A 45,787-nucleotide genomic window follows, 5' to 3' on the forward strand; every position below is an offset into this window, starting at 1 on the left:
TCGCTGCGGCACCTGGACGCCGGAACCAGCCTAGTTGGCGGGTACGCGCCATCATCACCACATTCTGGGCAGTAATCGGATAATCCCAATCCACCTGCGATCTCTGGGGCACATATGCCACCCGTTCCAAATGCTGACACAAGGGACAATTGCAATACTTTATCGTGCCATGTGCAGTCGGAATCAGCCCTAGCATCGCCTTGAGTAACGTACTCTTACCCGCTCCATTCGGCCCAATTAGCCCCACTAATTCCCCTGGCTCGACCCGAAAGTCAATTTGCTCTAAAGCACATACTCCACGGTAATTAACAGCTAATTGCTGAATCTCTAGCATGAAGTATTAGGTATGAGAATGATTATCGCTTAACAGTATAAACAATATCATGGATTAACGGTGATTGATGACTGCTGGCACACCGGATATTATTATTCAAGGCTCGATCGGGGGTAGACTGCTAGCAGCAGTGGCGGCAAATGGGTTAGTGGCACACTTGGTCGGGAAAACCAGATTGTCGCTGTCATCTCAAGTGGATTTGATTGGGGTAGACTAGATGCTTGACGCTGCGGCTGAGTCGAGCTAGGTCTCAAACTACATCCTGGCATCATTCTCAGCATTAGTCAGCTACCATTCCCACCATGACTGAGTTTTGGGGCAGGACAATTCGAGGTATCAGTTAAATAATGACTAACAGCAAACATGGAACAGCTTAATAATGCGTTTACCCTCTTTTTAAGCTTACTGGTAGAAGCAATCCCGTTTTTATTGCTAGGAGTATTGTTATCGAGCTTACTACTGATTTTTATCGACGAACGATGGTTGATCGCTCACATGCCCAAGCATCCGGTTTTGGGCGCACTGACAGGTAGTTGTATCGGGTTCTTATTTCCTGTGTGCGAGTGTGGCAATGTACCTGTAGCGCGGCGATTGATTATGCAGGGGGTACCGATGCCTGTAGCGATTAGCTTTCTACTCGCTGCACCGACAGTAAATCCAATTGTAATTTGGTCTACTTGGATTGCTTTTCGCGATCGACCGGAAATAGTAGTATTGAGGGTAGTATTTTCGCTACTCATTGCGACAATTGTCGGTTGGATGTTTAGCGTTCAAAAGGATCTTAAACCCATTTTGCAACCCGCGATCGCCTTGGGAACAATTCGCGCTCAACCGAAAACTAGTACTGGTTCTAGTCTCCTCGATGGCGGTGATTTTATGATTGGTAGTGGTGGCGCGGTAGCAGTGAAAATGACTCAAGATCTGATGCAGCCACCAAAACGATCGCTGCACGCGAATATGAATCTAGTATTGGATAATGTCGTCCAAGAACTGCGAGAATTAGGCGGTGTATTGGTATTAGGGAGTGCAGTAGCAGCAGCGATTCAAACGTTGACACCACGAGAGGTGATCGTTAGTTTGGGTGAAGGGCCGATTTTATCGATCGTGGTGATGATGCTGCTTGCTGGTTCAATTTCGATTTGTTCTACTGTAGACTCATTTTTTGCCCTGTCATTTGCTGCAACCTTTACTAGCGGATCGCTCTTGGCATTTTTGGTATTTGGGCCGATGTTCGATCTCAAAAGTATCGGTTTAATGTTGTCAATTTTCAAGCCGAAAGCAATCTTCTATATATTTGCGATCGCGACTCAGTTAACATTTCTCTTTACCCTATTTGTAAACTTCCATGTCAGCTAATACACCAAATCGCTCCAGTCTGCGGAAGTCATGGTTAGATATTACGGCGGTCACAGCATGGGGAATTTTATTACTAAAATACGCGATCGATGGAACATTATATATTCTGGTTCATCCCAGTTACTATCTACTCATCACTGTCACTGGTGGTTGTCTCTTATCGATCGGTATCCTCCAAAGCTGGCGACTATATCGAGGTAAGATCGCCACTGCTCAAGAACTGCACCTTAGTCTACTCCCGCAAGGTGTAGCGACAATGCTACTGCTGGGTACGGCAGTCACCGGATTGATTATTACCCCCAAATTATTTACCAGTCAAGCCGCTTTTCAGCGCGGAGCTTCCACAGAATCCGTCACAGTTACTCGCAACCAAACCCAAGCCTTTCGCGCCAGTGTGAAGCCAGAATCCAAAACCCTGGTAGATTGGGTCAGAACCCTAAATAATTATCCCGAACCCGATGCATATTTGGGTCAAAAAGCGAATATTAATGGGTTTGTGCTTTACCCCAAAAATCTCCCTGATAATTACTTCATGTTATCGAGATTTATCATTACCTGTTGTGCCGCAGATGCCTATCCTGTCTCTCTCCCCATCAAATTTACAGGTACTCGTCAAACCTATCCCCAAGATAGTTGGCTCCAAATCAAAGGCAAAGCGATCGTCGAAACATTTGCTGGTAGTCGTCAATTAGTCATCGAAGCTAGTGAAGTCAAGCCGATCCCAGTTCCGAAGAATCCTTATCAGGAGTAGGCTTTAGGTTTTAGGTTTTAGGTTTTAGGCTTTAGGCTTTGGGCTTTGGGGTTTAGGTTTTAAGTCAGATATTTTGTACCCACATTTCATACCCTGTGAATACCCGTAAAGCTTTACTTCCAATCGATCGCATTGCCATGACACTGATCGCAGGGTTGGCAATTGTCACTTTGCTTTTATTATGGAGTGGCGATCGGACATTGCCGCAAGTGCGCGATTTTAATTGGCAAAATCGGAATATTAGTGCTGAAGATACCGCATTTACGCTGACATTCAATCGACCTGTCGATCGTCTCACCGTCGAAAAACAACTCCAGATCGACCCCCCACTACCTGGCAAAATCAGTTGGGCGGGGTCTAAATTGGCTTATACGCTCTCGAATCCAGCTCCTTATGGAAACGCCTACCAGATCCGACTACAAGGAGCTAAAGAAGCAATTGGGAACAAGAGCGGTAAAGAAATCGTGCCATTTCAGGGGCAGTTTCGGACACCAGATCGGATGTTTGCCTATATCAGCAGTGCGGAAACAAATAGAGGTCGGATCGTTATCTATAATTTCAAAACTCACAAATCGACAACTATCAGCCCAGTTGGATTAGTTGTGACTGATTTTAAAGTCGATCGTCATAGTCAAACCATGATTTTTACCGCAACTGATACTAAAACACTGCAAAATAATCAACCCGCGATCGCCAGTCAACAGATTTATAGTGTTAGTACTGGCATTGTCCCTCGCAATAGCGATACTCAATTTACACCCCCTGGCAAACTAGAATTAATCCTCGACAATCGGGAATATCAAAACGTCAAATTCGATCTCGCACCCGATGGCAAAAAAATAGTCGTGCAAAGAGTCAGTCGCCAAAAATCCAGCGATTTTGCGCTCTGGGTAGTCACACTCGATAAATCTGTACCCCCAATCAAACTGAAACAAAGTGGAGATTTTGTTATCACCCCAGATAGTAGCGAAGTCGCCGCCGCAGTGGGAGAAGGGATCTCAATTTTCCCCCTCACACCGATTCAAGGTAGTAATCTCGACTTTTTGCCCAGATTTGGTAATGTATTGAGTTTCACGGCTGATGGCACAGCCGCAGCAATGGTTGAATATAATAGTGACTATACAAGGTCGTTATTTGTTGTTGACAACCAGGGGATCGAACAGCAGGTATTGAAGACCAATGGCTCGATTTGGGATGCTAAATTTTCCCCTGCCAAAGACCTGATGTATTGCTTGGCTACCGAGCTGAAAACTCAGGGTAATAACAGTTATGAAGAACCTTATTTAACGGCGATCGATCTCAAGACTAAAAAAATTGTTATGATGATGCTGTTGCCCATTCAGCAGGGTATTCAGATGAGTTTATCGCCAGATGGATTAGCTGTAATGTTCGACCAAGTAGATCGAGGGGAAAGTACCAATCAAATCATTCAAGGCGATAGTAATGGGATCTTGTGGTTGGTTCCCATTCCGCCGAATATTCGCGAACTCGATACTCCGGTGACAGCAGAACGATTACCCCTTTCCGGTTGGCATCCGCGCTGGTTGTCATAAAATCGATATTTCAATTATTCTGTACAACTCGTTAAAAACTATGAGCAATAATCGCCGTCAATTTTTGATTGGAGCTGGTTTAACTGGCTTGGGTATCGCTGGGATCGGGAAACTGTTATTCAATAATTTTGATAATGAAGATAGCGTAAACGCAATAACTATACCCCAGTCAAAGTTATTGCAGCGATTCGCTGTGCTTGCCGATACAGGTACTGGAAGTATCAATCAATATGCCGTTGGTCGCGCACTCACTAGCTACCATCAAAAAAATCCCTTCGATACCGTCTTGCTCGCTGGCGATAATATTTATACAAATGGAGAGTTCTCAAAAATTAAACCAGTTTTTGCCATTCCTTATCAAGACTTGCTACAGCGGGGGGTGAAGTTTTATGCTTCCTTGGGCAATCATGATGTACGGACGATGAATGGCGATCTTCAAGTTGCCTATCCTCAATTTAATATGCAGGGTCAGCGTTATTATATGCATGGACAAGGTGATGTGCGGTTCTTTGTCTTAAATACTAACGATATCGTCGATCCAAAATCGCCCGAACGAGCGAAACAATTGGACTGGCTCGATCGAGCGTTGGCAGCTAGTAAGGCGAAGTGGAATATCGTTTATGGACATCACAATACTGTCTTTTCTTGCTAAACTCTCGGCAAACTGGTGATTGGAATGCGATCGAATTTATTATTGACGGACAGAACTGCCGTTTTAATTTTTCCAATAATTAACGATCGTAATTCCCACTAAAGAAATACAGATTACAATTATCGTCCAGAACCATCCTTCCTGAGTTGCACCTGCTTCAACGGCAAAATAAATTGCCATCGGCATTGTTTGGGTCTGTCCGGGGATATTTCCGGCTAGCATCAGTGTTGCGCCAAACTCGCCCAATGCACGGGCAAATGCTAGGACGGTACCCGCTAGAATTCCAGGCATCGCTAAGGGCAAAGCAATATACCAAAACACCGATATTTCTGATGCACCTTCTAGTCTGGCAGCATCTAGCAGCAAAGAGTCGATCTGCTCAAAGGCTCCCAATGCAGCGCGATACATCAGGGGAAATGACACGACGATCGCTGCTAAAACTGCGGCGTACCATGTAAATACTAATCTCAGATTCCATTGGGTGAGCATCTGTCCTAAAATACCATTTTTACCCAGTAGAATTAGCAGGATAAAGCCGATGACAGTCGGTGGCAAAATTAGTGGTGCGATCAAAAATCCCTCAATCAGAGATCGCCACTTGCCTCGAAAGTAATACATTTTATAAGCAACCATCGTCCCGATCGCCAATGTAATCATCGTTGCGACGATCGATACTTTCAGAGAAATCCAGAGTGGAGATAAATCGGGAATTGACATTTAATTAAGATCGAGGTTTAGCAATCCCAAATCCATATTTTCTAAATATAGCTTGTGCCGATTTACTTTGTAAAAACTCAACATATTGCCTAGCTCCGGCTAATGATTTACTTGACTTTAAGACAGCGATCGGATATTGAATTGGCGAATGCAATTTTTTGTCAGCAGTTGCCACAATTGTAACTCTATCTGAACTTTTAGCATCGGTGATATAGACAATTCCTGCATCGACATCACCCGTTTCTACCACAGTCAGCACCGATCTGACATTATTACCCAACACAAATTTAGACTTTACTTGCTCCAATATGCCTAGATTCTTCAAAAACTCTGTAGCATATTGTCCGACTGGAACGCTGCGGGGTTCTCCAATCGAGATCCGCTGAACTTCTGGCTGGATGAGTTGCCGAAAGTTAGTTAAAGACATAGAGGATTGGTTAGGAACAATTAACACCAACTGATTGGTTAATAAATCCTGTTGAGTTGCCGATACCAATAATCCTTTTACTTGTAAAGCAGTCATCTGCTTGTCAGCCGCCGAAATAAACACATCAATAGGTGCGCCCTGTTCGATCTGTTGTTGTAATGCACCAGAAGCTGCAAAGTTGTAGTTAATAGTGTGGCTGGGGTTTGCCTTGAGATAGAGTGGCGTAATTTCTTGCAGAGATTTTTGGAGACTGGCTGCTGCTGCGACCAAAATTGTCGATGTTGGCGCAGGGGGATCGAGTGCGATCTGCTGCGGCGGTAAGGTAGTTGAAGTCAGTTGGGCATAGACGATCGCAATTACCATCATCAACAAGCTCAACAGCCCAACTCGCCAAGACTTTACACGCATGGTGAAGATATTTTTAACAGCTATCCTATTATTTGAATAAATACCAACTCTATGTCAAAATATTACCAATTTAGTTGGTAGTCGATCGTGCCCCGTAAAGACCAAGGTTGGATTACATTTCAATTGCCCGAAGCCGAGCGACAACTGCTGGAGAGCTACTGCGAACGGATGCAAAGATCGAAAACTGATGTTCTCCGTCAATTGGTGAGAGGTTTGGATCGCGAGCTGTCCGATCTCAGCTTGCAGATAGCCACTCCTCAAAAATCAGCACCTACCCGCAATCTAGAAATTCGGGCAATGCGTGTCAGTGCTCGGAATGTGTTCCCAGCCATTGTCAAACAGGTGAGATTGGGTAGTATTAATGCTGAGATTTTGCTCGAAATTGCCCCAAATGTTGAAGCTGTATCTGTGATTACTCGCTCCTCAGCCGAGGCATTAGAGTTGACAGCAGGAAAACCCGCTTATGTCACTATCAAATCTAGCGACGTGATGGTAGCTGTCGATGATTAGTCATTCGGTATGTTGTTCAATTAATTCCCATCCTAGATTTTGTTAAAGCTGGCACGATGCGATTACCTCCGGTAGGCTACGCCAACGCTAGCAGCCCTCGATCGAGAGCAGTGCCCTAATCCGCTAAAATGCGATCGTTTTGATACAATTACTCGACTCAATTTTGTCAATTCTTTAGTTCCTTAACTATTTTATTAGGGAACCTTAACCTATTTATGAAATCATAGATAATGATTCTCATTGCCAAAGTAACTGATTATTTTGGATGAGTAATTAGCCAAGTATTCAAGATTATTCGTTCATGCAGATTGGATTTAAATTAAATCCCGATCGTCACTGCTCGATTGGACTTTACGCGATCGGATCGGATCTCTCTGATGAATCGATCTCACACATTCGATCGATAGTTGGAGAAAATATTTGATTAAAACTGCTTGTAAACCATTTGTAACCGACTCCACGCAATCTTTCACCAATTAACCAAATTTGGATCGTTATGCAAACTGGAAATCACGTTATCTTTATCCATCCCGATGGGACTAGCCCATCTCACTATGGGGCGGCGCGTTTTGTTGAAGTTGGTCCCGATGGACGACTAAACTGGGACAAACTCGATAAATCGGGTGTGTATCTCGGTCACATGGAAGATCAATTAGGCGGCACATCCAACGGTGGTGCTATCACCCACGCGACAGGCGCGAAAGTCTTTGCCGAATCCTTCGGTTTTGAGAAAGATAATACCGCCATCAAATCGTTGGCTGGCACTAACAAAACGATCGTCGAAGAAGCCAGAGATGCAGGTAAAGTGACTGCGCTAGTCCAATCAGGTGCCATTTATGAGCCTGGTACAGCAGCATTTGTTGCTAAGACCAAGGATATTACTAACTCAGATGGTAGCAAGACTGTTCCCCGCTCTCAACTGACAGAAATCGCCAAGCAGGTGATTAATTCTGGCGTGAACTTTATCATGGGCGGTGGCGAACTGAACATGATTCCAGTCGGTCAGGCTGGTTTTCATGGCACGGCGGCTGAATACAATACGCTGAGTACGAGTGCGCTCGTCCGTCCCACCGAAAACTTAATCGATGTGGCGAAGGGGTTAGGCTACACTGTAGTTTACAACGAGCAGCAACTCCGAGATCTGCTCGATCCGGCGAAGACTCCCATCACACCTACCAAAGTATTGGGTGTATTCGCACCGATTCATACTTTTAACGATCGACCAGAAGAAGCTTTAGCAGCAGCGAATCTCCCGCTGTACAGGGAATCTGCACCGACAATCGGTGAGATGCTCGAACTTACCCAGAAGTTGATGGAGAAACACCCCAACTTCAAAAATGGGTCGATCGCGATCGTTGAAGAAGAGGGATCTGATAACTTTGGGAATAATAATAACGCCGCTGGGACGATCGAAGGTACGCTCCGCGCGGACAAAGCGATTGGCGTAGCTGTGGATTTCATCAATCGTTACCCCAATACTTTACTCCTCACCGCCGCCGATAGCGATGCGGGTGGCTTGCAGGTAGTTGATGTCGCCAGTGCAACTACACCTGTCGGCACGATTAATAACAACCCCACAACTGTCGCTCGTCCCATCCCGCTAGATGGTAAAACTGGTGCGGGTACACTCCCATTCCTATCCGCTCCCGATGCAAGTGGTGATGTGTTCCCCTTCGCAGTTGCCTGGGCTAGTTTGCCTGATTTTAGTGGTTCGATCGTGTCCAAAGCGCACGGTCTCAACTCGAACAAATTGCCTGCGACAGTAGACAATACGGTCATTTACGAATTGATGTACGAGACATTATTCGAGAAGGAATTAGCCGCGCGCAATCCTGTTGCCACCAAAGCTCCAGCAGCCACAAAAAGTACTGGTAACGTCATCTTCATCCACCCCGATGGTACCAGCCCTTCCCACTACATGGCGTTGCGAAACATCGACAAGGGGCCAGATGGACGCTTGAACTGGGACAATCTCTCCAACGCGGGAGTCTACCTGGGACACATGGAAAACCAGTTGACGGGTACTTCCAACGCCGGAGCTGTGACTCATGCCACTGGGAAGAAGGTATTCAATGAGTCGTTTGGTTTGGAAGAGGATAACTCCGTCGTTGTACCAGCTTCTGGCAATACAGGTAAGACGATTTTAGAAGAAGCGATCGAAGCTGGTAAAGCTACCGCGCTGATTCAGTCGGGACACCTCGCCGAGCCTGGTTCCGCTGCTTTTGCTGCCAAAACTACCAATCGCGATGGCGATAACACACGGGCGCGGGATAAATACGCCGAAATCATCGAGCAGGTGATTCGTTCGGGTACTAATGTCATTTTTGGCGGTGGGGAGCTGTACATGCTACCCAAAGGTACTACCGGATTCCACGTTACTGCGGCTCTAGATGCGTCCGAAAGCAGCCCAGCACGCCGTCCGACGACCAACCTCATCGATCTAGCCAAGTCGCTCGGATACACGGTAGTGTACACCGAAGACCAAATGAATCAGGTGGTAAATGGTGCCAATCCTCCCAGTAAGATTCTGGGTGTATTTGCCGCGATTCACACCTTTGACGATCGCACCGAAGAAGCACTAGGCTTGAATACAGCCAGCCCCCGACCTCTGTATGTCGCGACGGCTCCAACTGTCGCAGAAATGCTAGAGGCGTCGCTGAAAATTGTCAAACGCGATCCCGATGGCTTCTTTATTACCCTCGAAGAAGAAGGTACCGATAACTTCGCCAATAATAATAACGCTGCTGGGACGATCGAAGCACTCCGCCGTGCTGATGCGGCGATCGGTGTCGCCAAAAACTACATCGATACCCAAGACCCCAACACTTTGGTAATTACAGCAGCAGATAGCGATGCAGGTGGTTTGCAAGTATTCCAGTACGCTCCTTACAATCGTCCGACTACTCCTACTGGTAACTTCACGACCTCACCCACGCTTCAAAATAGCGAGCCAGTAGTTCCATTCTTTGGAGTTAACCCGACTACTACCAATACCAACCGCGCCTATTTTGATGGTGCAACTGGTAGCACCGCGAGTGCAGAGTTTCCCTGGAAACCATTTAGCGCAAAAGATAGCATCGATGGTCCGATGGGTAACTTTGTGGTGAATTGGGTGGGTACGCCTGATTTTCCAGGTAGTATCGTCTCCAAAGCCTATGGGATGAATGCTGATAAATTGCCCAGCACCCTCGACAATACCGAGATCTACAAGCTGATGTACCAAACCATGTTTGGCACAGACAGCCGCCAAACTCTGGTCTCTGGAACTGCGGGTGCCGATGAATTATTTGCTGGCGAGACACCAGGCTTCGATGGCGTCAATGACTTGGTATTTACCGGAGCTGGTAACGATGAAGTGGATGTCACACTTGCAGGTGCGATCGCCGGAAAAAACCGGATCGATGCTGGGAGCGGTAATGACACCATCTTTGTCGGTAATAGCGATCGCGTATTTGGTACGGCTGGCGACGATGTGTTCGAGGCGAATGATGCCAAAGACTATCGGATTTCTGGCGGTATCGGTCAAGATACCCTCTTCCTGGGTGCAAATGGTCGCGCCTTAGGTGGTGATGGTAACGATAAGTTTTTCGCTGGTAGCGGCGGGAACAACCTCCTCTCTGGTGGTGCTGGTGCCGACCAATTTTGGATTGCCAATGCTGAACTTCCAGGTGCGGCGAATACGATTCTGGACTTCCAAATCGGTACCGACGTAATTGGCATTCAGGGTGCCAAGAGCCTCGGGATTAGTGCGACTAGCCTCAAATTGACTCAAATTGGTAGCGATACTTCGATCGATTTTGGTGGCAAATCTTTAGCCTTGCTGACAGGTATTCAAGCCAGCAGCTTGAATACCGGAAACGCTGGTCAATTTGTCTTGGCTTAGTGACAACTCAACTTTCCTGTGTAATCTAGACTAGGTGAGATAAATAACTGACATTATTTATTTTGCCTAGTTTTTTTATCTTCGATCGCTACTAAGAGGATGTTTGGAAAGTATAAGATAGCACTCGTAAATCCTAGAAAATCCCCCCTAACCCCCTTAAAAAGGGGGGAACCGGATCGAAGTCCCCCTTTTTAAGGGGGATTTAGGGGGATTTACCCACCTGAAACGTAGCAATTGGACTTTCCAAACATCCTCTAAGCGATTAGCAAGAAAATAAGCTCCCGAATTGGAGGGTGTGCGATCCCGTATGGTAACGCACCAGGTTATTAATCGATGGTGGTTTATTAATTTGCAAGTCCCTAAGTTCGAGTCAGGCGATTATTTAACAGTCGATCGATTGGTTAGCTACAAAATCGATACTTGCAATAACAATTTTCTCAAGATTACCAATTTGCACTAGTTTATTAACCAGCCTTGTAGTCATCCTTAATCTAGCTATGAAAATATTATAGGTACCAAGATCGAGCATGAAGATCGCCACAAGTGTAGCTATTTTCTGAACTCAAACCCGTGCGATCGAGCGCATCGCACACATCAGCTCAACCATCAACACAATTTTAGGAGATTAACATGGCTGATTTCAAGCTGCAACTGCTACATTTTGCCGACCAAGAAGCGGGCATTCCCGCCCTAGAAGATGCACCGCGCCTCTCCGCAGTCCTGAACGCGCTCAAAAACCAAGATGGTAGCGATGCGGGTACCGCGCCCGACTTCCCCAATACCCTCGTCCTCTCCTCCGGTGATGCTTATATTCCTGGTGCGTTCCTCAATGCCAGCGAATTTGCCTTTGGCGGACAGGGACGGGCGGATATCCTGATTCAAAATGAATTAGGCGTGCAAGCGATTACCTTTGGGAATCACGAGTTTGACTTGGGTACCACTTTAGTTGCTAACTTGTTGAAGCCAGGGGCAGCAATTGCCGCAACGGGAACCACTGCTGCCTTCCCAGCTTATCCAGGTGCTCTGTTCCCCTACCTCAGCGGCAACCTCAACTTTGCGCCCGATGCCAATCTCGCACCGCTAGTTACGGCTGACGGACAAGAAGCGAATAAAATTGCTGGTAAAATTGCGGGTACCACCTTCATCAATGTCAACGGTCAAAAAATTGGGATTGTCGGTGCGACTACGCCCACACTGCGGAATATTTCCAGCCCTGGTAATGTCGCCGTAAGTCCCGCTACCTTTGGGGGTACGCCTACTGCTGCCGAACTCGATGCCCTAGCAGCGGTAATCCAGACCGATGTGGATGCGCTACTAGCTGCCAATCCTGACATGAACAAGGTGATCGTGATGGCGCACATGCAGCAAATCGCGATCGAGCAAGCATTAGCGACACGCCTCAAGAATGTCGATATCATCATGGCTGGCGGTTCTAATACCCGCTTGTTCGACAGCAATGATGTCTTGCGGGCTGGCGATACCAATCAGGGACAGTATCCCACCTTTTCGACTGGTGCAGATGGTAAACCGATCGCATTGATTAATACCGACGGTAACTATAAGTATGTCGGGCGGCTGGTTGTTGATTTCGATGCCAATGGTAACATCGTCCCCAATAGCTACGATCCAACTGTCAGCGGTGCTTATGCCACTGATGCCGCAGGGGTTGCCGCACTTGGTGCCCAAACCTTAGTCGATCCTGAAGTTCAAGCGATCGTCAATAAGCTCAAAACCGTCGTCGCTGCTCAAGATGGAGCGATCTTCGGACGTACTGATGTGTTCTTGAATGGTACGCGCAGTGATGTCCGCACTCAGGAAACCAACTTTGGTAATATTAGTGCTGATGCCAATTTAGCGATCGCTAAAGCTCTAGATCCGACTGTCACAATCTCGATTAAAAATGGTGGCGGGATTCGCGACAATATCGGCGTTGTCACTTTCCCCACAGGTGGTACCAATGCCGCCGATGCCATCAAGTCACCACCAGCAGCTAATCCTCTCGCTAATAAAGCCGCAGGTGATATCTCACAACTGGACATCACTAATTCGCTCCGGTTTAATAATGGACTAGCATTAGTCACCCTGACAGCCTCGCAACTCTTACAGACGATCGAACATTCGGTCGCCGGAACTGCTCCAGGTGCGACACCCGGACAATTCGGTCAGTTTGGCGGGATTAAATTCAGCTTCGATGCAACTCGTCCGGTGGGCGATCGCGTTTTATCACTGACAGTAGAGCCAGACAAAGAAGGCGGTACCCAACAGGTAGTCGTCCAAAATGGGGAAGTCGTCGGCAATCCCAGCCGCACCTTTCGCGTCATCACGCTCAATTTCTTGGCTAGTGGTGGCGATAATTATCCCTTCCCAGCCTTTCAAACTGCCAATCCTACCCTGTTTAATCGAGTCGATCTCCTCGGCGAACCAGATGCCAATAACAACGGCTTTGAGGCGATCGAAGACCTTAATGGTAACGGCAAACAAGATGCGGCACTAGTCGAACCCACCAGCTTCCGCAAGGCTAGTTTCGCCAGCTTCGGTTCCGAGCAAGATGCCCTAGCTGAATACTTAGTTCAGACATATCCCAATGCCACCAAGCCATTCAAGCAAGCCGATACCGCTCCAGCCCTGGACGAACGGATTCAAAACCTCGCCGCCCGCAAGGATACAGTCATCGCCGTTCCGCCTGTCAATCCCACTAGCTTAATTTCCGGTACCGCAGGTGCTGACGATTTAGTCGCTGGTTCTACACCTGGGTTTGACGGGATCAATGACATCATATTTACGGGTGCTGGTAATGACAAGGTAGACATTCCGATCGCAGGTGCCCTAGCTGGTAACAACCGGATCGAGACTGGTAGCGGTAATGATATCGTTTTTGTGGCTAATCTCGATCGCGCCTTCGGTGGTGCTGGCGACGATATCTTCGAGGCTGTTGATGCCACTGGCTACCGGATCTCTGCTGGTGCTGGTAACGATACCTTATACCTCGGTACCAACGGGCGCGGCTTAGGTGGCGACGGTAACGACAAGTTATTCGTTGGTGCTGGTGGCGGGAATCTCCTCTCTGGTGGTGCGGGTGCCGACCAATTCTGGATCGCCAATGCCGAGCTGCCTGGTGCGGCGAATACGGTTCTGGATTTCCAAATCGGTACCGATGTCATCGGTATTCAAGGTGCCAATAGTTTGGGTATCAGTGCAACTAGCCTGAAACTGACTCAAGTTGGCACAGATACTTCGATTGTCTTCGGTGGCAAAACTCTAGCTTTACTGACCGGAATTCAATCTAGTAGTTTGACTCCAGCTCAGTTCGTGTTTGCTTAATCGCAAATCAACTTTCCTATTCGATCTACTATACTAGGTGAGATAAGTAATTAACATTATTTATCGAACCCTAGTTTTTTTAGCTTTGATTTCAAGTTAGACAGTTATTTAAAAGCTGACAAATCTGTAACTTATCAAAATTTTGACTGATTAAGTTATCTCCAGTAATTAATTCCATTTTGACAGCTCGAATTTCAAATAAGCGATCGCCAACCACAAACGATCGCGGTGCATTAGTCAGCAAAAACAGCGATAATGTGATGCTTATCGTTCGATCGCCATCTTTACGGATCATCGGTACTCAGCATTGAAAAATATTCGCACTTATCACTAGCTATTTCACTCATGAACGATCGATCTCCAGAGCCACCCTTAGCTACCGATAACCAGCAGCAAACGGTTGACAAATGGCGGGTGATGCTAGGAATTAGTTTGGGAGTATTGATGTACACGATCGATACTAGTATCGTGAATATTGCGCTACCTACCCTCGTTAAAGATTTACAGACAGATTTTGCGACGGTGCAGTGGGTGGGATTGAGCTATGTATTGGTTGTCACTTCCCTCGTCTTGGGGGCAGCGAGGTTGGGTGATATATTGGGCAAAAAGTCGCTGTATTTGGGCGGTTTAATCGTCTTTACGGTGAGTTCGCTGCTATGCGGCTTGGCACCTTCGATCGGCATTTTGATTGGTGCGCGAGCCTTGCAGGGCATGGGTGCGGTGATGATTTCGGCGTTGGGTGCGGCGATTATTGTCGAGGTATTTCCAGCCGCCGAACGCGGTAAAGCATTGGGGGTAATTGGCGCAGTAGTATCATCAGGGATTGCAATTGGGCCTTCAATCGGTGGCGTTTTGATTGGATTGTCTGGGTGGCGATCGATCTTTTTAGTAAATATTCCTATCGGAATTTTCGCCACTTTTGTAGTTCACAAATATGTCCCAGTAGGGCAGCACAGCGATCGTCACCAAAGTTTCGACTTCTGGGGATCGATTGTTATTTCTGTTGTCTTGGTCTGCTTTTCGTTGGGAATGACCGAGGGACAGCGTTACGGTTTTACCAATAGTTTACCCTTGGGGTTATTGTTTGCGGCGGCGATCGGTTTAGTCGGTTTTATTTTGCTAGAAAGTCGCCTCAGTCAACCGATGCTCGATCTGAGTTTATTTCGCGCTCAGACTTTTAGCCTAAGTTTGTTGACGGGGTGGTTGGCTTTTATGGCATTGGGCGGAAGTTCGTTTATGATTCCCTTTTTCTTGCAATTAGTCCTGCATTACCCGATCGAGCGGATTGGTTTATTAATGGCAATTACACCGATTATCGGGGGATTAGTTTCACCATTAGCTGGAAATTTGAGCGATCGATTTGGGACGCGCAGTATTATGTTAGTTGGTCTAATCCTCATGACGATCGGTTGTTTGGCGGTGAGTACTCTAGATGCCAACATTCGCGATCTCGATTATGTGTTGCGAGTGATTCCCCTCGGCTTGGGCTGGGGGATCTTCCAATCGCCAAATAATGGTGCCATTCTTGGGGCGGTACCACCGCAGCGAGTGGGGATTGCGGCGGGATTGCTCTCACTGACGCGGACACTCGGACAAACTACCGGATTACCGCTATTTGCCGCTATCTTCGCCATGATCGCCTTGGCTGGTAGTCAGGCGATCGATGTGACTTTAGCGGCACCTGAAGCGATTGTCAGAGGCTTTCAGGGTACATTTCATCTGGCTGCACTACTGCTGGCGATCGCGGCAGCATTAACTGTATTATTGTGGCGGATGGAAAGTCGTAAATAAGTTAACTCACTACTAAGCTCAACCTTAAACTTAGGTTGATAAAAATAACCGTCAGGCTTAATTATTTTAGATCTACAAACATGCTAAGATTGCAATCTTATGTTTAGATATATTTAAAAATAACTATGGCTGAATTTCTTAAAGATGAAACAGAATTTGAAGCGCGGTTACTAGGGGCACATGTCCTAGTAGTAGACTGCACAGCACCATGGTGTGGCCCCTGCAAATTAGTGGCACCATTAATCGATCGATTGGCGGCAGAATATAGCGATCGGGCGGAGATCTACAAGTTAGATATCGATCCCAATCGCGACTTGGCAAAAAAATTGGGGATTAGAAGTATTCCCGCTGTTATCTTCTTCAAAGCAGGTGAAAAAGTCGCAACGATCGTCGGGGTCAAATCTTATGAAGAGTTTAGCCTAGCTGTCGAAAAGTTATTATAGCAAGCTGCTCAATTGCTATAATTCGCTCCAGCCATCGCGGATTGAAATTAGCACACAATCGGGCATGATCCCCTGACCAGCTCAAACCTGAGCTTTATCGATCCGCAACAGGAATACCATTAATGCTACCACCCCAATTTGCAGCGCGAGATTGGGAATAGTTGCTTCGAGATCGCGACCCGCAAGTAGTTTAAAGAAGAACACCACTCCACCAATTGCCCCAGAAAGCGCACAACTGACGTAAACAAACTGACGCAAACCTCGAAAAGGTGATTTGGCCTCAGCCTGAAGCCGCTGCCACAGCTCGGGATCGATCGAATCAGGTTTGGGCTTTGGCTTTAATTCTGTCATTTTGTGCTCGATTCCGTCTATAATAATTGGCTGGGTACATTAATTTTACCCGATCCCGCCGATGTGGCTCAGTGGTAGAGTAGTTGATTCGTAATCAATTGGTCGCGAGTTCAAATCTCGCCATCGGCTTTGTACTGTTCTTGTTGTACTGTAAAAACTAGATTATCTTGTTGCCATTAGCGGTTGTCTCAACAGAAGATAACGCGAACGGGAGACTAATCCACCGATCGAGAATGATAGGTGGCGATCGCTAGATCTTTTGCCTGTGCTTCAGGATCGCCTCGGATCTGCTGAAATCCTGATTCAACAGTAATGCCAGCATGGCTGAACTAAGAGTGAGTAAACCTGCGGGATAAGTATCTCTAGCCTTTGTATTTCATTTTAGCTTACCCAGAGTGACAGAAGAGGGATAGAACATACATTAGATCGATCGACTACTCTTAAAGGCCAATAATACTTGTCCAGTAGATACCATTTGTCCAGGGATACAATAAATAGCCTCGATCGATCCTGCTGCCTCTGCTTCGATCGTCATTTCCATTTTCATGGCTTCGAGGATTACTAATTTATCTCCTGGTTTCACTATGTCTCCTAGCTTAACTACAACTTGCCACACATTTGCGGTTAAATGAGCGGTCATGGGCGTACAGTTGGGTGGTAAATCGAGTGTCAATCGAGGAGGAGCTATTTCTGGTTCAATGGCTTGTCTCGTGAACTCTCCAGCGGCTTCCCAAGCATCTCTTTCGGCTTGAAAGGCGGATTGTTGAGTATGTTTAAACTTGGCAATATCATCGGCATTAGCGAAAAGAAATTGCTGATACGCTGACAAGCTAAATGTTGTTTCTTCGATCGCTAATTTCACTCTTCCATAAATTAGATCTTCGCGATATTGTAATAGTTCTGCTGGAGAAACAGGAAAATATCTAATCTGGTCGAAGAAGCGCAATAACCACGGTTTAGTAAAGTCTGCCGTCTGTCGGTAACGATTCCAAATTGGGACAGTCCGCCCGACAAATTGATAGCCACCAGGCCCTTCCATCCCGTAGATACACATATAAGCTCCACCAATGCCTACTGCATTTTCGGGTGTCCAAGTTCGAGCGGGGTTATATTTTGTGGTGACTAGACGGTGACGCGGATCGATCGGAGTGGCAACTGGCGCGCCTAAATAAACATCGCCCAATCCTAATACTAAATAACTAGCAGCAAAAACAATTTCGCGAACGGCTGCAACTGAATTTAAACCATTAATCCGGCGGATAAATTCGATATTACTCGGACACCATGGCGCATCAGCGCGAACCGATTGGATGTATTTATCGATCGCCAGTTGGGTTGAATCATCATCCCAAGATAAGGGTAAATGGACAATTCGTGTCGGTACGGTTAATTGCTCGATACTAGGTAAATTCGAACGAGCAGTGGTCAAGAGATCGAGCAATTCAGGTTCGGGTAAAATTCGACTATCGTAGTGAATTTGGAGCGATCGAATGCCAGGAGTTAAGTCAATAATGCCCGCAATCGGATGAGTTTTCAACCATTCCATTAAGGCGTGAATCTGGAACCGGAGATTGAGATCGAGGATTAGTTCGCCGTATTCGATTAATAGATACTTATCACCCGATCGACGGTAGGTGGTGAGATCATCGCTAGCAAGTAATTTATCTACTAACAATACTTGTTCTGGAGGATAGTCTCTTGCTTCAGATATCAGGGTGGCAATCTCTCGGTCTTGAGCTAATTCTAAAGCATTGGCTCGATCGATCGAGATCGGCTGAAACCGAACTTTATCGCCTGGTTTTAGTTGACCAATCTTCCATAATTCCGCTTGCACGATCGTCGCGGGACAGACAAAGCCACCCAAACTAGGGCCATCATGGGCGAGAATAATCGGCATATCGCCTGTAAAATCGACCGTCCCGATCGCGTAAGCATTATCGTGAATATTTGATGGGTGCAATCCCGCTTCACCGCCATCAGTCCGCGCCCACTCTGGTTTCGGACCAATTAATCTAATTCCTGTTCGAGCTGAGTTGTGATGGATTTCCCAGTCAGTGGCGAAAAACATCTCGATATCCGCAGGGGTAAAGAAATCCGGCGCACCGTGGGGGCCATAAGTTACGCCAATTTCCCAATGATTTGGATAGGTAGGAATCAGAGCGGGATCTAGACCGCTCGGGGGAATACTTGTGGGCGAATCATTGAGATGCAGGACATCGCCAGTGCAAAGAGTGCGTCCCCCATGCCCGCCAAATTGACCGAGAGTGAAGGTGGATTTGCTACCGAGATAGTTGGGGACATCAAAGCCACCAGCGACCAGCAGATAGCTTCTGTAGCCATTTCCGGTAATGCTGGATAGTTTTAATACGCTATCTTTTTTGACATAAATAACCGTCCACCACTGCACGGGTACGCCGTCCAGCATTGCTGTCATCTGCGCTCCCGTCAAACAAATCGCGCGATCGCAATTGAAGCGAATTTTTGGCCCCGACACCGTACATTCCAAGCCAGCAGCATCTGGAGAGTTATTTAAGAGTCGGTTCCCCAGTTGAAATGCCAAATGGTCGATCGGGCCAGATGGCGGTACGCCGACATCCCAGTAACCGATCCGCCCTGGATAATCTTGAATAGTAGTCTGGATACCAGGATCGAGAATATCGATCGATTGAGGTTGATAATCGAGGGTATTTAAAAACTGGGTATGGACGTTTCCGGCTTGATATTCAGGGTGAGCAATTGCCTGAGCTAAGTAATCAAGATTGGTTTCAATTCCGGCGATCGTGGTATTAATTAAAGTAGTTTGGAGTTTAACGATTGCATCATCTCGATCTACACCATGTACTAAAACTTTGGCTAATAATGGATCGTAATAAGGCGTGACTTCAGTACCTGATTCAATCCAACGATCGACCCGCACATCAGCGGGGAAATCTACGGCAGTCAATAATCCAGCACTCGGTTGGAAATTATGATGGGGATCTTCGGCATAAATTCGGACTTGAATTGCGTGTCCTTGGGGCTGATATTGGTAATTAGCCAAATCAATATCTTCTCCTGCGGCTAACCTTACCATCCATTCAACCAAATCGATATTACCGACTAATTCCGTCACGCCATGTTCGACTTGCAGGCGCGTATTTACCTCCAAAAAGTAGAACTCCTGACTATCGGCATCGACGATAAATTCTACCGTTCCAGCCGATCGATAGTTGACAGCTTTACCTAATTTGACAGCGGCGGAATATAGTTGCGATCGCATATTATCATCGATACCTGGAGCGGGAGTTTCTTCGACTACTTTTTGATTGCGTCGTTGGAGCGAACAATCGCGTTCGCCTAATGCAATCACATGCCCATTCCCATCACCAAAGATTTGGACTTCAATATGTCTGGCGCGGGATAGATAACGTTCTAGAAAAATCCCCCCCTGACTAAAATTCTGATTACTCAATCGATCGACGCGATCGAATGCTGCTAATAAACTACTACTATCTCGACAGATTTCCATGCCAATCCCGCCTCCGCCAGCGGTACTTTTGAGCATCACTGGATAGCCAATCTGAGACGCGATCGTTTCAGCTTGTGCTAGACTCTCCAGTAATTCGCTACCAGTTAGCATCGGAATGCCATTATCAGCCGCGATCGATCGGGCGGTATGTTTGAGTCCAAATTGCTGTAACTGTGCTGGTGTCGGGCCGATAAAGTTAATTTGGGCAGCTTCACAAGCTGTCGCAAAGTTGGCATTTTCACTCAAGAATCCATAGCCAGGATGGATGGCTTGAACGCGATTTTCTTGGGCAATTTGCAAGATTCGATCGGCTTGTAAATAACTTTCAGCGGCGGTGGCTTTACCAATATAGAATGATTCGGTTGCCATATTTACATGCGGTGCATGTCGATCGATCTCGGAGTAGACTGCGATCGATTGGATGTTTAACCTGTCGAGGGTGCGAATGATTCTACAAGCTATTTCGCCGCGATTGGCAATCAGGATTCGATCGAGCATAATTGGTGAATTTTTAGGTATGGGTTATCGCTCGGTACAAGTTAGAAAGGCAGACTAATATAGTTATGATGTATTACTCTGAGTGGAAATGACGGATCTAGCACCATATCCAAAAACGCGGAAGCGTAATTTGACCAAACATCTCATTGGCGTTCCAATAGATAATGGTCTCAATGCCGTTTGCGTGGTTCTTTGGCAATCCTCTTACTTTCGGAACCTAATTACACTCGGCATTTCCGCGACACAACTTCCTTCTGGTCAATACCCGACCCAACTTGATTCAGTAATTTCACTAATCGATACGGGTGCTGGTGTTATACGGTCGGGATATTGGCATCTTGGTTCCCCCGTTGATGTCACAATTCCATCTGAATTTTCAACGCGGATTTCTGCTGGCAATATCTGGTGCGATGATAGGCCAATCCGCGAGCCTACTTTCGAAGATATCGAAAATATTCCAACTTTGGGCTGTGCGGGAATGGGTTTGGTTCGGAATTATATTCACTTTCTCTATTCTGGTTTACCCGACGCAAAGTTTCACCGTAACCAGCGCACAATTATGGATCGACACTTGGCAAACTATCCAATTGTGTTCAACCATAGTTATTAGTTGTAGTAGTCGTAGGTTGGGTAGAGACACGAAACCCAACATCCACAAGTATTGCTGCACAGGGCTAAGTGCGATCGAAACTCGATGAAAGTTCGATCTCGATCCAAAATGTTGTGCCATGATAATTTCTTCGCTCCAATTAATGATTACGTTAAAATATAGGACATATTCCCCACAAGACTTATGACGCTAACCCTGGATCTCCCAATTGAAATAGAGCAATATCTATTACAGGAAGCAAAACAGCGAGGGCTGTCGATCGAGTCTGTGACCCTGCAACTTTTGACAAGCTCGATTATGCTCAAGCAAAAGCAAATTGAGGCCGTTAACCTGCTTCAGTCTTGGATCGACGATGAAGATAGTGAAGAAGAACAGCAAGAGACAGGAGCATACTTAATTCGTGCATTAGATGAGGATCGTCTCTCCGATCGTAAATTGTTCCCGATAGAGAAGAAGGGGATAACTTGGTGAACCGAGTCATCATATTGGATGCAGGCCCATTACAACGACGGCAATGCGCCAAGCTGCAAAACTTTGGGCACAAGCTCGCCAGCAAGGTCAACCGACAGCAGGAGACAAAACCATCGATGCCGATATGATTTTGGTGGCTCAAGCCATGACTCTTGAAATTCCAGATCTTGTAATTGCGACAACAAATCTGGGGCATCTGTCGAGATTTATTACCGCCGAGTTATGGCAAGACATCATTCCAAGTTGACTCATGTTCAGAGCCAAACTATAACGAGCCAAAGTTTACCTGTTATTGTTTATCCCAAATTACTAATCGAATTGGAGTAGGATTATAAGCATTACAGGGATTATTTACCTGGGGGCAATTGGAAATCAATACCATCACATCCATCTCCGCTTGTAGCTCGACAATTTTCCCTGCTTCAGAAATACCATCAACTATTTCTAAACTACCATCGGCACTGACAGGCACATTCATATAAAAGTTAATATTACTCACCAAATCCCGCTTATTCATTTCATACTTACTCAATTCTAGTAAGTAGTTTTCCACACAGGCGTGGAGATGTTTTTTGTGCAATCCATAGCGGACGGAATTACTTTCCATACTGCACGCACCGCCGACAGTATCGTGACGACCACAGGTATCATTGATAACCGTCATCATCACATTCCCTTCATTGGAAATAATCTTGGTGCCAGTGGTGATAAAGATATTGCCTTGACGGACGATCGTATCGGGCGCACTGTATCGCTCGGATGGATCGTGGGCATTATAAAATAGGGTATCGACTGCTTGATTGCCTTGGAGATCGATAATACGCAGAGTCTGACCAGATTTGACTACTCGCGACCAAGGTTGACGGGCTGGAATTTCTTCATCATAAATAGCATTAGCCGGATCGAGTGTGGGATTGGAAATTGTAGAAATCATGTTTAGTTTTTGGGTTGATGATGTTAATGGATGTGGGATCGATTTCTTTCTTTACTGCGTAGATCTTTACCCCCCCACCCCCCTTATAAAGGGGGGCTTTTCTTATCTTGCTCCCACCCCTTGATCAGGGGAGGGCTGGGGTGGGGTAAAGATCTACGCAACAATTCAAATAACTTGGATTAATTAAAAATCGATTAATCCTGGGCAAATAACGTATCGGTATTGATAAATCCCCGCACGACTTCAGGATTAGCAGTCCGACAAACATCATCAGCCGTCGGTGCTGGCGATTTCCAGATCGTTAATTGAATCGGCTGCGGCTTGTATTCAGTACTCGGATGCAAAACATGGGGACAATTTGACACGATCGCGAGGACATTCATCTCAGCCCGTAAATCGATATAACTACCGGCTTGCTCACAGGTGCGATCGTATTGCAAATACCCGTCAGGTGATACAGCCACCCGACTGAAAAGATTGACATTTGGCATCAAATCTTTGCGGGTTAATCCCCGTTTACCTAGAGCTTTGAGGAAGTTATTGCGAGAATTTCTAAAATCTCCATCGCCATAATTTACCTCGTTACTTATTTTATTGCTGCACCCGCAGATTAAGTCATGACAGCCAGATGTATCGGTAGTAATGGAGCATAATATTCTGCCCATATCCGAATACATCACCATCCCTTGTTTGAGGAAGGCATTGAACTGGATTTTGGCTGTGTCGGCGACATTCAGCCGTTCGATCGGATTGTCAGCGTTGTAGCAAACCAAAGCTACGCCATGAGAGCCAGCTAAGTCAGTAATGCGAAGTGTGTTGCCCCGTTTGATAATGCCGTGCCAGTAGTCGCCGCCTGGTAGCTTTTCATCGACTAGTACCAAGCTGGGGTCGATATCGGGATGTGGAGCTAGAGTAGTATTCATCGCAAGTCCTCTAGATTGGGTGTGTAATGAGGTCACAGATGGGGAAGATACCAATAGCCACGGAGTTCCACAGCAAAGCTGAAGTGGTTCTCCCGGGCTTTTATCCCGCCGTGTGACCGAATTAGTAGTGTGTCTCCACACCCAATCGGCTGCTTCTCTCGGACCAGTCATCGATAATGCTCGATCGGAACCCTAGAAACGATCCTGACTTGTATTTTGATAATTCTGGCAACTTTGTCTAGTCACCTTGCATGAATCATAGCAGATCGAATTCAAAAAGTGAACTAGTCGATCGAATAATTTTAGATAGGCAAATAACAGTATCCTCTAATACTTATTCGCGATCTAAATTAGCACAAGTGCAATCAAAAACTACTATATAATTTTATTTCTGAGCCAACCGATCTTAGCGGATAACCGAAATGCCTATTCATACCGAGCCAGTAATTCAGGTACCAACAGATCGACACTCATTCCCACTTCAGCTAGCGCATACGGCTTTAATTGTGGTCGATATGCAAAATGTTTTTTGTCATCCACAGGGATTTTTTGGTAGTGAATTAGGCGCAGATCTCAGCAGTGTTCGGGCGATTATCCCCTGCATCCAACGAGTTATCGCTTGGGCAAGACAGCAGCAACTGTCGATCGTGTATACGCGGGAAAGCCATTTACCAGATCTAGCTGATGTTTCGCCTAGTAAAGCACTGCGCTATGCTAATGCTGGACATCCGATCGGTCGATTGGGGCAAATGGGTAAGTTCTTAATCCAAGGCGAATTAGGCACAGCGTTAATCGAGGAACTACAGCCAACTAATGATGAGCTGCAAATTGATAAACCCGCTCAATCAATCTTTATCGGTACCGATCTCGCCGATACCTTACATCAGCAACAGATTACCCATCTCCTATTCGTTGGTGTGACGACAGAGTGCTGTGTACTAGCCAGCTACCGCCAAGCTAGCGATCTGGGGTTTTACTGCTTGCTCCTGTCAGACTGTTGTGCCGCGATGAGGGCGATCGAGCATCAAGCGGCGATCGATGTACTATTAGCGGAGAATGGCGCGATCGGCTGGGTCACTACATCCGATCGATTGCTCACCGTGACTGCGGGAGCGGATCGAGACATCAGAAGAACTTGAGATAACGCTTAATTTCCCAATCTGAAACATGACTGTGATATTCTTGCCATTCCTGAGTTTTAAAATCGACATAGCTCTTGTACATCAACGATCCCATTACTTGCTCGCTAAGTGGATCGGCGGCAAAAGCCGCGATCGCATCACCCAATGTGCGGGGCAGAAACGAGATTTTCATCTCCGCCAACTCAGCCATCGAATAGTTGTACATATTTTCAGTATGCGGCTCGCCTGGATCTAGACCTGACCGAATCCCCTCCAAACCTGCCGCCAATAGCATTGCCGCCCCCAGATAAGGATTGCAAGAAATATCTGCGGCTCGACACTCTACTCGACCACCAGCCATCGGAATTCGCAACATATTAGTGCGATTATTGTTGCCATAACAGACATATACAGGTGCCCAGGTAAATCCCGACATACTGCCTCTGGCAACCAACCGCTTGTAACTATTCACCGTTGGGGCGATCGTCGCACAGATCGCCGGAGCATGTTTCAATACTCCGGCGATAAACTGGTAGCCCAGAGTTGAGAGCTTACACCCCCTGATATCGCTGGGATCGTCAAACAGATTTTCTCCGGTGTGGATATCTGCTAAGGACATATTGAAATGGGCACCACTACCCGTCATATTAGCAAACGGCTTGGGCATGAACGTTGCGAAGAAACCGTGCTTACGGGCAATCTCCTTGACCATTAACCGAAAAAATACCAATCGATCGGCCATTTTAAGCGCATCACAGTAGGCAAAATCAGTCTCAAATTGACCATTGCCATCTTCATGATCGAAGGAATACACATCCCAGCCCATCTGATTCATGGCTTCGACAATTTCAGTCACCCATTCGTAGTTATCTAACAAACCTTGCAGATCGTAACAGGGCTTCGCCAGCGTATCGCGATCGCTCACTGGTATTACCTGCCCGTCCGCTGTTTCCCGCAGCAGAAAAAACTCTGTTTCAATCCCCAGGTTAAACGTAAAACCCATCGTCGCGGCTTCCGCCAAGACCCGCTTGAGAATTCCGCGACTACAAGCAGCAAAGGGTTTATCCCCCAAGTACAAGTCACTAGCAAACCATGCTACGTCTGATTTCCAGGGCAATATTGTCAGCGAAGTGGGATCGGGATGTGCCGCCACTTCGTCGTCGCTCACTGCTTGAGGCACACCATCTAAAGCAGCACCTGTAAATAGTTCCGACCCCGCCATCATCTGTCCTAGATGGGATAGGGGTACTGATTTGGCCTTACACATGCCATGAATATCTGCAAAACTCGCTAAAGCGTATTTAACGCCTTGGGCTGCCAGAGATGTCTGCAAAGCTTGAATTTCTGGGGTCAGGGGGTCAGACATCGATCGATCCTCAATAGTTAGCACTAGTAGTTGACAAAATCAATGGCAGCGGCAGATGAATTGCCGCTGCCATCCTAAATTCAGCGCAAGCATTAATTACCTATAAAGATTTAACGATCGAATCATCATAGAGTGATTCAACTTGCAGTGGCTGAGGCACAATCTTGAACTCCACAGCAGCTTTAGAGGTTAGATCTAGATTGCCAATCAAGCTATTAGGGTTACTCTTATTAAAAGCAATCGTCTTATTAGCCTCAACATCAAATAGTTTAACCGCAGTTAGTTGCTCCTTCACCTCAGCCGCAGATACGCCCAATTTATCACCAGAAATCTTCAAGGCTTCCGGATCGCCAGCATTGAGCAACTTAACGGATTTATCGACAGCTCGAAAATAAGCCTGGAGATCTGTTTGGCGCGTTTTTAGCAGTTCTGCTTTGACGGCAACCACATCGGCGATTAAGTTGGTACCTTTAGTGGAAAATACGACTTTACCACCGCCCTGAGCAGCAGCTTTAGTCATATAAGGCTCATAGGTTACAGCTAAATCAACTTGCTTCGATGCAAAAGCCGTCGCTGCTTCCGCTGCCGACATATCCTTGATTTTCACATCACTCTCAGTCAAACCAGCCTTTTGCAAATAGGCTTGGAGCAATACTCGCTCAAACAAAACATTTTCACGGGCAATTGTTTTGCCCTTGGCATCCTGGGGGGAAGTGATATTACGACCGATAACGCCATCACCTCCATTGGAATAATCCACCAAGTAAATCATTTTGAATGATGGATCTTTAGCAATCATCTGAATCGCATCACCAGATGTCAACCAGGCAATATCGACCTTCCCAGCCAATACAGCAGTAACTTGTTCAGAATTACTTTGAAAAAATAAGTCTTGAATTTTCAATCCTTCTTGAGCGAAAAAGCCCTTTTTGACTGCCACATGATGTCCAGAATAACCTACCCAATTATTGGTTGCCGATACTAAAGGCTGAGATGAAGATGGTGATGAGGTAGCATTCGGAGGCGGATTATTTGGCTGCTGCGTACAGGCGACAGCGAGAGTGAATGCAATAAAAGACAAGAAAATCCAACGCAGCCAAGCAGATAGTTTTAGCATTGAGACAATATATATTTGAAGCAACGAAAATGAATAATATCTGACACCTAATGACGGACTCGGTCTGCCCATGGAGTCATCAATCGCGCAACCCACTTCAATCCATAGTCGATCGCCAATCCAATCGCTCCAATCAACATGATACAAAACAGTACTTTGTCTGTTTGCAAAAATCGTTGAGCTTGGATGATTTTGAATCCCAAGCCACTTTGGGCAGCTAATAATTCAGCAATCACTACAAAATTCCAAGCTCCTGAAATATTAACACGTAATGTATCTAAGACACTGGGAAAAGTAGCAGGGACGATCACCTTCGACAGTACATCCCAGCGACTAGCACCCATAGTGTAAGCTACATTAATCATTTCATTGGGAATAAATTTAACAGCATCAGCCACCATGATGATGTTGTATAGCACCACCCCTAACGAGATAATTAAAATTTTCGATGGTTCTCCCAATCCCACCCAAATAATAATCAATGGCACAAATCCAGTAATGGGCATGTAACGTACCGTTCCCACGATCGGCGAAAGTAAGCTATCCATGCTGTGAAAAGTGCCTATCGCCAGACCCACGGGTACCCCAATTACTGCTGCAAATACAAAACCAGCCAGGACTCGACTACAGCTAGAGAGCAGATCCTCGCCGAGATTATTTTCGGTAAACATTGTGAATCCCGCTGCCAGTACTGCCGTGGGGGTCGGCAAAAAGATCGGTGGAATGATTTGTAAGGAGCTGACGATCGTCCAAACTGTCAACGGCACGGTCAAAGACATGACCACTAGCAATACCGACAGTCTCTTCGGGAATCCCTGCCGGATACTCCAGAATATGGAAGGTGAGAGGTGGCGATGTTTACGAGTAATCGGTTCGGAAAGAGGGATAGAGATAGATTCGATCGTCACAATTAACTCCGCTAGAATGAATAGTGGGTGTGGAAATTCTGAGTTTGCTTGACTTTCGGGGCGGATATTTCCACCATTGAACTCGATCTCGATCTAAGAGTTATGTTCGCTATGAACTTCCCTCGGACATCCTGGCTGCCGTCGTCGGTCGAGATATTCTCCCAAGATCTGTTGGTACTTTTCTGTGCCAAACTGTTGATAGTGACCAGGATACACCATCTCTACTGGCAACTTTTGCAGCCGTTCGTAGGTCTGGCAGTAAGCCGGAATATCACTACAGTGGAGTTCGTCTAATAATTCACCGTCGTAAATCACATCGCCAGCAAATAACGATCGCGATCGATGGTCGTACAAAGCAATACAACCGACGGAATGTCCGGGGAGATGGAGTACTTCCAATGCTCGATCGCCTAGATCGAGCACATCACCTGCTTGTAAAATCTGGGTGGGTTCGGCAGCATGAAACTTGTACTGCTCCACGGTAAAGCCACTATGGGGTAGCAACTCAAAATGGTCGATATCGATCCAGCCTGGTTGAGTACAGAGGGCTTCATGAGCATCGCCATCCCGCAGGGCTTGCGCTTCGGCGGTGTGGATCGCCCGCTCCTCGAATTCATAAATCCCCCCAGCATGGTCGAAATGGATGTGGGAAGCGATCGCGAGTAACGGTTTATCAATTAATTCGGCAATATGTTGGCGGAGGCTCGCTACGCCCAACCCCGTGTCAAGCAGCAAGTCCCGATCCTGACCTTTAATCAGCCACAAATTAGCGCGATTGTACCAGTAATAATGGGGCTCCGTGATGAGATATAGTCCCTCCTCAACCTGTTGAGTTGTAAACCAACGATCGCAGACCTGTCTAGTTGTCATGATGATGGGAGTTTTCAGTGAGGGGTAGCGATCTGACTAGCTAACATGCCGGATTGCCTGAAGTACCTGTCGCTTGATTTCGACAAATTCAGGAGCTAATTTGATATCTAGCGTCCGCTGTTCTGGTAGACAAATCGGAATCTCACTCTTGATGCGACCAGGATGGGAACTCAACACATAGATCCGTTGCGATAGATAGATCGCTTCCTCCACATCGTGGGTAATCATCAGCACCGTCACATGGGTTTTCCCCCACAGTTCCAGTAAAAATTCTTGCATCTGTTCTTTGGTTTGGGCATCGAGGGCACCAAAGGGTTCATCCATCAAGAGGACAGCAGGTTCATTTGCCAAAGCTCTGGCGATCGCCACCCGTTGTTTCATCCCGCCTGATAATTGTGAGGGGTAGCTATTGGCAAATTTTTCTAGCCCCACTACATTGATGAAATAACGCACTTGTTCTCGCTGTTCGATCTTGGTCATTTGCTGGAATTGCAACCCAAACGCCACATTTTGAGCCACTGTCAGCCAGGGATAAAGAGTGTATCCTTGAAATACTACACCGCGATCGGAGCCAGGGCGACCTGTCACGGATTTCCCATCTACCAAGATTTCGCCAGTAGAAGGTGGCAAGAGTCCGGCGATGATATTCAGTAGGGTGGATTTACCACACCCAGATGCCCCAACTAGACAAATAAATTCCCTGGGAAAGATTTTAATATTGATATCTGCTACCGCAGTTAAAGTTTGACCACCACGGACAGGATAAGACTTAGCAACGTTTTTAACCTCTAGTTTTGGTAGTGGGTGAGGGTAGGATCGATTGGCATAGTTTTTTTCGCTCAGATCCTCTGCTGATGCAGCCGATCTGCCAATAAAATGAGAATCAAGCGCATTATTATTCATATATATTTTTGAGATTTACAACTAACCAACAACCCTCAAAAAAACGACCCTACTATATTTTGCGGAGATAGATCGATAACTACTGAAGCTGAAATCTTTAATTTATTGTAAGCTTCTACAGCTCACTTACCCCAGATCGAGAAGTCTAATTCCATTAAGTAGCCAGAGCGGGATCGGAAAATGTTCTCATTGAACACTATCGATCGAAATCTCCATGCCATGATTTGTCGATATGCTGTTGCAGCCTTTGATTCATGACTCACATAAGCTCACAGCGATCGTGCTTTTATGTTACGCTCTGAGTATAGATCTGATTCTCTATGTTAGATGACCATGACATTGGCAGGTAATTGCGAGATAGCTGTTAACGGAACTTTGATGCAAGGATTAGAATTAAATATTAACTTGCAAGCAGTTGGTGCTGTATTTATCATAGAAGCTATAACTGCACCAATTTACCGTTTGTGGTCGATCGACGATCGCCATCCAGCGATGATGAGGGTAAGTGCAGATGGTAGATCGATCGCTCTAGAAATCTGGTCTTTGCCGTTAGCTGGACTAGCCAAGATCTTACAGCAAGAGCCAGCAGGATTATGTATTGGTAAAATTAAATTAGCCGATAACAGTGAGGTCTTGGGTGTTTTGGGCGAACCCTTTTTGTGTGAAGGGCAACGCGAAATCACTGAATTTGGTGGTTGGCGTAATTATATAGCAATCCTAAGTGAGTTGTGAGAAGATCTTTCTTTCTTCTCTGTGTTGATGCGCTGTCTTGTCGTTTTTTTATTCGGGGGAACCCTAGACATAAAAACGCCGCTGTCTTGAAAAGGTGCTTCACTTGGGCAAAGCCCAAGAACGCACTTTTCGCTAAACCGTCGGGGAACAAAGGCGAGCGCGTATCGCTGCGCCCTCTGCGTCTCTGCGGTTCAAAATATCCAATTCGATTCTCATAAATCAAATAGGATCGCTATATTAAATCGCTTAATAGTTAAAGAGGTTATTTCAGATGTTCTAGATCGATACAGACCCGATTGTAATGGGCGCGATCGCACTCAATTTCAGGCTAGGATGATCCTCTAGTAACTGATTGACATTCCATTCATTCTTAAACAATAACACCGGACGATTCCAGAGATCTTTGATAACCAAAGTATTAAATAATCGCCCGACTTTATCCAGAGCATCCCAACCATTTAACACCCACCGCGCCACTGAATAACCGAGTGGTTCGAGCGTTGTTTCTACTCCATATTCATTCTTCATCCGAAACTGCACCACTTCAAATTGCAACTGTCCCACTGCTGCTAAAATTGGGTCGCGTTTGGCTTCATCTGCGGAATACATAATCTGGACTGCACCTTCTTCTTGTAGCTCCTTGACTCCTTTTTGAAACTGCTTGAATTTCGAGGGGTTGGGATTGCGGAGGAAGGAGAATAATTCGGGTGAAAAGCAGGGAATCCCTTCATATTCAAGCTTCTTCATCCCCGTATAAATCGTATCGCCGATCGCAAATACACCAGGATTATTTAGCCCGATCACATCGCCTGGATATGCTTCCTCGATCGATTCCCGATCTTGAGCGAATAACTTTTGGGGGCGAGATAGTCTAACGGTTTTACCCGTGCGGGCGTGACTGACAGTCATATCTTTTTCAAATTTACCAGTACAGACTCGAATAAACGCCACGCGATCGCGATGTTTGGGGTCCATATTGGCTTGCAATTTGAACACAAAGCCCGAAAACTCGGGATAACTCGGATCGATCGATCCGATATTGGAATTACGGTTTCCAGGTTTGAGAGCGTATTCCAAGAAATAATGTAAAAATAACTCAACCCCGAAATTGGTCATCGCACTGCCGAAGAATACCGGAGTCATATAACCTGCATGGATCAGCTCCAAATCCAAATCCGAAGCTACCCCATCGAGGAGTTCTAAATCGCTATGCAGTTGCTCGAACAATTCCCGATCTAATATCTCCTTCAGGCGTGGGTCGTCCAGATCCATCACCGTATCGGTCGCTTCCTTCTTGCCATGCGCTGTCCGCTCGAACAGATGAACTTTGCGTTGATGGCGATCGAACACGCCCTTAAAGCGATCTCCGGTACCGATCGGCCAATTTACCGCATAGGTTTGTAAGCCTAATTCTTGCTCGATCTCATCCAACAATTCTAGCGGTTCGCGCCCGGGTCGATCGAGTTTATTCACAAAGGTGAAAATCGGTAACTCGCGCATTTTGCACACTTCAAATAACTTGCGCGTCTGTGGTTCCAAACCCTTGGCTGCATCGATCAGCATCACCGCATTATCCGCCGCTGCGAGTGTCCGATAGGTATCTTCACTAAAATCTTGGTGTCCGGGTGTATCGAGCAGATTTACCTGAAATCCCTGATACTCAAACTGCAACACTGTCGAGGTGATCGAGATTCCCCGCTGTTTCTCCATCTCCATCCAGTCGGATGTCGCCTTGCGCTGATCGCGTCTGGCTTTGACTGCACCCGCTTCATGAATCGCCCCCCCATACAGTAGGAGTTTCTCTGTCAGGGTAGTTTTCCCCGCGTCAGGGTGCGAAATAATCGCAAAATTACGTCGATGTTCGACGGCAATTTCGAGTTCGGTTTGAAGCTGGGTTTGGAGTTCGGTGGACATGGGGAGGTTGCGTGAGCTTAGTCTCTGATTATAACTTGACTGACTGCGATCGACTAAAACTCAGCTATTGTCTATTTCAAGGCTGGAAGCTGCTCGATCCGAGCTTGCCGTTTGAGCAGATCGACATCCGCAACAAAATGCCGATTTGCGGAAGTGTAAAATACTAGCCGCTGATAGCGTCCCTTGGGATAAACTAATAAGATTTTATCGATATCCTTGATAACTTCAGCATAATTTGCACCAACAGCATCAGACAGGCCGATTTGTTTGCGGTCTAATTCGTTTAGTAGTTTATCGCCATTGGTATCAGCAACAACTCGGAGATACCACAATGTTTTGACAGTTTTTAGCGATGATTGATTCATCGATGTGCTTAATTTCTTCCCGGACGCAGGTTCGCCAATTTGCTCTAGTTCGATTATTCGCGAATTATTATTAGTGAATAGTTTGGTTGCAGACAAGTTATCTCGATGGACGAACATGTAGTTACGAATATCGATCTCGGCATAGCCTTTGCGATTGTCATAACTACCAGATTTAATCTGTTTGAGAATACTTTTCCGCTCTTGTTCGGCTACATAAATCGGTGCATAAAGATAAGGTGTGCCATTTAGTTGCTCGAATTGACTCATCCAGACATCTTGAGGCGCAGCTAATGCTGGACTCGGACTATTACTTGCAGTAATTTGGGAAGTATTCTTGCTACAACCTGCTACCACCAACACGCTCATAACCAAACTGCTCAATTGCCACCATTGTTTAGACATTGACACTCACTCACCAACATATGACTCTTTGGTTTAGCTACAATCTGGAAACTCTCAATTTCGCACTACTGTGAGTAGTCTGTAGGTTGGGTTTCGTGCCTCAACCCAACCTACAGCACCAGCAATCTTTAAGCATGTTGGGTAGAGCAAAGCGAAACCCAACCTACAACTACAGCGGCTGACCGAGCGGCAGATCGCCAAATAAGATCGAAATTGCGAGATCGAGTGCAAAAATCGCAACCCCAGAGACGACCACAGCGGCGGTAGCTGACTCGCCGACTTGCTTGACACCGCCATAAGTCGTCATCCCCCAACCACAACCAATCGTCCCAATCGTGGCACCAAATACTATGCCTTTAAACCCGAGATTGATGAGATCGGCCGTTTTCAAAAAACTGCGAACTGACTCCATAAATACCAGCGGCGGCACTTGATAGAATTGAGTAGCCGCAAAAATACCACTCAACAGACCGCAGACTAAACCTAAAATAATTAAAGTTGGTACCGTCATACAACAGGCGAGCACGCGTGGCAAAATCAGATAATCGATCGGATCGGTTCGGAGTGTATATAGGGCATCAATTTGTTCGGTGACTTTCATCGAGCCAATCTCGGCGGCAAATGCCGAGCCAACTTGTCCCGCAATCACACTAGCCGTCAGAATTGGTGCGAGTTCTCGGCAAAAGGCGAGCGCAAATACGCCACCAACCGAATTAATTGCTCCCACGGATTCTAACTGTCTGGCGGCTTGAATCGTAAAAATCATTCCTGCCAAGATATTCACCAGTAGTACGGGAATCATCGATGCTGGGCCAGTTTTGAACAAATGTTCGGAGATTTTTCGCCAGCACGTCTTGCCCTGGAGCAAATGTAGCCAGAGTTGACCGATGAGTAGGCAGGTAAATACAAATCTTTCATATCCGTAGGGATGAGAGTTTGTACCAGATTTTGGAGCCATGTACGAGTGATGTGAGCTGCACAAGGGAGCTGGCAGTAAGTCCTTATTATGGTATGAAAGTCGATCGGATCGAAATGTTTCCAGTAATAAAGTGACGGATTTCCACCCAGGAGAAACGTACTACCAGACCGCTGTAAGCTATGCTAGACTTACCATATATAGATTTTAGTCTCAGTTACTTGTGAGGATTTAAAATGACTAACACTGGCAATCTCAGCAGTAGTGGCAAACGGAAATTGTTTTCGTTAATCTGTCATGGCTCGATTTTTTTAGGCTCACTGCTGGTTACCTCCGCAATCCCACTGGTAATCCTGCTGTTATTTGATGACCCAGTTATCAAGGCAACTGCCAAAGAAACACTCAACTATCACTTCAATATCTGGCTATACGGAGCTATTTCAGCCGGACTTGGTACTTTCTTCACTTTGCTGTTTTTTACGATTCCCCTGGCTTGGGTAATTGGGATTGCCTTTTTCCTGTTTCACTTAGTACCACCTATTTTCGGGATTTTAGCAGTGCTAAACAACCCTAACGAACCTTATCGCTATCCATTCATTTGGCGATTATTATAATCTGTGCTGAAAAAATGATTGACGGAGCGATCGCACTCAGTTAATCATTTAGCTCAGTTAAGCAATTGATGTTAGCTCTATGAGCTATCTACCAGGGTAAACGACTCCCATCCCAGGAAAAGAATTCCCCACTATCACTAGACTCTAATCCAGCCATCACAGCCAATAACTGCCCCACAGTGCGATCGACTGAAAATAACTGCTCAGGTGGCACATTGCGCTGAAAGGGTAGCGACAATCGCGTATCCGTCGTACCAGGATGAAGTGCCACCAGAATCGCTTGGGGGCACCTGCGTTTGTACTCGATCGCGGTGGTGCGGATAAACATATTTAAGGCAGCTTTGGAGGCACGATAGCCATACCAACCACCGCTATGATTGTCGCCAATACTGCCAACTTTTGCCGAAATTGTAGCGAGGATCGATCGATCTTGATGTGCGATCAGGGGCTGTACTTGTTTGAACAGTAACATCGCACCGATGCAATTGACTTGGAAATAACGCGATAGTTGTTCGCTATTAATCTGCCGTAAACTTTTCTCTGGCTGCATCTGACCTTCATGCAAAACCCCTACGGAGTTAATGACATAGTGGAGAGCCTTTGTCTCAGTTTGGATCTGGTGAATCACTGCGGCGATTTGTGACTCGTCAGTGATATCCATCTGCACACAGCACAACCTGGAATCCGCGATCGCTAGTAGCTCTGTTGCTGATTCCAGGCGTCGATAAGTAGCATAGACACGCTCTACATCATCTGCGGCGAGTAATCTGCGGACGAATCCCAACCCAATTCCCTGTCCCCCACCTACCACTAGCGCGGTTTTTAAAAAGCGATCTACACTTATCATTACTAATTTCTCTGTTGCTCTGTGGTTAAGATTAAATTATTTTTGAGATCCTCACTAACTCAAGTTGCTATCTACTGACTGCCTGCAACTGAAGTCGCAGCTAATATTGCCAAGTCCGCGCGCGGACTAAGTATTCGAAGGAGTGTTTTTAACCACTTTGAGTGTAGGTAGCAACTTGGGTTAACTAGCTACCCGATCGAATCTTGGCGAGTAATGTATTAAAAGGCTCCCAATCATTTGATTGAGCGACCGAGTCCCAAATTGCTTCGATCTGTGGACGGAGTAAAATCGTCTGCGGATTCGATCGCGTCATGAGGATAGCTACTGATTCAAACTCTGTTTCAGGCAATGCGCCGAGAGCTTGTCGATAGAGTTGTAGCCAGGGCTGATAATGAGAATTACCAATGATCTCTGGTGAGAACTCATCCTCTTTGAAGTAATTAGTCTCCTGTCTCCAGCGGTGTTGAAATGCTTGAGTTAGCCGATAAAAAAATTGATGATATCCCACCTGGGTATCTGCCAGCAATTGCAGCGTTGCTACCAAGAGTTCATCCCGTACTGGCGTAGTCTCACCCTCAAAGCCGAGCTTTTGGAGCATCAATCTCTTGTACTCCAGAAAATAGTAATCCTCAAATTTGGCTAAACCTGCGCTCATCTCTGAGGAGTCGATAATCGCACTCAAAGGCTGCTGGAGTAGTTCTAAATTCAATTTACATATTCCAGGTTGGTTGCCATAGCTATAACGTCCATAGTGGTCGAAATAGGCAGCAGTAAAGTCTGGATCGTAAGTCGGTAGAAAGGCAAAAGGGCCATAGTCAAAACTTTCGCCAGTAATTGACATATTGTCAGTATTGAGGACCGCATGACAAAAACCTACTGCCATCCATTGGGCGACTAATATGGCGACTCGTTGCACTAACTCATTGTAAAATTGGGCATAACGTGCTGCCCCTGCAACTAGACTCAAATGACTGTAATAATAGGTAATTACATGATCTAATAACTGCTGAATCAGATCGTTACGTTTGAGATAGTGCAATCGCTCGAAGGTACCAAATCGAATGTGCGATCGACTAAATCTCACCATCACCGCCGAACGCGTCGGGGATGGCTCATCACCGCGCCACAAGTCCAAACCTGTCTCCACCATACTCAGACAGCGGGAAGTCCTCACCCCCATCTGATGTAAAGCTTCAGCCGCCAATACCTCGCGCACGCCACCCTTGAGCGTCAGCATCCCATCCCCACCCCGCGAGTATGGTGTCCGTCCCGAACCCTTGGTACCAAAATCATAGAGTTCGCCATCGACACCCCGCACCTGTCCGTAGAGAAATCCCCGTCCATCGCCCAAACTAGGATTGTATTCACCAAATTGATAACCGTGATAGCGTAAGGCTAGGAACGGATGCGCTGGACTAGTAAATTTACCAAAGGCTTCAGTAAAATGCTCGTCAGTCACCTGCGTCGGCTCTATTCCTAACTGAATTAACAAGTCATCATTCCGAAAGCGCAGGATCTGTTGAGGAAATTCTGCTGCAACTACGTCATCATAGTAGTCAGCACCTAGTGATTCGAGCGCAGGTTCATAGTTAAGCGCGATCAGTGGATTCATAAATTAATTGGTGGGTATTGAAAAGTAATTAATAGAGCATGAAGTAAGCAAAGATTAGATGGTTACAGTAGGATTGAAATACATATTAAGATTTTTAGCCTCATCTATTCACCATTCACCATTCACCATCCACTATTCCCATGAGTGACTCTTTAATGTTCAATAACGATGCCTATGTTTTTCTGGAGACAGATCTACCCGAGCAGATATTTACCTCCGCAGAAATGTCTGCTAAACTCAAAGAAATTGCCACTAAATTTGCAGATGATTTGCCGATCGATGTCCGCGAAATCACCGGCATTGACGAGCGCGTTCGATATTTGCTAGATACTATCTGCGAACTAAACCCGTCGCCAGGACAGTATTTTCAATGGTATGCCATTAGACTGGAGAAGTAACTCGCTCCTGAGCGCGATCGACAATCAATGTCACCTTAATTTCTTCTTCTTCGTCATCTGGCTCGATCGTGACTTTAATCCCTGGGCCAAAGAACTTAGTGATTTTTTCATGCTTTTCTTGCCAGACATCGAGCGTCATAAAGGGCGAATAAAATCCTAAAGTCAGCGCGTAAGCTCCCCCAATTTCTGATTCTTCTAAACCTGTCAGCACTGGACGATCGTCATCACTGGGAGCTAGTCCGAGTTTTTCGAGTGCGACATCTAGATGCGCTTCTTGTCCGTATCGATAGCGGGTGACATCTTTGCGAATTTGATTGAGTGTGGGCGTGGCTTGTGCTTCACGCAGCTTGACGAGATTTGGTTGCGTGACTTTGATAAAGGGGACTGGTTCGAGTTCGGCTGATTTGAGAGCCAATCCGCCCAAAAATAGCGGGATACCATAGAAGAACCCAATCAGATTGAAGGTCGGATCGTCGATCGCATAAGCGAAAAAGCCGATGAGTGCCAGCAACCCGCCGACATTGATGAGTACAAGACTGAGCGGAATTTGACCAAACATATCGATCGCATGAAGAACTGAAGTCTTTTTATTATCGGTTAAGACAGTGCAAGAGGGTAGAGGGAGTTTGGGTTTAGGTTTTAGGGGATGTATGGGGAGATGAATGGCGATCGATAAAAAGCAAAGTACCGATGGTAGCGATTTTGGTCGGAAATTTGGGAAAGATGAAACTATAGGCAGTGCCTCAGGCATATCTCCTCTCACCCAGCAAATTCGGACACAGCAATCATGAGTGTAGATCCCCAAACTCAGAGCTTATTTGACGCGATCGCCGCAGTTAACTACAATCGAGTCAAGCTCCTCATCGATCTAGGAGTAGCGATCGATCGCCCCAACGATCGCGGACAGACACCATTAGCATTGGCTTGTCAGCAAGGGAGTTTGGAGATCGTCGATCTACTCGTCGCTGCTGGTGCTCGGATGCACTCACCCAGATATTCACCGCCACAGTCGCCCAGCGATGTAGTTCTAACCCCCAATCCCCCTGCTACGGAATCGCAACGATCGGTTTTACCAGATGCTCTCCGTCCCGATCCGCACCAACAAGAGATCCCATTTGACAATTTAATCGAGCTGCTCCATCAACCGCCAACTGCCAATCCCACTGAGGTAGAGCAGATTGTCCCCATCGCACCCCAGCCGCTAGTAGCCGAGCAGTACAACACAGATTTGCACAGACTTGTTGCCAATTGGCAAGATTTTAGCTCAGATGCTGAGGCTACCTATACCTTCGATCTCGATGAAGTTTTTGCCGCCAATGATGCTCTCGATCGATCGGCGACGTTGGATGCACTAGAAATGTTTGTTGATGGTGACAATACGATTACTTCGATCCAGCGTCCCAAGCAAGAGATCGAATTTGAAGCTGGTGAGACTTATGCTTTCGATCTGAGTCCCGATCTAGATCGACTGATGGTGGAGGCAAACGAGGAGCCAGATCGGCTAGCGATGCCGATGGACAAATGGGAAGAGAGTGCGACATACGTAATTGATAATTTGCCGCCACTAACACCCGTTGATACGCTACCACCGGATTTCCCGCAGCAACAACTCGACCATATTGCCGCCATCGAGGCTCGGTTCGAGACACTACCCGCACAGTCGATCGCTGATGAAGATCGGTTTGTCGCCAGTGCAACGTGGGAAGATAATGAAACCTACGCCATCGATCTCGACGATCTGAGTTTGCCAGAACTACTCATCGACTCAACTCGGGTTGTCACCTCCGAGCGGCACTTGCTGGGGGATATCGATGCTAGTCTCTTCCCAGTGAGTCAACTGGGAGACGATCCCCAGAGTGATGATGATGAGTGTCAATACTACGATCCCGACACTCAGACTAGTACGGATATTTTTGGACAAAGTAAGACTAAATCAGCAGAGTTAGAACTAGCTCCCATTTATGAAGAAAATGCCACAAATACCTCATTAATGGCAGCCGTAATCGATGGCGATCTGGACCTAGCACTACAGGCGATCGAAGCTGGAGCTAGTCTCGATCGCTATGATTGGAACTTGGGATACTCACCGCTAGGGATGGCAATCGATCGGGGATATGTCGATCTCGTCGGGCAGTTGTTGACTGCGGGAGCCAATCCCCACTGTGGTAGTACTGCCACTACCGCGCTTGGTTTAGCCGCAGAGCGCGGTGAAGTCGAAATTATTCAGATGCTCCTGCCTAGAGGCGTCGATATCAATGCCCCAGTCGGACAAGATGACTGGACGGCGTTACTATCTGCCATCCATCACGGACATCGATCGGTCGTCCAATTGCTAGTGACGGCTGGGGCGAATGTCAATGTCTGGAGTCGAGGGGAGACACCGATTTTATTGGCAGCAAAATGTGAAGAGCGCGAGATTTATCAATACCTGTATCCGTTGGTGAATACCGCAATTCGACTCTGTGCCGATCGCGATGGCGAACAGCTCCTCCAAGCCACCCACAAACGCCGGATTCGCCAACAAAATCGCCCCGTAGAGAAATTGATCGAAATGGCGACAATGGGCAATGTCGATGAGGTGAATCGCGCCATTGAGATCGGGATCGAAGTCGATGAACTGGGCGCACAGGGACATACAGCTTTGATGGCAGCGGCATATCACGGACATCGATCGATTGTCAATATTTTGTTGGCGGCTGGTGCCGATCCCAATCTCCTCAGCGATGATGATGGATTGGGATCGGCGGGGATGACGGCACTGATGATGGCTGCGGGCAGCTTCTTTGCTAGCAATCGTCAGCATGTCGTTCGATTGCTGATTGCTGGCGGCGCGGATGTCAATCAACGCGGTGTTGGTGGCAAAACGGCGATCTTCTATGCGGCTCTGGCTGGTTCTGGTTACCTCGACTGCGTGGAGACAGCGATCGCCGCTGGTGCCGACCTCGATCTCCAAGATGACTCTGGACATACGGTCTTGACAGCAGTAGCCGCCGCCGAAAACTATCCGCTGTTCAATCTCCTGATGCAAGCAGGTGCCTCCACCGCTGGATTAGAATCGATCCAACTCATTCAAGCTGCGGGTGCTGGCAATGTCGATCGGGTTCGCTCTTTATTGGCAACCAAAGTCAATCTCGATCTCGATCGCGGTGCCGCAATTGGCAGTGCTGCCGCCGCAGGGCATACTCAGATTGTCGAACTCTTGATCCGCGCTGGAGCCAATGTCAATCTCCAGGATAAATTAGGATTTACACCGATCGCCAGTGCTGCTTATGCAGGCTATGGGGAGATCGTCCAGTTATTAATCGATGCAGGTGCCGATATTCACGCTCCCGCTGGCGGCTCCCAGAGTTATTCGGCTCTAGAATATGCTCAAATGGGTTTATATCAATGTGATTTTCGGAATGAAAAGCAACACCAATCTGGCGATCGTCAACACGCCCAAATCGTTCGTCAGTTGCAACAATTGGGCGCACGTTGAATAGTTGATAGTTGCGGCGCGCGCTCTGGAGGTTCCCTCCAGGTATGGCGCGACAAGACAGACAGCGATTTATGATACTTGGGCTGCTGTGGACGAGTGCATCGAGACGTGTCGATCGGGCGAAGCGTTTGGCTCAACACTAGCAGGTAGAACAGTTGCAAGAGTGGAGATTTAGCAGATGGCACCTTTAAGCTACTAGAGCAATCGCCAAGACAGATAAGACACTCTGCCTTTTAGTCTGCGGAGGCAGACTTTGCGCCATGAGCGACGACTTCCAGTCGTTGTCATGTCCTCATCACTGTGGCGGTTGCTATAATTCTCAATAATTCACAGTGACACTGGATCTGAGGTGCTAGGATGTAACCAGTCGTTGGTGCCACCATTCCCAAGAGCGATCGATTCTGGAAATAGTTAGCCACGGAAATCAATGGGGAAAGATTGGTGTGAAATCCAACGCTGTCCCGCAACTGTAATGTGTTCAAAGTGCCATAATTTGCTAGTTAGATCCTGGTAAATTTTGAATTAACTGAGTCAGAACACCCATTGGTTGAAATACATCACGTTCATCTGCGAGGTTCAAGGTGACACAATATTTGTCTGAAAAATTGGCTAGATTGCTAGCAATGGTTGGCTTGAGCGCGTATTTAGTCATTGGATCGCCAACCCCAGCCTATGCGATGCACATTATGGAGGGATATTTACCCCCAATTTGGGCAGGATTTTGGTGGCTAGTCTTTATTCCTTTTTTCTTCTTTGGCTTGCGATCGCTCACCAAAATTACGCGGATTAATCCCGAACTCAAGCTACTGCTAGCCATGTCCGGTGCTTTTACCTTCGTCTTGTCAGCACTCAAAATCCCCTCAGTCACTGGGAGCTGCTCCCATCCGACAGGTACGGGTTTGGGTGCAGTGTTATTTGGGCCATCAGTGATGTCAGTTTTGGGCGCGATGGTACTGTTATTTCAGGCTGTGTTGCTAGCTCACGGTGGCTTGACTACACTAGGAGCCAATGCCTGCTCGATGGCGATCGCGGGGCCATTTGCAGCATACTGGATTTATCGGGGAGTGTGGAAAATGACTCACAATCCCAGTCTGGCGATCTTTTTGGCAGCTTCATTAGGCGATCTGATTACCTATCTCGTTACTTCAATTCAGCTTGCGCTAGCTTTCCCCTCACCCACTGGCGGCTTTGTCGCATCGTTTGTAAAGTTTGGGAGTATTTTTGCATTTACCCAAGTACCCCTAGCCATTAGTGAGGGATTGCTGACAGTACTAGTGTGGAACTGGCTCAAAACCTACAACGCTGACGAACTCAAGACTCTCAATTCGATGCAAATTCAGGAAGCCCAACTATGAATCAACCTAGTAAAACTACCCAAAACTGGCTCCTGATCGGTGGCGTAATCATCCTTGCGATCGCGCCCTTGATATTTGTCAAAGAGGGTAAGTTTGGCGGAGCTGACGATCGAGCCAAAGATGCTATTACTGAAATCCAGCCCAGTTATCAGCCTTGGTTTAGTGCGGTCATGGAACCAGCGAGTGGTGAAATTGCCAGCCTCCTATTTGCCTCCCAAGCAGCACTGGGCGCGGGATTTGTCGGGTATGCGATCGGACTTTACAAAGGTCGTTCCGAGCGGAAGTGAATATTCACATCGATACACTCGCCTATAGCAATCGGCTCCGCCAACTACCACCAGCCCAAAAACTCTGGTTTGCGATCGCTGTGTTGCTGCTTGCCCTCGTCACTCACTATCCGGTGCAAATCGTCATTTTGGGGTGGATGAGTGTGTGGATCGTCGTTTATGCTGGCATTCCGGCGCAAGTATATGGTGCGATGCTCTTGGGCGTTTTGACATTTTTGGTGACTAGTTTGCCAGCTCTGATCCTTGACTATACGAGCGTGAGTTCGTCAGTGGTGCCAGCCGATGCTTTGTGGCACATGGATCTCTGGGGTGGGTACCTCTATCTGAGTCGTCAGGGGTTGCTCCAGGCGGTAGAAGTGGTGTTTCGCTCGATGGCGAGTACGGCGGCGTTGTTTTTTATCGTGCTGACGATTCCGGCGATCGAGTTAGCTACTATTTGTGAGCGGCTAGGCTGTCCGCCGATTTTGGTTGAGCTATTACTACTGGCTTACCGCTTTATTTTTCTATTGTCAGATACCGCTCAGCAAATTATTACGGCTCAAATAGCGCGGGGTGGTTATCGGACGCAGCGGTTGGCGATGAATAGTTTGAGTTTATTGATTAGACAATTAATTCAGCGGACGGCTAGCCGTTATCAGCAGTTGACACTCGCTGTCAAAGCGCGCGGCTTCGAGCAAGAATTTCGGTTTTGGCAACCTGATACCTATCAATATTCGCCGCGTTATGCGCGAGAATCGATCGGCGGCTGTGTGGTGCTAGTAGTTGGAGAAATACTATATCGCTGTTATGTCTGAATATTTACTAGAGTTTCGCGATGTTTATTACAGTTATCCGATGGCAACAGCTCCGACATTGCAGGGGTTGAGCTTGCGGGTGCCCAAACAGCGTAAGACGGCACTAATCGGTGCCAATGGTTGCGGTAAGTCTACCATGTTGGCGATCGCGGATGGATTGTCCAAACCCGATCGCGGGACAGTAATCCTCGATGATACGCCACTGACATTCGATCGATCTGCACTCAAACGCTGGCGACAACGAGTCGGCTTAGTATTTCAAGATCCCGAACAGCAACTCGTCGCACCTACTGTCGCGGCAGATATTTCTTATGGGCTGTGCAATCAAGGTTTGCCCACAGCAGAAGTAGCTGCTAAAGTAACTAAAACTCTCGCTGATTTTAACTTAGAAACTCTCGCGATGTCACCGCTTCAACACCTGAGTTTAGGTCAAAAAAAACGGGTAAGTATCGCTGGAGTAATGGCATTACAGCCTGAGTTATTGCTCCTAGACGAACCCACGGCTTATCTCGATCCGATGCAAACTCAAAATCTGTTGACAGAGCTAGACTCGATCGCTCAACTCGGCACCACGCTACTAATTGCCACCCATGATTTAGATTTTGTGTATGAATGGGCGGATTGGATGTTGGTGATGGATGAGGGCAAGTTACTCGCTGAGGGTGAGACTTTAAGCGTGTTCGAGCAGCTCCAATTTATGCCGAATTTCCAACTGGGGATGCCGCTATTGTGGCAAATGTGGTCGCGACTAGCTCCAAGCATGTCCCAAGTTCCAGCCCCAAGATCGATCGACCAATTTGCGCTGGCTCTAGAAGGCTATCGATCGGGAAAATAGTACATTTTTAGAAGTACCACCTTTTATTCACTACTTGTCTATCGTAAGAGAGATAAAATTAGCGATCTTGCTTAATTATATTAAGAATGTGTAGATCGCAATTTCGTTACCTACAGCGATCGCCTCAGCATTGTTCTCACTCAGAACGTACAAATTATGGTTTTATTGCGTCCCGATTTGTCTCTTACGGAGGCATCAACGGATTTTTTGTCTACAGCAACGCCAGATTATCACCAAGCAGAGCAGATATTTAGTCAGCTTTTAACTACCGAAAATCTCGATCGACAGGTAACGCTCGATCCAAACTTAGCAGCAGAGTTTGAAACCGCCTTACAGACTGCGTTGGCAGTTGCGTACATCGATCGTGTAGCATCAGCAATCGAAAATTGGTTTTTGCAGCGGATTCTGTACCGGATTAACCGACTTAATTTTATCTGGTACAAAGATTTAAATGAATATACTAACGAGCGATCGCTGTACGTGCAATGGGTACGCGATCGGATTGAAAAACCTTGGCAAGCTTGGGAATCAGCCCAGATCGACCTCAATCTCAAAAACTTGTCAGTTAATGAAATTAAAGAAGCATTAATTGCGCGTGGGGATGCCGATTTAACACCCCCAATATCGGCAAATAAGCAGTATTTACGACAAGAAATGACCCTCAAAAGCTATCGCCATCTGATTGCGATCGCCTCTTTGGATGGGTTGGTAGAATCAAGCCGCCTATGCCAGCTGTTGGGTGGTGCTAGCAATGAAATCCAGGCGACATTGATCCGCGTCTTGCTCGAAGAATATGGAAATGGTCGCCTCAGCCGCAAGCATTCTACCTTCTTTGCTCAAATGATGGCAGAACTCAACCTCGATTCGACCCCAGAAGCTTACCTTGATTTGGTGCCTTGGGAAGTTTTGGCGTCCATCAATCACAACTTTCTGCTCACACAGTGCAAGCGCAATTTCTTGCGTTACATCGGTGGTTTTACCTACTTTGAAATTGTCGGTCCCTCGACTTATCAAGACTACATCGCCGCCGCCGATCGGTTGGGACTGTCCGAAACCGCCACCGGATACTGGGAATTGCATATCAAAGAAGACGAACGCCACGGACAATGGATGCTTCACAATGTCTCCTTACCGCTAGTCGATATGTATCCTCGGCAGGCATGGGAATTGATACTCGGATACGACCAAGACAAGTATATGAGTGCGCGTGCTGGCGATGCGATCGTCAAAATTATTCAAAATTCAACATTTAATTAAAAATCAAATGGATTCGATCCAAATACCCGTTGGCGTTGGCGTAAGCCTACCGTTAAGTACAGCCTCTGTGCCAGAGAATCGAGAACTAACCTCGGTTCACTCTTATTCACCCAAAGAACCTGAGTTCGATGAGGCTAGCCTCATCATCAAATCAATTACCTGACTGTGTTTGAGCCAATCACTACCAATCCTCAAAAACTAAGTGTTTCATAAATTATTATCAATAAGCTCTGCTTGTTGATAATTAGCGGTCAT

39 protein-coding genes, 1 tRNA gene, 2 pseudogenes and 2 riboswitches are annotated in these 45,787 nt (G+C 46.7%); of the genes and pseudogenes, 23 read left to right on the forward strand and 19 right to left on the reverse strand.

Annotated features, from left to right (window positions below):
• A partial coding sequence (locus ACEW9I_RS15155; protein WP_373541167.1) for a metal ABC transporter ATP-binding protein occupies positions 1 to 334 on the reverse strand: 334 nt, incomplete at its 3' end.
• 67 nt (positions 335 to 401) lie between these two features.
• On the opposite strand from ACEW9I_RS15155, the gene ACEW9I_RS15160 reads away from it, so the two are divergent.
• The 5 genes from ACEW9I_RS15160 (at position 402) to ACEW9I_RS15180 (ending at position 4,646) form a co-directional block, all read left to right on the forward strand.
• Positions 402 to 551, forward strand: a complete 150-nt coding sequence (locus ACEW9I_RS15160; RefSeq protein WP_373541168.1) for a hypothetical protein — start codon at positions 402 to 404, stop codon at positions 549 to 551.
• A 146-nt stretch (positions 552 to 697) separates the two neighbouring features.
• Complete coding sequence (locus tag ACEW9I_RS15165; protein WP_373541169.1) at positions 698 to 1,690, forward strand: permease; 993 nt, start codon at positions 698 to 700, stop codon at positions 1,688 to 1,690.
• Positions 1,680 to 2,441, forward strand: a complete 762-nt coding sequence (locus ACEW9I_RS15170) for a TIGR03943 family protein (protein ID WP_373541170.1) — start codon at positions 1,680 to 1,682, stop codon at positions 2,439 to 2,441. The genes ACEW9I_RS15165 and ACEW9I_RS15170 overlap by 11 nt, the downstream gene beginning before the upstream one ends.
• A 137-nt stretch (positions 2,442 to 2,578) precedes the next feature.
• Positions 2,579 to 3,994 (forward strand): hypothetical protein, encoded by a 1,416-nt coding sequence (locus ACEW9I_RS15175; protein ID WP_373541171.1) that lies wholly within the window; start codon positions 2,579 to 2,581, stop codon positions 3,992 to 3,994.
• Positions 3,995 to 4,034: 40 nt separating this feature from the next.
• Entirely contained in the window at positions 4,035 to 4,646 is a 612-nt protein-coding gene (locus tag ACEW9I_RS15180; RefSeq protein ID WP_373541172.1) for a metallophosphoesterase, read from the forward strand.
• Positions 4,647 to 4,709: 63 nt separating this feature from the next.
• Here the strand turns inward: ACEW9I_RS15180 and modB are convergent, their stop codons facing one another.
• Together modB and modA are read right to left on the reverse strand one after the other, a co-directional pair.
• Positions 4,710 to 5,363, reverse strand: a complete 654-nt coding sequence (gene modB, locus ACEW9I_RS15185; protein ID WP_373541173.1) for a molybdate ABC transporter permease subunit — start codon at positions 5,361 to 5,363, stop codon at positions 4,710 to 4,712.
• Positions 5,364 to 5,367: 4 nt separating this feature from the next.
• Positions 5,368 to 6,198, reverse strand: a complete 831-nt coding sequence (gene modA / locus ACEW9I_RS15190) for a molybdate ABC transporter substrate-binding protein (protein ID WP_373541174.1) — start codon at positions 6,196 to 6,198, stop codon at positions 5,368 to 5,370.
• 87 nt (positions 6,199 to 6,285) lie between these two features.
• Here modA and ACEW9I_RS15195 point away from each other — a divergent pair, with 87 nt between their 5' ends.
• The 3 genes and pseudogenes from ACEW9I_RS15195 to ACEW9I_RS15205 all read left to right on the forward strand — a co-directional run.
• A complete protein-coding gene (locus tag ACEW9I_RS15195; protein WP_373541175.1) occupies positions 6,286 to 6,708 on the forward strand; it encodes a molybdopterin-binding protein in 423 nt (140 codons plus the stop codon).
• A 496-nt stretch (positions 6,709 to 7,204) separates the two neighbouring features.
• Positions 7,205 to 10,591, forward strand: a complete 3,387-nt coding sequence (locus tag ACEW9I_RS15200) for an alkaline phosphatase (protein ID WP_373541176.1) — start codon at positions 7,205 to 7,207, stop codon at positions 10,589 to 10,591.
• Positions 10,592 to 11,230: 639 nt separating this feature from the next.
• Positions 11,231 to 13,912, forward strand: a pseudogene (locus tag ACEW9I_RS15205) (5'-nucleotidase C-terminal domain-containing protein); the annotation flags it as partial.
• Positions 13,913 to 14,003: 91 nt separating this feature from the next.
• On the opposite strand, the gene ACEW9I_RS15210 reads toward ACEW9I_RS15205, so the two are convergent.
• Positions 14,004 to 14,207 carry a hypothetical protein gene (locus ACEW9I_RS15210; RefSeq protein ID WP_373541177.1) on the reverse strand — a complete coding sequence of 68 codons (204 nt, stop codon included), beginning with the start codon at positions 14,205 to 14,207 and terminating at the stop codon, positions 14,004 to 14,006.
• A 50-nt stretch (positions 14,208 to 14,257) separates the two neighbouring features.
• Here ACEW9I_RS15210 and ACEW9I_RS15215 point away from each other — a divergent pair, with 50 nt between their 5' ends.
• Both ACEW9I_RS15215 and ACEW9I_RS15220 read left to right on the forward strand, forming a co-directional pair.
• Positions 14,258 to 15,703, forward strand: coding sequence for a DHA2 family efflux MFS transporter permease subunit (locus tag ACEW9I_RS15215; RefSeq protein WP_373541178.1), 1,446 nt, complete (start codon positions 14,258 to 14,260; stop codon positions 15,701 to 15,703).
• A gap of 119 nt (positions 15,704 to 15,822) precedes the next feature.
• On the forward strand, positions 15,823 to 16,146 hold the full coding sequence (locus tag ACEW9I_RS15220) for a thioredoxin family protein (protein ID WP_373541203.1): 324 nt from the start codon (positions 15,823 to 15,825) through the stop codon (positions 16,144 to 16,146).
• Between the two features lie 81 nt (positions 16,147 to 16,227).
• Here the strand turns inward: ACEW9I_RS15220 and ACEW9I_RS15225 are convergent, their stop codons facing one another.
• Entirely contained in the window at positions 16,228 to 16,497 is a 270-nt protein-coding gene (locus tag ACEW9I_RS15225; RefSeq protein WP_373541179.1) for a DUF3493 domain-containing protein, read from the reverse strand.
• Between the two features lie 57 nt (positions 16,498 to 16,554).
• On the opposite strand from ACEW9I_RS15225, the gene ACEW9I_RS15230 reads away from it, so the two are divergent.
• Positions 16,555 to 16,626: transfer RNA gene (locus ACEW9I_RS15230), tRNA-Thr, on the forward strand.
• Between the two features lie 292 nt (positions 16,627 to 16,918).
• Here the strand turns inward: ACEW9I_RS15230 and uca are convergent.
• Complete coding sequence (gene uca, locus ACEW9I_RS15235; protein WP_373541180.1) at positions 16,919 to 20,503, reverse strand: urea carboxylase; 3,585 nt, start codon at positions 20,501 to 20,503, stop codon at positions 16,919 to 16,921.
• A 793-nt stretch (positions 20,504 to 21,296) separates the two neighbouring features.
• Here uca and ACEW9I_RS15240 point away from each other — a divergent pair.
• Positions 21,297 to 21,584: a hypothetical protein gene (locus ACEW9I_RS15240; protein WP_373541181.1), complete on the forward strand. Its 288-nt coding sequence runs from the start codon at positions 21,297 to 21,299 to the stop codon at positions 21,582 to 21,584.
• Between the two features lie 25 nt (positions 21,585 to 21,609).
• A pseudogene (locus ACEW9I_RS15245) lies at positions 21,610 to 21,831 on the forward strand (nuclease); the annotation flags it as partial.
• Positions 21,832 to 21,873: 42 nt separating this feature from the next.
• Here the strand turns inward: ACEW9I_RS15245 and ACEW9I_RS15250 are convergent.
• Together ACEW9I_RS15250 and ACEW9I_RS15255 are read right to left on the reverse strand one after the other, a co-directional pair.
• The gene (locus tag ACEW9I_RS15250; protein ID WP_373541182.1) at positions 21,874 to 22,518 is read right to left on the reverse strand and encodes an urea amidolyase associated protein UAAP2; all 645 of its coding nucleotides are present in this window, start codon (positions 22,516 to 22,518) and stop codon (positions 21,874 to 21,876) included.
• A 194-nt stretch (positions 22,519 to 22,712) separates the two neighbouring features.
• Positions 22,713 to 23,441: an urea amidolyase associated protein UAAP1 gene (locus ACEW9I_RS15255; protein WP_373541183.1), complete on the reverse strand. Its 729-nt coding sequence runs from the start codon at positions 23,439 to 23,441 to the stop codon at positions 22,713 to 22,715.
• A gap of 87 nt (positions 23,442 to 23,528) precedes the next feature.
• Positions 23,529 to 23,648, reverse strand: a riboswitch (guanidine-I (ykkC/yxkD leader).
• A gap of 215 nt (positions 23,649 to 23,863) precedes the next feature.
• Here ACEW9I_RS15255 and ACEW9I_RS15260 point away from each other — a divergent pair.
• Positions 23,864 to 24,580, forward strand: coding sequence for a cysteine hydrolase family protein (locus ACEW9I_RS15260; RefSeq protein ID WP_373541184.1), 717 nt, complete (start codon positions 23,864 to 23,866; stop codon positions 24,578 to 24,580).
• Here the strand turns inward: ACEW9I_RS15260 and glnT are convergent.
• From glnT to ACEW9I_RS15285, 5 genes are all read right to left on the reverse strand, one after another.
• Positions 24,567 to 25,928, reverse strand: coding sequence for a type III glutamate--ammonia ligase (gene glnT / locus ACEW9I_RS15265; RefSeq protein ID WP_373541185.1), 1,362 nt, complete (start codon positions 25,926 to 25,928; stop codon positions 24,567 to 24,569). The two genes, ACEW9I_RS15260 and glnT, sit on opposite strands and share 14 nt — an antisense overlap.
• Positions 25,929 to 26,028: 100 nt before the next feature.
• On the reverse strand, positions 26,029 to 27,045 hold the full coding sequence (locus ACEW9I_RS15270) for an ABC transporter substrate-binding protein (RefSeq protein WP_373541186.1): 1,017 nt from the start codon (positions 27,043 to 27,045) through the stop codon (positions 26,029 to 26,031).
• A 47-nt stretch (positions 27,046 to 27,092) separates the two neighbouring features.
• Entirely contained in the window at positions 27,093 to 27,953 is an 861-nt protein-coding gene (locus ACEW9I_RS15275) for an ABC transporter permease (protein ID WP_373541187.1), read from the reverse strand.
• 93 nt (positions 27,954 to 28,046) lie between these two features.
• Positions 28,047 to 28,823, reverse strand: coding sequence for an MBL fold metallo-hydrolase (locus tag ACEW9I_RS15280; protein WP_373541188.1), 777 nt, complete (start codon positions 28,821 to 28,823; stop codon positions 28,047 to 28,049).
• Positions 28,824 to 28,859: 36 nt separating this feature from the next.
• Positions 28,860 to 29,726 carry an ABC transporter ATP-binding protein gene (locus ACEW9I_RS15285; RefSeq protein ID WP_373541189.1) on the reverse strand — a complete coding sequence of 289 codons (867 nt, stop codon included), beginning with the start codon at positions 29,724 to 29,726 and terminating at the stop codon, positions 28,860 to 28,862.
• A gap of 333 nt (positions 29,727 to 30,059) precedes the next feature.
• On the opposite strand from ACEW9I_RS15285, the gene ACEW9I_RS15290 reads away from it, so the two are divergent.
• Entirely contained in the window at positions 30,060 to 30,458 is a 399-nt protein-coding gene (locus tag ACEW9I_RS15290; RefSeq protein ID WP_373541204.1) for a glutamyl-tRNA amidotransferase, read from the forward strand.
• A gap of 276 nt (positions 30,459 to 30,734) precedes the next feature.
• Here the strand turns inward: ACEW9I_RS15290 and prfC are convergent, their stop codons facing one another.
• The 3 genes from prfC to ACEW9I_RS15305 form a co-directional block, all read right to left on the reverse strand.
• Complete coding sequence (gene prfC, locus ACEW9I_RS15295) at positions 30,735 to 32,372, reverse strand: peptide chain release factor 3 (RefSeq protein WP_373541190.1); 1,638 nt, start codon at positions 32,370 to 32,372, stop codon at positions 30,735 to 30,737.
• A gap of 71 nt (positions 32,373 to 32,443) precedes the next feature.
• Positions 32,444 to 33,139: a hypothetical protein gene (locus tag ACEW9I_RS15300; RefSeq protein ID WP_373541191.1), complete on the reverse strand. Its 696-nt coding sequence runs from the start codon at positions 33,137 to 33,139 to the stop codon at positions 32,444 to 32,446.
• 169 nt (positions 33,140 to 33,308) lie between these two features.
• Positions 33,309 to 34,097 carry an MlaE family lipid ABC transporter permease subunit gene (locus ACEW9I_RS15305; protein ID WP_373541192.1) on the reverse strand — a complete coding sequence of 263 codons (789 nt, stop codon included), beginning with the start codon at positions 34,095 to 34,097 and terminating at the stop codon, positions 33,309 to 33,311.
• Between the two features lie 194 nt (positions 34,098 to 34,291).
• On the opposite strand from ACEW9I_RS15305, the gene ACEW9I_RS15310 reads away from it, so the two are divergent.
• Entirely contained in the window at positions 34,292 to 34,669 is a 378-nt protein-coding gene (locus tag ACEW9I_RS15310) for a DUF4870 domain-containing protein (RefSeq protein ID WP_373541193.1), read from the forward strand.
• An 88-nt stretch (positions 34,670 to 34,757) separates the two neighbouring features.
• Here ACEW9I_RS15310 and ACEW9I_RS15315 read toward each other — a convergent pair whose 3' ends face one another.
• On the reverse strand, positions 34,758 to 35,516 hold the full coding sequence (locus ACEW9I_RS15315; protein ID WP_373541194.1) for an SDR family NAD(P)-dependent oxidoreductase: 759 nt from the start codon (positions 35,514 to 35,516) through the stop codon (positions 34,758 to 34,760).
• Between the two features lie 184 nt (positions 35,517 to 35,700).
• A complete protein-coding gene (locus ACEW9I_RS15320; RefSeq protein ID WP_373541195.1) occupies positions 35,701 to 37,128 on the reverse strand; it encodes a YdiU family protein in 1,428 nt (475 codons plus the stop codon).
• A gap of 140 nt (positions 37,129 to 37,268) precedes the next feature.
• On the opposite strand from ACEW9I_RS15320, the gene ACEW9I_RS15325 reads away from it, so the two are divergent.
• Complete coding sequence (locus ACEW9I_RS15325; protein WP_373541196.1) at positions 37,269 to 37,526, forward strand: chlororespiratory reduction protein 7; 258 nt, start codon at positions 37,269 to 37,271, stop codon at positions 37,524 to 37,526.
• On the opposite strand, the gene ACEW9I_RS15330 is transcribed toward ACEW9I_RS15325, so the two are convergent.
• Positions 37,510 to 38,085, reverse strand: coding sequence for a DUF2854 domain-containing protein (locus ACEW9I_RS15330; protein ID WP_373541197.1), 576 nt, complete (start codon positions 38,083 to 38,085; stop codon positions 37,510 to 37,512). The genes ACEW9I_RS15325 and ACEW9I_RS15330 overlap by 17 nt on opposite strands.
• A 228-nt stretch (positions 38,086 to 38,313) precedes the next feature.
• On the opposite strand from ACEW9I_RS15330, the gene ACEW9I_RS15335 reads away from it, so the two are divergent.
• From ACEW9I_RS15335 to ACEW9I_RS15360, 6 genes are all read left to right on the forward strand, one after another.
• On the forward strand, positions 38,314 to 41,004 hold the full coding sequence (locus ACEW9I_RS15335; protein WP_373541198.1) for an ankyrin repeat domain-containing protein: 2,691 nt from the start codon (positions 38,314 to 38,316) through the stop codon (positions 41,002 to 41,004).
• Between the two features lie 379 nt (positions 41,005 to 41,383).
• Positions 41,384 to 41,567, forward strand: a riboswitch (cobalamin riboswitch).
• Positions 41,568 to 41,627: 60 nt separating this feature from the next.
• Positions 41,628 to 42,359, forward strand: coding sequence for an energy-coupling factor ABC transporter permease (locus tag ACEW9I_RS15340; protein WP_373541205.1), 732 nt, complete (start codon positions 41,628 to 41,630; stop codon positions 42,357 to 42,359).
• Positions 42,356 to 42,646 (forward strand): energy-coupling factor ABC transporter substrate-binding protein, encoded by a 291-nt coding sequence (locus ACEW9I_RS15345; protein ID WP_373541199.1) that lies wholly within the window; start codon positions 42,356 to 42,358, stop codon positions 42,644 to 42,646. The genes ACEW9I_RS15340 and ACEW9I_RS15345 overlap by 4 nt, the downstream gene beginning before the upstream one ends.
• Entirely contained in the window at positions 42,643 to 43,440 is a 798-nt protein-coding gene (cbiQ, locus tag ACEW9I_RS15350) for a cobalt ECF transporter T component CbiQ (protein ID WP_373541200.1), read from the forward strand. Before ACEW9I_RS15345 ends, cbiQ begins: the two co-directional genes overlap by 4 nt.
• Positions 43,433 to 44,275 (forward strand): energy-coupling factor ABC transporter ATP-binding protein, encoded by an 843-nt coding sequence (locus ACEW9I_RS15355; RefSeq protein WP_373541201.1) that lies wholly within the window; start codon positions 43,433 to 43,435, stop codon positions 44,273 to 44,275. Before cbiQ ends, ACEW9I_RS15355 begins: the two co-directional genes overlap by 8 nt.
• A gap of 156 nt (positions 44,276 to 44,431) precedes the next feature.
• Complete coding sequence (locus tag ACEW9I_RS15360; protein ID WP_373541202.1) at positions 44,432 to 45,532, forward strand: iron-containing redox enzyme family protein; 1,101 nt, start codon at positions 44,432 to 44,434, stop codon at positions 45,530 to 45,532.
• Positions 45,533 to 45,787 lie beyond the last annotated feature (255 nt).

The sequence above is a fragment of the Chamaesiphon sp. genome (genome assembly GCF_041738855.1).
GTDB lineage: Bacteria > Cyanobacteriota > Cyanobacteriia > Cyanobacteriales > Chamaesiphonaceae > Chamaesiphon.

What these genes read in the sequence shown, in the direction of transcription:
- ACEW9I_RS15160 (WP_373541168.1), top strand. Translation starts at nt 402, where the DNA reads ATGACTGCTGGCACACCGGATATTATTATTCAAGGCTCGATCGGGGGT.
- ACEW9I_RS15165 (WP_373541169.1), top strand. Translation starts at nt 698, where the DNA reads ATGGAACAGCTTAATAATGCGTTTACCCTCTTTTTAAGCTTACTGGTA.
- ACEW9I_RS15170 (WP_373541170.1), top strand. Translation starts at nt 1,680, where the DNA reads ATGTCAGCTAATACACCAAATCGCTCCAGTCTGCGGAAGTCATGGTTA.
- ACEW9I_RS15175 (WP_373541171.1), top strand. Translation starts at nt 2,579, where the DNA reads ATGACACTGATCGCAGGGTTGGCAATTGTCACTTTGCTTTTATTATGG.
- ACEW9I_RS15180 (WP_373541172.1), top strand. Translation starts at nt 4,035, where the DNA reads ATGAGCAATAATCGCCGTCAATTTTTGATTGGAGCTGGTTTAACTGGC.
- modB (WP_373541173.1), bottom strand. Translation starts at nt 5,363, where the DNA reads ATGTCAATTCCCGATTTATCTCCACTCTGGATTTCTCTGAAAGTATCG.
- modA (WP_373541174.1), bottom strand. Translation starts at nt 6,198, where the DNA reads ATGCGTGTAAAGTCTTGGCGAGTTGGGCTGTTGAGCTTGTTGATGATG.
- ACEW9I_RS15200 (WP_373541176.1), top strand. Translation starts at nt 7,205, where the DNA reads ATGCAAACTGGAAATCACGTTATCTTTATCCATCCCGATGGGACTAGC.
- ACEW9I_RS15210 (WP_373541177.1), bottom strand. Translation starts at nt 14,207, where the DNA reads ATGATCCGTAAAGATGGCGATCGAACGATAAGCATCACATTATCGCTG.
- ACEW9I_RS15215 (WP_373541178.1), top strand. Translation starts at nt 14,258, where the DNA reads ATGAACGATCGATCTCCAGAGCCACCCTTAGCTACCGATAACCAGCAG.
- ACEW9I_RS15225 (WP_373541179.1), bottom strand. Translation starts at nt 16,497, where the DNA reads ATGACAGAATTAAAGCCAAAGCCCAAACCTGATTCGATCGATCCCGAG.
- uca (WP_373541180.1), bottom strand. Translation starts at nt 20,503, where the DNA reads ATGCTCGATCGAATCCTGATTGCCAATCGCGGCGAAATAGCTTGTAGA.
- ACEW9I_RS15240 (WP_373541181.1), top strand. Translation starts at nt 21,297, where the DNA reads ATGACGCTAACCCTGGATCTCCCAATTGAAATAGAGCAATATCTATTA.
- ACEW9I_RS15250 (WP_373541182.1), bottom strand. Translation starts at nt 22,518, where the DNA reads ATGATTTCTACAATTTCCAATCCCACACTCGATCCGGCTAATGCTATT.
- ACEW9I_RS15255 (WP_373541183.1), bottom strand. Translation starts at nt 23,441, where the DNA reads ATGAATACTACTCTAGCTCCACATCCCGATATCGACCCCAGCTTGGTA.
- ACEW9I_RS15260 (WP_373541184.1), top strand. Translation starts at nt 23,864, where the DNA reads ATGCCTATTCATACCGAGCCAGTAATTCAGGTACCAACAGATCGACAC.
- glnT (WP_373541185.1), bottom strand. Translation starts at nt 25,928, where the DNA reads ATGTCTGACCCCCTGACCCCAGAAATTCAAGCTTTGCAGACATCTCTG.
- ACEW9I_RS15270 (WP_373541186.1), bottom strand. Translation starts at nt 27,045, where the DNA reads ATGCTAAAACTATCTGCTTGGCTGCGTTGGATTTTCTTGTCTTTTATT.
- ACEW9I_RS15280 (WP_373541188.1), bottom strand. Translation starts at nt 28,823, where the DNA reads ATGACAACTAGACAGGTCTGCGATCGTTGGTTTACAACTCAACAGGTT.
- ACEW9I_RS15285 (WP_373541189.1), bottom strand. Translation starts at nt 29,726, where the DNA reads ATGAATAATAATGCGCTTGATTCTCATTTTATTGGCAGATCGGCTGCA.
- ACEW9I_RS15290 (WP_373541204.1), top strand. Translation starts at nt 30,060, where the DNA reads ATGACATTGGCAGGTAATTGCGAGATAGCTGTTAACGGAACTTTGATG.
- prfC (WP_373541190.1), bottom strand. Translation starts at nt 32,372, where the DNA reads ATGTCCACCGAACTCCAAACCCAGCTTCAAACCGAACTCGAAATTGCC.
- ACEW9I_RS15300 (WP_373541191.1), bottom strand. Translation starts at nt 33,139, where the DNA reads ATGTCTAAACAATGGTGGCAATTGAGCAGTTTGGTTATGAGCGTGTTG.
- ACEW9I_RS15305 (WP_373541192.1), bottom strand. Translation starts at nt 34,097, where the DNA reads ATGGCTCCAAAATCTGGTACAAACTCTCATCCCTACGGATATGAAAGA.
- ACEW9I_RS15310 (WP_373541193.1), top strand. Translation starts at nt 34,292, where the DNA reads ATGACTAACACTGGCAATCTCAGCAGTAGTGGCAAACGGAAATTGTTT.
- ACEW9I_RS15315 (WP_373541194.1), bottom strand. Translation starts at nt 35,516, where the DNA reads ATGATAAGTGTAGATCGCTTTTTAAAAACCGCGCTAGTGGTAGGTGGG.
- ACEW9I_RS15320 (WP_373541195.1), bottom strand. Translation starts at nt 37,128, where the DNA reads ATGAATCCACTGATCGCGCTTAACTATGAACCTGCGCTCGAATCACTA.
- ACEW9I_RS15325 (WP_373541196.1), top strand. Translation starts at nt 37,269, where the DNA reads ATGAGTGACTCTTTAATGTTCAATAACGATGCCTATGTTTTTCTGGAG.
- ACEW9I_RS15330 (WP_373541197.1), bottom strand. Translation starts at nt 38,085, where the DNA reads ATGTTTGGTCAAATTCCGCTCAGTCTTGTACTCATCAATGTCGGCGGG.
- ACEW9I_RS15335 (WP_373541198.1), top strand. Translation starts at nt 38,314, where the DNA reads ATGAGTGTAGATCCCCAAACTCAGAGCTTATTTGACGCGATCGCCGCA.
- ACEW9I_RS15340 (WP_373541205.1), top strand. Translation starts at nt 41,628, where the DNA reads ATGGTTGGCTTGAGCGCGTATTTAGTCATTGGATCGCCAACCCCAGCC.
- ACEW9I_RS15345 (WP_373541199.1), top strand. Translation starts at nt 42,356, where the DNA reads ATGAATCAACCTAGTAAAACTACCCAAAACTGGCTCCTGATCGGTGGC.
- ACEW9I_RS15355 (WP_373541201.1), top strand. Translation starts at nt 43,433, where the DNA reads ATGTCTGAATATTTACTAGAGTTTCGCGATGTTTATTACAGTTATCCG.
- ACEW9I_RS15360 (WP_373541202.1), top strand. Translation starts at nt 44,432, where the DNA reads ATGGTTTTATTGCGTCCCGATTTGTCTCTTACGGAGGCATCAACGGAT.